51 protein-coding genes (2 of these 51 cut by a window edge) are annotated in these 57,671 nt (G+C 63.0%); 13 read left to right on the forward strand and 38 right to left on the reverse strand.

Annotated elements, in window-relative coordinates; translation table 11 throughout:
• Positions 1–32, forward strand: the 3' end of a protein-coding gene (locus tag CJEIK_RS05065) for an indolepyruvate ferredoxin oxidoreductase family protein (RefSeq protein WP_005294760.1). The gene continues 3,367 nt to the left of window position 1, outside the view; 32 of the gene's 3,399 nt are visible here — the last part of the coding sequence; its start codon lies beyond the left edge, outside the window; it ends in the stop codon at positions 30–32.
• Positions 33–66: 34 nt separating this feature from the next.
• A complete protein-coding gene (locus tag CJEIK_RS05070) occupies positions 67–810 on the forward strand; it encodes a glutamine amidotransferase (RefSeq protein WP_005294763.1) in 744 nt (247 codons plus the stop codon).
• A 16-nt stretch (positions 811–826) separates the two neighbouring features.
• Here CJEIK_RS05070 and CJEIK_RS05075 read toward each other — a convergent pair whose 3' ends face one another.
• On the reverse strand, positions 827–2,458 hold the full coding sequence (locus tag CJEIK_RS05075) for an ABC-F family ATP-binding cassette domain-containing protein (RefSeq protein ID WP_005294765.1): 1,632 nt from the start codon (positions 2,456–2,458) through the stop codon (positions 827–829).
• A 401-nt stretch (positions 2,459–2,859) separates the two neighbouring features.
• On the opposite strand from CJEIK_RS05075, the gene CJEIK_RS05080 reads away from it, so the two are divergent.
• Positions 2,860–3,942 carry a lycopene cyclase family protein gene (locus CJEIK_RS05080; RefSeq protein ID WP_005294766.1) on the forward strand — a complete coding sequence of 361 codons (1,083 nt, stop codon included), beginning with the start codon at positions 2,860–2,862 and terminating at the stop codon, positions 3,940–3,942.
• Here CJEIK_RS05080 and CJEIK_RS05085 read toward each other — a convergent pair.
• The 7 genes from CJEIK_RS05085 to CJEIK_RS05115 form a co-directional block, all read right to left on the reverse strand.
• A complete protein-coding gene (locus CJEIK_RS05085) occupies positions 3,939–4,346 on the reverse strand; it encodes a metal-sulfur cluster assembly factor (protein ID WP_005294769.1) in 408 nt (135 codons plus the stop codon). The two genes, CJEIK_RS05080 and CJEIK_RS05085, sit on opposite strands and share 4 nt — an antisense overlap.
• 10 nt (positions 4,347–4,356) lie before the next feature.
• Complete coding sequence (gene sufU, locus CJEIK_RS05090) at positions 4,357–4,818, reverse strand: Fe-S cluster assembly sulfur transfer protein SufU (protein ID WP_005294770.1); 462 nt, start codon at positions 4,816–4,818, stop codon at positions 4,357–4,359.
• 70 nt (positions 4,819–4,888) lie between these two features.
• Complete coding sequence (locus tag CJEIK_RS05095) at positions 4,889–6,142, reverse strand: cysteine desulfurase (RefSeq protein WP_034964927.1); 1,254 nt, start codon at positions 6,140–6,142, stop codon at positions 4,889–4,891.
• Positions 6,143–6,221: 79 nt separating this feature from the next.
• Positions 6,222–6,977: a Fe-S cluster assembly ATPase SufC gene (gene sufC / locus CJEIK_RS05100; RefSeq protein WP_005294774.1), complete on the reverse strand. Its 756-nt coding sequence runs from the start codon at positions 6,975–6,977 to the stop codon at positions 6,222–6,224.
• Between the two features lie 45 nt (positions 6,978–7,022).
• Positions 7,023–8,234, reverse strand: a complete 1,212-nt coding sequence (gene sufD, locus CJEIK_RS05105; protein ID WP_005294776.1) for a Fe-S cluster assembly protein SufD — start codon at positions 8,232–8,234, stop codon at positions 7,023–7,025.
• Between the two features lie 5 nt (positions 8,235–8,239).
• Positions 8,240–9,682, reverse strand: a complete 1,443-nt coding sequence (sufB, locus tag CJEIK_RS05110) for a Fe-S cluster assembly protein SufB (RefSeq protein ID WP_005294778.1) — start codon at positions 9,680–9,682, stop codon at positions 8,240–8,242.
• Between the two features lie 3 nt (positions 9,683–9,685).
• A complete protein-coding gene (locus tag CJEIK_RS05115) occupies positions 9,686–10,369 on the reverse strand; it encodes a helix-turn-helix transcriptional regulator (protein WP_005294779.1) in 684 nt (227 codons plus the stop codon).
• Between the two features lie 214 nt (positions 10,370–10,583).
• Between CJEIK_RS05115 and mptB the strand changes: the two genes are divergently transcribed.
• The 5 genes from mptB (at position 10,584) to CJEIK_RS05140 (ending at position 16,105) form a co-directional block, all read left to right on the forward strand.
• The gene (gene mptB, locus CJEIK_RS05120; protein ID WP_005294783.1) at positions 10,584–12,323 is read left to right on the forward strand and encodes a polyprenol phosphomannose-dependent alpha 1,6 mannosyltransferase MptB; all 1,740 of its coding nucleotides are present in this window, start codon (positions 10,584–10,586) and stop codon (positions 12,321–12,323) included.
• A 30-nt stretch (positions 12,324–12,353) separates the two neighbouring features.
• Positions 12,354–13,343 carry an ABC transporter ATP-binding protein gene (locus tag CJEIK_RS05125; protein WP_005294784.1) on the forward strand — a complete coding sequence of 330 codons (990 nt, stop codon included), beginning with the start codon at positions 12,354–12,356 and terminating at the stop codon, positions 13,341–13,343.
• A complete protein-coding gene (locus CJEIK_RS05130) occupies positions 13,340–14,131 on the forward strand; it encodes an ABC transporter permease (protein ID WP_005294787.1) in 792 nt (263 codons plus the stop codon). The genes CJEIK_RS05125 and CJEIK_RS05130 overlap by 4 nt, the downstream gene beginning before the upstream one ends.
• Before the next feature lie 56 nt (positions 14,132–14,187).
• The gene (locus CJEIK_RS05135) at positions 14,188–15,249 is read left to right on the forward strand and encodes a COX15/CtaA family protein (protein WP_005294790.1); all 1,062 of its coding nucleotides are present in this window, start codon (positions 14,188–14,190) and stop codon (positions 15,247–15,249) included.
• Between the two features lie 61 nt (positions 15,250–15,310).
• Positions 15,311–16,105, forward strand: a complete 795-nt coding sequence (locus CJEIK_RS05140; RefSeq protein WP_005294793.1) for a hypothetical protein — start codon at positions 15,311–15,313, stop codon at positions 16,103–16,105.
• A gap of 27 nt (positions 16,106–16,132) precedes the next feature.
• Here the strand turns inward: CJEIK_RS05140 and CJEIK_RS05145 are convergent, their stop codons facing one another.
• A complete protein-coding gene (locus CJEIK_RS05145) occupies positions 16,133–17,071 on the reverse strand; it encodes a heme o synthase (protein ID WP_034964928.1) in 939 nt (312 codons plus the stop codon).
• Positions 17,072–17,328: 257 nt separating this feature from the next.
• Between CJEIK_RS05145 and tkt the strand changes: the two genes are divergently transcribed.
• From tkt to pgl, 5 genes are read left to right on the forward strand one after another with little or no spacing between them, the layout of a single operon-like run.
• On the forward strand, positions 17,329–19,419 hold the full coding sequence (gene tkt / locus CJEIK_RS05150) for a transketolase (RefSeq protein WP_005294800.1): 2,091 nt from the start codon (positions 17,329–17,331) through the stop codon (positions 19,417–19,419).
• Positions 19,420–19,454: 35 nt separating this feature from the next.
• The gene (gene tal / locus CJEIK_RS05155) at positions 19,455–20,567 is read left to right on the forward strand and encodes a transaldolase (protein ID WP_005294803.1); all 1,113 of its coding nucleotides are present in this window, start codon (positions 19,455–19,457) and stop codon (positions 20,565–20,567) included.
• A 59-nt stretch (positions 20,568–20,626) separates the two neighbouring features.
• Positions 20,627–22,189, forward strand: coding sequence for a glucose-6-phosphate dehydrogenase (gene zwf / locus CJEIK_RS05160; protein WP_005294806.1), 1,563 nt, complete (start codon positions 20,627–20,629; stop codon positions 22,187–22,189).
• Between the two features lie 60 nt (positions 22,190–22,249).
• Positions 22,250–23,326 (forward strand): glucose-6-phosphate dehydrogenase assembly protein OpcA, encoded by a 1,077-nt coding sequence (locus CJEIK_RS05165; RefSeq protein ID WP_005294809.1) that lies wholly within the window; start codon positions 22,250–22,252, stop codon positions 23,324–23,326.
• Entirely contained in the window at positions 23,323–24,156 is an 834-nt protein-coding gene (pgl, locus tag CJEIK_RS05170) for a 6-phosphogluconolactonase (protein WP_005294811.1), read from the forward strand. The genes CJEIK_RS05165 and pgl overlap by 4 nt, the downstream gene beginning before the upstream one ends.
• A 25-nt stretch (positions 24,157–24,181) precedes the next feature.
• On the opposite strand, the gene secG is transcribed toward pgl, so the two are convergent.
• From secG to CJEIK_RS05315, 29 genes are all read right to left on the reverse strand, one after another.
• On the reverse strand, positions 24,182–24,421 hold the full coding sequence (gene secG / locus CJEIK_RS05175; RefSeq protein ID WP_005294813.1) for a preprotein translocase subunit SecG: 240 nt from the start codon (positions 24,419–24,421) through the stop codon (positions 24,182–24,184).
• 139 nt (positions 24,422–24,560) lie between these two features.
• Positions 24,561–27,407, reverse strand: a complete 2,847-nt coding sequence (ppc, locus tag CJEIK_RS05180; protein ID WP_077536119.1) for a phosphoenolpyruvate carboxylase — start codon at positions 27,405–27,407, stop codon at positions 24,561–24,563.
• A gap of 12 nt (positions 27,408–27,419) precedes the next feature.
• On the reverse strand, positions 27,420–28,205 hold the full coding sequence (tpiA, locus tag CJEIK_RS05185; protein ID WP_005294818.1) for a triose-phosphate isomerase: 786 nt from the start codon (positions 28,203–28,205) through the stop codon (positions 27,420–27,422).
• Positions 28,206–28,283: 78 nt separating this feature from the next.
• Positions 28,284–29,495 carry a phosphoglycerate kinase gene (locus CJEIK_RS05190; protein WP_005294821.1) on the reverse strand — a complete coding sequence of 404 codons (1,212 nt, stop codon included), beginning with the start codon at positions 29,493–29,495 and terminating at the stop codon, positions 28,284–28,286.
• A gap of 173 nt (positions 29,496–29,668) precedes the next feature.
• Complete coding sequence (gene gap / locus CJEIK_RS05195) at positions 29,669–30,676, reverse strand: type I glyceraldehyde-3-phosphate dehydrogenase (protein WP_005294824.1); 1,008 nt, start codon at positions 30,674–30,676, stop codon at positions 29,669–29,671.
• Positions 30,677–30,834: 158 nt separating this feature from the next.
• The gene (gene whiA, locus CJEIK_RS05200; protein ID WP_011273575.1) at positions 30,835–31,821 is read right to left on the reverse strand and encodes a DNA-binding protein WhiA; all 987 of its coding nucleotides are present in this window, start codon (positions 31,819–31,821) and stop codon (positions 30,835–30,837) included.
• Positions 31,822–31,892: 71 nt separating this feature from the next.
• Positions 31,893–32,900 carry a gluconeogenesis factor YvcK family protein gene (locus tag CJEIK_RS05205; RefSeq protein WP_005294829.1) on the reverse strand — a complete coding sequence of 336 codons (1,008 nt, stop codon included), beginning with the start codon at positions 32,898–32,900 and terminating at the stop codon, positions 31,893–31,895.
• Between the two features lie 22 nt (positions 32,901–32,922).
• Positions 32,923–33,798, reverse strand: coding sequence for an RNase adapter RapZ (rapZ, locus tag CJEIK_RS05210; protein ID WP_005294831.1), 876 nt, complete (start codon positions 33,796–33,798; stop codon positions 32,923–32,925).
• Positions 33,799–33,809: 11 nt separating this feature from the next.
• Positions 33,810–35,882 carry an excinuclease ABC subunit UvrC gene (uvrC, locus tag CJEIK_RS05215; RefSeq protein ID WP_005294832.1) on the reverse strand — a complete coding sequence of 691 codons (2,073 nt, stop codon included), beginning with the start codon at positions 35,880–35,882 and terminating at the stop codon, positions 33,810–33,812.
• On the reverse strand, positions 35,875–36,330 hold the full coding sequence (locus tag CJEIK_RS05220; RefSeq protein ID WP_005294835.1) for a PH domain-containing protein: 456 nt from the start codon (positions 36,328–36,330) through the stop codon (positions 35,875–35,877). Before CJEIK_RS05220 ends, uvrC begins: the two co-directional genes overlap by 8 nt.
• A 35-nt stretch (positions 36,331–36,365) precedes the next feature.
• A complete protein-coding gene (gene ribH, locus CJEIK_RS05225) occupies positions 36,366–36,794 on the reverse strand; it encodes a 6,7-dimethyl-8-ribityllumazine synthase (protein ID WP_005294838.1) in 429 nt (142 codons plus the stop codon).
• Positions 36,795–36,883: 89 nt separating this feature from the next.
• Complete coding sequence (locus CJEIK_RS05230) at positions 36,884–38,155, reverse strand: bifunctional 3,4-dihydroxy-2-butanone-4-phosphate synthase/GTP cyclohydrolase II (protein ID WP_005294840.1); 1,272 nt, start codon at positions 38,153–38,155, stop codon at positions 36,884–36,886.
• Between the two features lie 18 nt (positions 38,156–38,173).
• Entirely contained in the window at positions 38,174–38,806 is a 633-nt protein-coding gene (locus CJEIK_RS05235; protein WP_005294843.1) for a riboflavin synthase, read from the reverse strand.
• A 66-nt stretch (positions 38,807–38,872) separates the two neighbouring features.
• Positions 38,873–39,937 (reverse strand): bifunctional diaminohydroxyphosphoribosylaminopyrimidine deaminase/5-amino-6-(5-phosphoribosylamino)uracil reductase RibD, encoded by a 1,065-nt coding sequence (ribD, locus tag CJEIK_RS05240; RefSeq protein ID WP_005294845.1) that lies wholly within the window; start codon positions 39,935–39,937, stop codon positions 38,873–38,875.
• A gap of 4 nt (positions 39,938–39,941) precedes the next feature.
• The gene (gene rpe / locus CJEIK_RS05245; RefSeq protein ID WP_005294848.1) at positions 39,942–40,610 is read right to left on the reverse strand and encodes a ribulose-phosphate 3-epimerase; all 669 of its coding nucleotides are present in this window, start codon (positions 40,608–40,610) and stop codon (positions 39,942–39,944) included.
• A gap of 13 nt (positions 40,611–40,623) precedes the next feature.
• The gene (locus tag CJEIK_RS05250; protein WP_005294850.1) at positions 40,624–42,165 is read right to left on the reverse strand and encodes an RsmB/NOP family class I SAM-dependent RNA methyltransferase; all 1,542 of its coding nucleotides are present in this window, start codon (positions 42,163–42,165) and stop codon (positions 40,624–40,626) included.
• Between the two features lie 3 nt (positions 42,166–42,168).
• On the reverse strand, positions 42,169–43,152 hold the full coding sequence (fmt, locus tag CJEIK_RS05255; RefSeq protein ID WP_005294852.1) for a methionyl-tRNA formyltransferase: 984 nt from the start codon (positions 43,150–43,152) through the stop codon (positions 42,169–42,171).
• Entirely contained in the window at positions 43,149–43,655 is a 507-nt protein-coding gene (gene def, locus CJEIK_RS05260) for a peptide deformylase (protein WP_005294855.1), read from the reverse strand. The genes fmt and def overlap by 4 nt, the downstream gene beginning before the upstream one ends.
• A gap of 11 nt (positions 43,656–43,666) precedes the next feature.
• Positions 43,667–45,730 carry a primosomal protein N' gene (locus CJEIK_RS05265; protein ID WP_034964933.1) on the reverse strand — a complete coding sequence of 688 codons (2,064 nt, stop codon included), beginning with the start codon at positions 45,728–45,730 and terminating at the stop codon, positions 43,667–43,669.
• Between the two features lie 12 nt (positions 45,731–45,742).
• A complete protein-coding gene (gene metK / locus CJEIK_RS05270; RefSeq protein WP_011273588.1) occupies positions 45,743–46,978 on the reverse strand; it encodes a methionine adenosyltransferase in 1,236 nt (411 codons plus the stop codon).
• Positions 46,979–47,071: 93 nt separating this feature from the next.
• On the reverse strand, positions 47,072–48,328 hold the full coding sequence (gene coaBC, locus CJEIK_RS05275; RefSeq protein WP_011273589.1) for a bifunctional phosphopantothenoylcysteine decarboxylase/phosphopantothenate--cysteine ligase CoaBC: 1,257 nt from the start codon (positions 48,326–48,328) through the stop codon (positions 47,072–47,074).
• 20 nt (positions 48,329–48,348) lie between these two features.
• Positions 48,349–48,630: a DNA-directed RNA polymerase subunit omega gene (gene rpoZ / locus CJEIK_RS05280; protein WP_011273590.1), complete on the reverse strand. Its 282-nt coding sequence runs from the start codon at positions 48,628–48,630 to the stop codon at positions 48,349–48,351.
• A gap of 120 nt (positions 48,631–48,750) precedes the next feature.
• The gene (gene gmk / locus CJEIK_RS05285; RefSeq protein WP_005294868.1) at positions 48,751–49,317 is read right to left on the reverse strand and encodes a guanylate kinase; all 567 of its coding nucleotides are present in this window, start codon (positions 49,315–49,317) and stop codon (positions 48,751–48,753) included.
• 2 nt (positions 49,318–49,319) lie between these two features.
• On the reverse strand, positions 49,320–49,640 hold the full coding sequence (gene mihF, locus CJEIK_RS05290) for an integration host factor, actinobacterial type (RefSeq protein ID WP_005294871.1): 321 nt from the start codon (positions 49,638–49,640) through the stop codon (positions 49,320–49,322).
• A 353-nt stretch (positions 49,641–49,993) separates the two neighbouring features.
• Positions 49,994–50,842 carry an orotidine-5'-phosphate decarboxylase gene (pyrF, locus tag CJEIK_RS05295; RefSeq protein WP_005294874.1) on the reverse strand — a complete coding sequence of 283 codons (849 nt, stop codon included), beginning with the start codon at positions 50,840–50,842 and terminating at the stop codon, positions 49,994–49,996.
• Entirely contained in the window at positions 50,839–54,204 is a 3,366-nt protein-coding gene (gene carB, locus CJEIK_RS05300) for a carbamoyl-phosphate synthase large subunit (RefSeq protein ID WP_005294876.1), read from the reverse strand. The genes pyrF and carB overlap by 4 nt, the downstream gene beginning before the upstream one ends.
• 78 nt (positions 54,205–54,282) lie before the next feature.
• Complete coding sequence (gene carA, locus CJEIK_RS05305) at positions 54,283–55,419, reverse strand: glutamine-hydrolyzing carbamoyl-phosphate synthase small subunit (RefSeq protein WP_005294879.1); 1,137 nt, start codon at positions 55,417–55,419, stop codon at positions 54,283–54,285.
• A 68-nt stretch (positions 55,420–55,487) separates the two neighbouring features.
• Positions 55,488–56,843: a dihydroorotase gene (locus tag CJEIK_RS05310; RefSeq protein ID WP_034964936.1), complete on the reverse strand. Its 1,356-nt coding sequence runs from the start codon at positions 56,841–56,843 to the stop codon at positions 55,488–55,490.
• Positions 56,844–56,906: 63 nt separating this feature from the next.
• Positions 56,907–57,671 carry the 3' portion of an aspartate carbamoyltransferase catalytic subunit gene (locus tag CJEIK_RS05315; protein ID WP_005294884.1) on the reverse strand. Its footprint extends 171 nt past the window's final position, so 765 of the gene's 936 nt are visible here — the last part of the coding sequence; the start codon falls outside the window, past its right edge; the stop codon is at positions 56,907–56,909.

The following is a 57,671-nucleotide window of genomic DNA, read 5'->3' on the forward strand; positions in this document are numbered from 1 at the left end:
AAAAGTTGGGGCGCGCGGGCGTCAAAAAATAGCAAATAGACCAAGCGGTCTGTTATAGTAACGAATGTGACTTTCGTACTGCTATGCCCCCGCAGCGGCGCCGAGGTGCTCGCTGCGGAATACGCCGACTTCCTCAGCTACAGTGGCCTTACCCCCGCCGAGCTTGAGCAGCGACCGTTGGATAACCCAGGCGCGGACTTGGGAAGCTTCGACGGCGTGGAGGGCGTGTTCATTGGCGGCTCGCCGTTTACGATCACTCGCCCGGTAGATGTGGAGTGGCAGGAAGCGATCTCGCAAAAGCTGGTGGACTTCATTCAGGTCGAATCCGAACGGCAGCGCTTCGGCATTTTCTCCACCTGCTACGGCACCTCCATGCTGGCGCACTACCTGGACGGCGAGGTTAATAGCCAGTACTCGGAATCGGCCGGCACTAGCGAGGTTTCTCTTACTGACGCCGGGCGCGTCGACCCCATCACGGCTGCGCTCCCCGACCGCTTCACCGCGCTGACGGGACACAAGGATTCGGTGGTGCGCGTGCCGGAGGAAGCCACGCTACTGGCCACCGGCGAAACCTGCCCGGTGCAGATTTACCGCTACCGCGAAAACGTCTGGACCAGCCAATTCCACCCGGAGATGGATGCCGCGGGCATTACCCGGCGCCTCAGCTTCTATGAAGACGAGGGATACTGCGACCCAGCGGAGATCGCGGAGACCTACGCCCGTTTTGAGGGGCAGGATACGGCGGCGGCGAACTCGCTGCTGCGGCGGTTTGTGGAGTACTCCCGCAGTGCGCTGGGGATGGTGGGCTAGGTCAGGCTAGGTCAGGCTAGGCTAGCTCGACGATCTCCATGTATTCGTCGTTCCACAGGTCCTCTACCCCGTCGGGCAGCACGATCACGCGTTCGGGTTCCAGGGCCTTCACTGCGCCTGGGTCGTGGGTAACCAGCACAACTGCGCCAGTGTAGGTGCGTAGAGCGTCGAGCACCTGCTCGCGCGACTGCGGATCCAGGTTGTTGGTTGGCTCGTCCAGGAGCAACACGTTCGCCCGGGAGCTGACGAGGGTGGCCAGGGCCAGGCGAGTCTTCTCGCCGCCGGATAGAGTGCCGGCGGGCTGCTCCAGCTGCTCGCCGGAGAACATGAACGCGCCCAGTAGACCGCGGAGGTCCTGCTCGCCGGCATCGGGGCAGGCCTCGATGGCGTTGTCCCAGACCGACTTGTCCGGGTCGATCGTGTCGTGCTCCTGTGCAAAGTAGCCGACCTTCAGGCCATGGCCTGTGACGATGCCGCCCTCGCCGTCGGTGCGTTCCACTCCGGCTAGCAGCTTCAGCAGGGTGGTCTTTCCCGCGCCGTTGAAGCCGAGCACCACCACGCGGGATCCCTTATCGATGGCTAGATCCACCCCGGCGAAGACTTCCAGGGAGCCGTACATCTTGGTCAGCCCCTTGGCATTCATGGGAGTTTTGCCGCACGGTGCTGGCTCCGGGAAGCTGATGTTGGCCACGCGGTCCTCGACGCGAATCTCGTCCAGATTGCCCAGCATCTTTTCCGCGCGGGCGGCCATCTGCTTAGCGGCCTTCGCCTTGGTGGCCTTCGCTCCCAGCTTCTCGGCCTGTTGCTTCAGCGCGCTGGCCTTCTTCTCTGCGTTGGCTTTCTCGCGGCGACGGCGTGCCTCGTCGGTCGCGCGGGCGTCCTTGTATTTGGTCCAGCCCATGTTGTAGACGTCTGCTTCTCCGCGGACCGCGTCGAGGAACCAGATTTTGTTGCAGACGTCATCCAGCAGTTCTACGTCGTGGCTGATCATGATGAGCCCACCCTCGTGCTTTGCCAAAAAACCGCGCAGCCAGGTGATGGAATCCGCGTCCAGGTGGTTGGTCGGCTCGTCCAAAAGGAGGGTGGTCTGCGAACGACCGGAGCCTGCGGTGGCCGCAAAGAGGATCTGCGCCAGCTCCACACGGCGGCGCTGACCACCGGAGAGAGTTTTCAGCGGTTGGTCTAGCACCCTCTCGGGTAGTCCCAGCGAGTCGCAGATCTGCGCGGCTTCGCTGTCGGCCTCGTAGCCTCCGAGGGCGTGGTATTTTTCTTCCAGGCGGCTGTATTTGAGGATCGCTGCATCGCGCTGGCTAGTGGATTCGCTCGTCTCCATGATCTCCTGCTGGCGTTCCATGGAGTGCCGGATGCGGTCTAGTCCACGCGCGGAAAGCACTCGGTCGCGCGCGCTCTGCTCGATGTCTCCCTCTTTGGAGTCCTGTGGCAGATAGCCCATTTCGCCACTGCGCGTGACGGTGCCCCCATAGGGTTCGCCCTCGCCCGCCAGGATGCGCATGGTGGTGGTTTTGCCCGCACCGTTGCGGCCGACCAGGCCGATGCGATCGCCGGGCTGCACACGTAGATGCTGCCCAGGGGCGTTCAGCAGGGTTCGAGCCCCCACTCGAACCTCGAGGTCATTAGTAACAATCACAAGGAAGAAGCCTATCAGCCATCCCCGTCGGCGACCCTTCCCACCCCATGAACGCCGGAGTCGCGCTGCCCGGGTCCCCCATACTCCCGAGTCGCAGCCGGCGTGTGCCACCGACGGGGTTGTCTTCTTCTCGTGCCCCACCTTTCGGTATGTTCGTACCGAGTAGGACAACGTTTATGTTAGAAACTGCTTTTGATGCCCGCAGGTCAAGCGTTACACCTGATCTGTGGCCTGTCCCCCAAACCCTAAACTGAAACCTGAACTTGCGGCACTTCTCATTCTATTAGAGTCTTCTTATATCTTTAGTTGATGCAACTAGACCAACGAGATTACTGAAGAAGTGATAAGAAAAACACGGCTATGTAAGTTCGGGGGTAGGGATCTCGAATCGGAGGTTATAAGTGACCCAGCAGCTCGTGCTTAAAGGCCTCGGGCCGGCTGGCGCACTCCTGGCCATTAGAGCTGCACAGCGCGGCTTTCACGTCACCGCGTATGATCCGGCCTTCGACGTCCACAGTTCAAACCCGTTTCCCGGTACCTATGGGGTGTTTTCCACGCAGATTCCCGCTTGGGCTGACCATCTTTTCGCGGCCCCGGAGCCCCTGCAGGTCGTCGCGGGTACTCCCCTCACCCGCCGCTCGCTCGGGTTTAGCTATCGAATGCTGGACCAGCGGGCTGTAGCCGAGGCGCTGCGCTGCTCGAATCTGCGCATCGAAGCCAGTCCACTGCCCGAAGGTGAAAATGCCGTCGACTGCACCGGCGCCCCACGGACGGACACCGCTCTGTGGCAACTGGCGGTCGGATGGTTCTTGCCTCTTACTGACGCCCCTTCAGAATCCACTCCTACCTTCATGGATTGGACTGGGACGGTTACTCAGGCTGGGGATTGCCTGCCCAGCTTCTGCTACGTTCAGCGTACGGATGAAGGCTGGCTGTATGAGGAAACGATCCTGGCCGCGCACTGTAGCGCTGACGCAGTGAAACAGGAGGAAGTGTTCGAGGTTCTGCGGGTGCGCCTGGCAGACCGCATAGGGCGCTTAGGTGCTGAGAATGTGTTGCGCGAAGAACTGGTCGCGATTCCGATGGGGACCAGGCGGCGTCATAAAGAAAGTAAGTTCGGCGCCGCAGCAGGTTTCATCAATCCCGCGACGGGCTACTCGCTGGGGCATGCCCTGGAGAGTGCCGATGACTTCCTAGATGGACAACGCACCGGCGGGTGGCTGGCGTATCTGTTGCGGCAGGTTGGCGGGGAGCTTATCGCCCGGGCCGATGGCGCCGTACTGCAGGACTTCTTCGGACACTTCTTTGACCTGGATACACAGGCGCAATTGGCGTACTTGAGCGGGCGCGACGGGCTGGCAGTGGCGCGCACAATGTGGGTGCTGAGAAAGGGAACCGGGCTGCGCCATGAATTCCTCCGCCCGTTATTTCGCCAGCCGTGGTCGGTGGGCCGGGCGGTGTGGCGGAGGTTGTACTCGGCTTAGACCGTGAAGCCGAGGAAACGCAGCTGCTCGCGACCTTCCTCGTTGATCATGTGCGGGCCCCAGGCCGGGCTCCACACCCAGTTGATCTTTAGATCCGAAACCTCGTCAACGTTGTTGATCACCGCATCGCGCGCCTGATCCTCCAACACATCCTGCAGCGGGCAGGCCGGGGAGGTCAGGGTCATGTTCAGTACGGCGGTCTTGTCCTCAATCCAGATGTCGTAGACCAGGCCCAGGTCGATGACATTGATACCGAGTTCCGGGTCGATAACGTCCAGTAGGTGTTCCTCGACCTTGCCCGCTAGAGCCATGGCTTCCGGGCTGCGTTCCGACGGGCCTTCTGGGGCCTTGTCCAGTGGCGAGGGATCCATCTCCGGGGCGGTGGGTTCTGCGTTCTCAGTCATGGTGGGTTCCTTACTCTTTGTTTGTGTTAGCGCTAACGCCGGCCTCGGCGGCAGCGGCTTCGAAGGCCTTCCAGCCGAGCAGGGCGCACTTCACGCGGGCAGGGTACTTGGAGACTCCGGCGAAGGCAATGCCGTCGCCGATGATTTCGTCGTCGCCTTCGATCTTGCCGCGGGAGGTGACCATGCGCTCGAACTCAGCTAGCTTGGCAAAGGCTTCCGCGACGGGGCGGCCGACTAGCTCCTCGGCCATTACGGAGGTGGATGCCTGGCTAATCGAGCATCCGACAGCGTCGTAGGAGATATCTTCGACAGTCTGGTTGTCCTCGCTGAGGTGCAGGCGGAGCGTGAGCTCATCGCCACACGAGGTGTTGACGTGGTGCACCTCAGCCTCGAAAGGCTCGCGCAAGCCCGCGTGCTGTGGGTGCTTGTAGTGGTCCAGGATCACTTCCTGGTACATCTGCTCAAGTTTCATAGGGGCCTAGAATCCTTTTTTGCTGTGCTTAAACGCCGATTTCACCGCTGTGCTTTCTCCGCTGTTCCTTCTATGCTGTGCCGAAAAACTCCTGAGCCTTGCGGATGGCAGCGACCAGTGCGTCGACTTCCGACAGGTCATTGTAGATGTAGAAGCTGGCGCGGGCGGTAGCCTGCACATCCATGCACGTGTGCACCGGCCATGCGCAGTGATGGCCCACGCGGATGCACACACCCTGATCGTCGACGACCTGGCCTAGATCATGCGGGTGAATCCCCTCAACGACGAAGCTTAGGGCGCTACCGCGATCATTCGACTCGGTGGGACCAATGATCCGCAGGCCTTCGATAGTCTGCAGCTGCTCCAGGGCGTAGGCCGTCAGCTCCGCCTCATGCGCAGCAACGTTGTCCATCCCCAGCTCGTCCAGGTACCTCACGGCGGCGCCCAGGCCGACGACTTGGGAAGTCATCTGTGTACCCGCTTCGAAACGCTGGGGAGCCTCAGTGAAGGTCGTGCGCTCCATCGTGACCTTCTCCACCATCGATCCGCCGGTCAGGAAGGGCGGAAGTTGATCGAGGTGCTGTGCCTTGCCGTAAAGCACGCCGACGCCGTTAGGCCCCAGCATCTTGTGGCCGGAGAAGGCTGCGAAATCCACGTCCAGATCGTGGAAGTTTACGGGCATGTGAGGCACTGATTGGCAGGCGTCCAGGACAAAGATCGCCCCAACCTCGCGGGCGCGGCGTACGGCCTCCTTGACGTCCAGCACGGCACCGGTGACGTTCGATTGGTGCGTCAGCGCAACTACCTTTGTGCGTTCACTGAGTTCCAGGCTCTCCAGGTCTATGCGGCCATCTGGAGTGGCGGAATACCACTTCAGCGTCGCACCGGTACGCTGGGCGAGCTCCTGCCATGGCACCAGGTTGGCGTGGTGTTCTAGCTCAGAAACGACGATCTCGTCGCCTTCGGTGACCTGCAACTCCCCCGCCCGGTGGTCGCCCAGGATGTAGGCGACTTCGTTGAGAGCCTCAGTGGCGTTCTTAGCGAACGCGATCTCCCGATCCTCGGCGCCGACGAAGGTCGCAATAGCCTCGCGAGCCGACTCGTAGGACTCCGTGGCTTCCTCTGCTATCTCGTAGGCACCGCGGTGCACCGGGGCATTATGGGTAGTCAAAAACTCCCGCTCTGCATCCAACACCTGTACCGGCCGTTGGGCGGTAGCCCCGGAATCCAGATACACCAGCTTCTTCCCGTCGCGCACGGTGCGCGAAAGAATTGGGAAGTCGCTGCGGATCTTCGCGATGTCCAAGGAACTGTTTGAACTCACAAGTTCACACTTTCTGCCCAGTTCAGGCTGGGCCGAGCAGGGTTGGATTTAAACGGATTGAAGGAGTTAAAGAGCGGACCTAGATGAACTTGTCGTAGCCCTCGGCCTCGAGCTGCTCAGCCAGCTCCGGTCCACCGGATTCCACGATGCGGCCGCCGGCGAAGACGTGCACGTGGTCGGGCTTCACGTAGTTCAGGATGCGCTGGTAGTGCGTGATCATTACCACGCCGCCGTTCTCACGCTCCTGGTAGCGGTTGATGCCCTCAGAGACGACACGCAGCGCATCGACGTCGAGACCAGAGTCGGTCTCGTCCAGGATTGCGAACTTCGGCTTCAGCAGACCCAGCTGCAGGATCTCATGGCGCTTCTTCTCGCCACCGGAGAAGCCCTCGTTGATGGAGCGTTCGGAGAAGGACGGGTCGATCGCCAGCTCCTCCATCGCACCGCGGGCTTCCTTAACCCACTCGCGGATCTTCGGTGCCTCGCCGCGCACGGCGGTAGCGGAAGAACGCAGGAAGTTTGCCATGGAGACGCCCGGCACCTCGGTCGGGTACTGCATAGCGAGGAACAGGCCCGCGCGAGCGCGTTCATCGACTTCCAGATCCAGCAGGTTTTCGCCGTCCAGCAGTACCTCGCCCTCAGTGATCTCGTAGCGCGGGTGGCCAGCGATGGCGTACGACAGGGTTGACTTGCCGGAGCCGTTGGGGCCCATGATGGCGTGGGTCTCACCGGAGTTGATGGTCAGGTTCACGCCGTGCAGGATCGGCTTCGGATCCTCGTTCTCGTCGGCGGGGACGACCTGCGCGTGCAGGTTCTTGATTTCCAGAGTGCTCATGGTGTGTAAAAAGCTTTCTTTGGGTGTTTGACAGGGGGAATGAAATTAGAGAACCGTGTGCTGCAGCTCGGCCTCGACCTTGTCTTCCAGCAGCTCGCGGATGGACTCCTCCGGGATGCGCTTGATGACGTCGGTGAAGAAACCGCGGACGATCAGCATTTTCGCGCTGGCCGGGTCGATGCCACGGGACTGTAGGTAGAACATGTGCTCGTCGTCGAAGCGGCCGACGGTTGCGGCGTGACCCGCGCCGACGATCTCGCCGGTCTGAATCTCCAGGTTTGGCACTGCATCTGCCCGTGCGCCGGAGGTCAGCAGCAGGTTGTTGTTCTTCTCATAAGTGTCGGTGCCCGTGGCATCTGGGCGGATCAGCACATCGCCGATCCATGCCGTGCGTGCCTCACGGGCATCCTTGCCCTTCTCAGGCTCGCCCTGCAGCGCACCCTTGTACAGCACGTTGGAGCGGCAGTTACGGATCGAGTGGTCCACCAGCAGGCGCTGCTCGAAGTACTGGCCTGCATCCGCAAAGTACAGACCCAGCAGCTCAGCATCGCCGCCGGTATCCGTGTAGCGTACGTGCGGAACGGAGCGCACCACGTGGCCGCCGAAGGCCGCGTAGTAATGGCGCACGGTTGCATCGCGGCCAACCTGGATGTGCGAGTTTGACAGGTGTACCGCGTCGTCGTTCCAGTCCTCGAATACAACGGTGGTCAGCTTTGCACCGTTGCCGACGACGAACTCGACGTTGTCAGAATGAGCGCCGGAGCCCTCGTAGCGGACAAACACCACGGCCTCAGCGTGGGGCTCGAGCTCCACAACCAGGGTGCCGTAGGAGACCTCGTCCTCCCCCGGGCCGTCGATGGTGACGGTCACCGGAGCCTTCAGCGCCGTGTTCTTGGAGATACGTACGTAGTCAGCCGACTCAGTGTTCTCCCACGCCTGGGCTGCGGCACGGTCTACAGGAGCACCCGCGCGGCCAAGACGCTCATCGCCCGTCTGTAGCTGCTCGACGCTGACGCTCGGGGCGTCATCATCAGAAACACCGACAGCAACCGCAGCGCGCTTGCCAGCTACGGCCGAGCCATCGTGCAGGCCACGCAGCTCGCGCAGCGGGGTGAAGCGCCAATCCTCATCCTTACCGCGCGGCACGGCAAAGTCCGCGGCCGAGAACGAGGTGAAACGGTCACCCTTGGTCTGGTGATCCGTACCAGCCTGAACCGGTGTGATAGTCGCTTCGGTTTCGTTGAGTGGGGTGGTCATTTGGTTTAACCCACCGATCCTTCCATCTGCAGTTCGATTAGACGGTTGAGCTCCAGGGCGTACTCCATGGGCAGCTCCTTAGCGATTGGCTCCACGAAGCCGCGGACGATCATCGCCATTGCCTCTTCTTCCTCGATGCCGCGTGACATCAGGTAGAACAGCTGATCCTCGGAGACCTGCGAGACGGTGGCCTCGTGGCCCAGCGTCACGTGATCGTTACGGATGTCGTTGTATGGGTATGTGTCCGATCGGGAGATGGAGTCGACCAGCAGCGCGTCACACTCGACGTTCGAGGCGGAGTGGTGTGCATCCTTGTTGACCTGCACCAGGCCGCGGTAGGCAGCGCGGCCACCGGCGCGGGCGACGGACTTGGAGACGATATTTGAGCTCGTGTACGGAGCCATGTGCACCATCTTCGCGCCCGTGTCCTGGAACTGACCCTCGCCGGCGAAAGCCACGGAGAGCACCTCGCCCTTAGCGTGCGGGCCGGTCATCCAGACGGCCGGGTACTTCATGGTCACCTTGGAGCCGATGTTGCCGTCGACCCACTCCATCGTGCCGCCCTCTTCGCACTTCGTGCGCTTGGTGACGAGATTGTAGACGTTGTTCGACCAGTTCTGGATCGTGGTGTAGCGGCAGCGCCCGCCCTTCTTCACGATGATCTCGACCACTGCGGAGTGCAGGGAGTCGGTCTTGTAAATCGGCGCGGTGCAACCCTCGACGTAGTGGACGTACGCGTCCTCGTCGACGATGATCAGCGTGCGCTCGAACTGCCCCATGTTCTCGGTGTTAATGCGGAAGTAAGCCTGCAGTGGGATATCCACGTGCACGCCCTTCGGTACGTAAATGAAGGAACCACCGGACCAGACTGCCGTGTTCAGTGCAGAGAACTTGTTGTCGCCAGCCGGGATAACGGTGCCGAAGTACTCCTCGAACAGCTCGGGGTACTCGCGCAGACCCGTATCGGTATCGACGAAGATTACGCCCTGCTTTTCTAGGTCCTCGCGGATCTGGTGGTAAACCACCTCGGACTCGTACTGGGCGGCCACGCCAGCAACCAGACGCTGCTTTTCGGCCTCTGGGATGCCCAGCTTGTCGTAGGTGTTCTTAATGTCCTCCGGCAGATCCTCCCAGGTCTGAGCCTGCTTCTCGGTGGAGCGAACGAAGTACTTAATGTTGTCGAAGTCGATATCGCTGAGGTCTGCGCCCCACGTTGGTAGCGGCTTCTTGTCGAAGATATCCAGAGCCTTAAGACGGCGCTTTAGCATCCACTCCGGCTCATTCTTCTTTGCAGAGATGTCGCGGACGACGTCCTCGTTAAGGCCACGGCGGGCCGAGGCACCGGCGGCATCGGAATCGTGCCAGCCATAGCCGTACGCGCCGATGGAATCGATGATCTCTTCGTCGGTCTGCGGCTTAGTTTCAGGTGTTTGTGCAGCTTGAGTCATGGTTTAACTTTCCTTCTTGGGGGAAGGGTCAATGGTTTTAAGCGGAATATAGGTGGTGCAGACACCGTTACCGTCGGCGATTGTTGCCAAAGGTTGAGTGTGCTGTCCCAGCAGCTCTGCGACCACCCGGTGCTCCGCCGCGCACAGTTCTGGGAACTCGTGAGCGACATCTTGAATCGGGCAGTGATGACGGCAAATCTGTACGCCACCGCCTGCGTGACCGACAGTGGCTGCGTAGCCCTTCTCGGTTAATGCGTCGGCAATGGCCTGGGCCTTGGCGGCAACGTCCGCGTCGCAGTCGGATACGTCCTGAAGCAGATCGTTGATGCGCTGAGCGGCGAAGTCCTCCACCGCCTCCTCTCCGCCTGCAGAGCGAAGAGCGCGCAGCGCCAGCAAGGCTAGCGTGTCGTAATCATGTCCAAACTCCGCCCGGCCGTCGTCGGTCAGCCTAAAGAGTTTGGCGGGCCGTCCACGTTGCCCGGAGCGAGGTGCCTCGACAACCTCGGCGAGGCCGTCGGAGACAATATTGTCTAAGTGACGCCGAACGCCGGCGGCGCTTAGCCCAAAAGCCTCGCTAATGTCCGATGCGCTCACCGGACCGTGACGCAGCACGTGCAGAAGAATGCGGTGCCGCGTGTCGTGCTCTGCGGCGGGCTGGGTTGCCCGCTCCTCAGATGTCCGTGCCACGCTAGTACCTCCTTATCGCTTCCGTTCGAGTGCGCCTGTGCAACTAAAAGTTGTGCCTACATGATTAGACAACAAAAGTGTGTCGTAAATATTCCCGCTTGTCTACTAAGGTAACCCTGCCTAACTCGTCGTAGATCTTTGAGTCCTCTTTGTGGCGCTGGTCACGGCCATGGCTAAAGAAGATCCAGTGCGACATTCGGTAGTATCTGCACCTATGACTACCCCCACCTCAGCCACCCCGCGCTCGTCTCGGGGGTCGCGTCTCCTGGCGCCCTGGCGGAGGTTCCAGGAGCAGTTGCCACAACTAGGCATTGCGGGGTCGCGGTCGGCGCAACTGCACTCCGACTCGGATGGCGACAATGTGCCGGAAAGCTCCATGTGGCTGGAACCGCTGAACCGCGCGCTATCTATGCGACTCTACGCTGCGGTTTTCCTCGGCGCACTTGGCACCATGCTCATCACGGTCGGTGGACTGGGAGCCGGCGCCTTCCCCGTGATTCACAACCCCTATTGGGACTTCCCCGGCGTGAACACGCTGGCACGGATGCTGCACTCCACCACCGTTTTGGTCTTCGTGGGAATCGGCTTCTTGGTCTACGGCTGGCTGCTCCTGTTTAGCTTTGCTGTCTCAGCCCCCGGCAGACCCAACCATCCAATCCCAGTGCGAACCTATTGGCGCACTTTCTTTGTATGGGTTACCCCACTCATGGTTACCCCGCCGCTATTTACCCAGGACATTTACTCCTACTTGGCGCAGGGGGCGATCGCGGCGAAGGGCTGGGATCCCTACAGTGCCGGGCCGGTAGATCTGTTGGGCATTGACGATCCACTAGCCCGTTCCGTACCGTTGATGTGGGCACACTCGCCAGCCCCCTATGGGCCTGTAGCGCTGGGCTACGGCGAGGGTATTTCCTTGCTCACCGGCAATTCCATCATCCTGGGCATAGTGCTACACCGGTTGGTGGCCATCCTGGGGTTGGCTCTTAGTGGCTGGGCGCTCGTCCGCCTAGCACGGCGCTGTGGCGTGTCGAGTGGAGCTGCATTGTGGTTGGGAGTGTTGAATCCGCTGGCGATTCTGCACCTGGTCGGCGGCATTCACAACGAAGCCGCTCTGATTGGACTTCTGCTCGCAGGCCTGGAGCTTGTGCTGCGCGGCGTGGACAACGAGAAGCGCCCCCTCACCAGCCGCTGGATTTTGATTATCGGCGGATTCGGATTGATCACAATGGCCGGTTTGGTCAAAGTCACAGCCTTAATTGGCTTGGGGTTTGCCGGTGCTGCACTCGCTCGCTGGTTCGGCGGCCGCCTGGTGGATCTCATCACCGCTGCAGCCGTTGCCGTCGTGGTTGCAGTTGTAACCTCCGTGGCGTTTTCCATTATCACCGGCGTAGGCTTCGGCTGGATCACGTCCCAGGGAGGCGCTGCAGAGATCATCTCTTGGATGTCCATCAGTACCTCTCTAGGGTTGGCCTCCGGAGCTCTCGGCACTGTCCTGGGACTTGGCGACCACACGGATTCGGCATTGATAGTCTTCCGCGCACTTGGGCTGCTTGTTGGTGCATTCTGGGTAGTTCGCATGCTGTGGGCCTCCTTCCAGGGCCGGATCCACCCGGTGGGTGGGCTGGGCGTGGCCACGCTCATCCTGGTGTTCTTCTTCCCGGTGGTACATCCTTGGTATCTGCTGTGGGCGATCCTCCCCCTTGCAGCCTGGGCGAATAGACGAGCGTTCCACCTCACCGCTGTGATCTATTCGGTGGTGTTTAGCTTCTTCATCCTCCCCCGAGGGTTGTCGCTGCCGACCTCTACCGTTATCTACATTTATGCAATGAGCCTTGTATTTTTCCTGGTAGCGCTAGTTGTTCTGCGAGCTCTTGCCGCCCGCAACGCAGATCTGGCAGAGGCTCTGTCGTTTCGTTCCAGTACGCTTCGGCGAACGGTAGCTGCTACTACGTAAAACACTGCTAGGGGGCTAGACTTTCACATCATGACAACAAGACCTGAAACCCAGGCAACGCAGGCACGTGCCAGCGCACCCGTACTCGAGCTCCGTGACGTGGTCAAGACCTACGGCGAGCGTCGCGCTGTCGATGGGCTGAGCTTGGACTTGTCCGCCGGACAGGTGCTCGCGCTCCTAGGCCCGAATGGCGCCGGCAAGACCACGACCGTCGAGATGTGCGAGGGCTTCATCCGTCCCACCGAGGGCACCATTCGCGTATTCGGTAAGGATCCGGCCGTCGAATCGGACGAGGTTCGCAGTCGCATTGGGGTAATGCTGCAAGGTGGCGGCGCGTACCCCGGAATCCGCGTCGGCGAGATGTTGCGCCTGGTGGCGTCATACTCCAAGAACCCCTTGGACCCCGACTGGCTGCTAGAAACTGTTGGATTGACCGGCCACAAAAAGACTCCCTACCGGCGCCTATCGGGAGGCCAACAACAACGTCTGAGCTTGGCCTGTGCACTTGTGGGGCGTCCGGAGCTGGTGTTCCTAGATGAACCGACCGCCGGCCTGGATGCGCAGTCCCGACTGGCAGTGTGGGATCTGGTGGCCTCGCTGAAGCGCGATGGTGTGGCGGTGGTTTTGACCACCCACTTGATGGACGAGGCGGAAGCGCTGGCCGACCAGGTAGTCATCATCGATTCCGGTCGGGTGGTGGCGTCCGGTACACCGGAGCAGATGATGTCGCACCGCGATCCGAACTCCGCCGACGCGTGGCTTGCGGTGCAGGTTGATTGCGACGCCGCACTCCCCGCTGTCTCCGCAGCCATTGCCAAGCGCGCGGAGGTGCCGGTGGCGGTGGACGAGCTGCGCCCCCGCCACTACAGAATCGAGGCCGAGGAGTTGAGTCCACAGCTGGTCGCAGCGGTGGCCGAGGCTTTCGCCGATGAATCCATGATGATTAGCCAACTCGAAGTCAACAGGCAGTCGCTGGAGGACGTATTCCTCTCTCTCACCGGAAAGGACATCCGCTCATGAGTACTACTAGCCGCTTCGAGCCAGGATTCTTTGCCCCCGCCCCCCAGCAAGCGAATTCCGCAGACATCGTTAAAGCCCAGGCCAAAATCGAGTCGCTATTGTTCTTGCGCCACGGCGAACAGCAGTTGCTCTCTATGGTCATTCCGCTGGGGCTGCTAATTGGTCTGACGCTGTTTCCCGGCGAAGAAGCATCTCACGCAGTGAGCCGTATTTTTCCCATGGCTTTGGCGATTGCGCTGATGGGCGCAGGCTTTACAGGTCAGGCCATCGCGGTGGCCTTCGACCGGCGCTATGGGGCGTTGAAGCGCATCGGCGCGGCGGGTGTACCCACCTGGGCTCTGATTGCAGGCAAAGTCGTCGCGGTGTGCATCGTTGTGCTGCTGCAAGTTCTGGTGCTATCCATCGCCTCGTTTGCACTGGGGTGGCGCCCGGATATCGTCGGGCTTCCTGCTGCACTGGTGACGGCTGTGGTAGGTGTGGCGGCGTTCACCAGCCTGGGTCTGCTGCTGGGCGGGACCCTGAGTTCGGAGTTGGTACTGGCGCTTGGCAACACAATCTGGTTCGTACTGCTGGGAGCTGCGGTTTATGCCACCATGACCACCCCGTCCGGTGAGAGCGTCAACACCTTCCTGATGGCCGTTCCCTCGGTCGCGTTGACGGAAGGATTCCACACCGCCGTGGTCGCGGGAGGTTTCAACTGGGTGGCACTGTTGAGCCTGGCTGTGTGGGCCGTGATCGGCGCGACCCTCGCCCTGAAGCTGTTCCGTTTCACCATGGAGAGCGACTAGCAGCAATTAGCCCCGCCACGTGGGCTTCCGATAGTCTTAAATACGTGCTTGAGACTATGAAAGAACGCGCCGCGGAGGAGAGCAATCCCTTCGTCAGAGCGCTGCTGAAGCTGTACGCCTTTGCACATGCAGCCGACCGCAGGTTTGGCTTCCCTCGGCCCGTTACTGCGCCGACGATCCGGCGCCAGCGGCTCTTCGCCATCATCCTGTTGGCCTGCCAGACTGGCATCACCTTCACCGGCTCGCTGGTACGCGTTACGGGCTCCGGTTTGGGCTGCGACACGTGGCCACAATGCCACCCAGGCTCTCTGTTTCCTGTTGCTGGCTCCGCGCCGTGGATTCACCAATTGATTGAGTTCGGCAACCGCACCCTAACTTTTGTGCTGATCGTGGCCGCCCTGGTGTGCTTCATCGCCGTGGTACGCGCAGCGCGCCGCTCCGCAATCCTGCACCTGGCCTTTATCCAGGGGATTGGCATTATTGTGCAGGCCGTGCTGGGTGGCATCACTGTTCACATGGATCTAATGTGGTGGACGGTCGCCCTGCATTTCCTACCCAGTATGTTGCTGGTCTTCCTGGCCGCGAAGCTGGTCGTGCGCATCGGTGAGCCCGACGACGGTGAGATGCAGCCTCTGATGCCCCGCCCCCTGCGCATCCTCACCGACGGCTCCGCGCTGAGCCTGGCTGTCGTTCTGATTACCGGCACCATGGTGACCGGTGCCGGTCCGCACGCGGGCGATGAGGCTATTCTTCCGGAGCACCGCCTGCAGGTGCCTCTAATCGATATGGCTCACGTCCACGCCGGTTTCATGTACCTCTACCTGGGCCTGACCGTTGGCCTGCTGGCTGGCGTGTTCGCGCTGAACCTGGAACACCGCATCAAGACGGCCTCCTACTGGGTGATCGCCGCGATCATTCTGCAGGCCATCGTTGGCATCATGCAGTACTGGCTGGGTGTTCCCCGCTGGTCGGTGCCGATCCACGTTATTGGCTCGGGGCTTACCACCGCGGCCACCGGATTCCTCTGGGCCTTGAAGTTCCGCTACAGCGGTGGCAACGCCAGCCTGACGGGCACGACGGCCGGTGACTGCCAGCGTCAGGAGACCGTCGACGCCTAAGGCGGCTAAGATTCGGAGCCAAAGACTATCGTCTAGTTGCCCGCGACGAAGGGGCCGAATCATGACTCAGCCGACGCGCATGCCGCGCACCACCCTGAAATTCAACTCGGGGGTGGACACTCCATTGGTGCCCAGTCGGGGCGAACACTACTACTCCACTCCTAACCCGATGCGGGATAACAGTGGGGCCTTTGAAGCAATAAAGGCAGCGGGTCCGCGGCCTTACGCTCGGGATATGCCGGGTAGCCTGATTATCTTCCTGGTCGTTGGGCTCTTCGGTGCCGTCTTCGCTGCTATTGGCCTCATGCTGATTCTCAGCAAACTTCGCCGTGGGGATGCAACGGCCGACAGTCTCCGTCTCACGGATACGGTCTTTTTCATCGTTGGAATGGTCTTCGTCGTTGTCGCGGTCTACTCGATCTCCAGCGCCTTAGCACGACGCAGGCGAATCGTTACCGCCTGGAAGAATGGCTGGATCGACTACTACCCGGCACTGGTCGGGCAGGTTTATCATTGCCGCACCGCAAGGCGAGAAAGCGAATCTGCAGGCTCAACGTTTTATTACTACTATCGGGCGCCTCTCCACGTGCTTTACCCTGATGGCTCGTTCCGGCAGATGCACTCCTTTGAGTTTGAGATGAAGCGCAAGCCCGACTGGTATCGCACCCGTTTTAATATGGCCTCATCGGCGGAAACTGCTGTCGCGGATGGTCTGAACAATAACGGCTGGGCGATCGTCGGCATCAGTCGTCGACCCGGGCAAACCCACGCGGAGCTCGATTCCGGGCTCACGAAGAAACAGTGCGAAGCCGTATTCAACCTCGCCGAGCGCAATTGGCTCAGGACGGCTTGGTGATCTTAGTCGTGATGCTAGGTCGCTATGCTAGCCGAGCACAGCCTCGGCGAGAGTCTGCCAGCCCAGCACGGCATCAACAGAGAGAGCCACGAACAGTAGCGACAGGTAGTTGTTCGACAGGAAGAACAGCTGCATCGGCTTGACCGGGGTGCCGTTTTTCACGCCACGGTGCAGCAGATGCGCCTTGATAATGAACCAGGCGCCGGACAGCACAGCCGCTGCCAGGTAGATCCAGCTAGCGGCTGGAACCAGCAGCAGCGAAGTGACCACGGTTGCCCAGGTGTAGGCCAGGATCTGGCGCGTGACCTGCAGTGGGGGCTTGACCACAGGCATCATGGGCACGCCCGCGGCCTCATAGTCCTCGCGGTAACGCATTCCCAGAGCCCAGGTATGCGGCGGCGTCCAAAAGAAAATAACCATGAACAGTATCAGCGCCTGAGCCCACGAAGACCACCCCGCGCCAAAGGCACCGCCGTTGTTATCCGTGATGACGGCCCAGCCGACGACCACCGGCATGCAGCCGGCAGCGCCACCCCAAATGACGTTCTGCCAGGTACGGCGCTTCAGCCACTTCGTGTACACGTACACGTAGAACCAGTTCGTCAGAACGATAAACCCAGCGGCCAGCCACGAGTGGCACAAAAAGCCCAGCCACAGCACCGAGGCGATCAGCAGTACCCAGGCGAAGACGCGGGCCTCGTTGACCGACACGGTCTGGCGAGCGGTCGGACGGCGGCGAGTACGGCGCATCAGCTGGTCGATGTCGTGATCGACCACGTTGTTGAACGTGTTAGCCGCACCGGCGCCCATCCAACCGCCGATGAGTGTGAGAAGGATCAGGCCGAAGTTCACTTCGCCGCGCGCTGCCTGCAACATCGCAGGGATCGTGGCCACCAGCAACAACTCAATGACCCTGGGTTTGGTCAGTGCTAGATACGCCTTGGCCGTCTCAGCGAATGTCTTCACCGGCTGCCTCGCCTCCACCTTCTCGAATATTTTCCGAATCGCGTCTAACGCTACCCGAGCACACTGCGCAGGCCGAAACAGAGCCCGCGCGTGCCCATCTATATATGGTCGTAACCAAAGCTGAAAAAGTTCCCACGGCGTGTAGAAAAGTTTCGCGCTAGAAATCCGGGCGGCAATGGCGCCCACTAGCCACAGCAACGGGATACGACCATTAGTATGTATGGGGTATTCGGCTTGATGAAGAAAGGCAACTGACAGTGACTCTCTCCCCAGAACAGCAGGCACTCACGGTGCGCAACTACCCGGCGGACTGGACGGAGACCGACACGCGCGCGGTCGACCTTGCCCGCGTACTGGCCGCAGACGCCGTGGAGAACTGCGGCTCGGGCCACCCCGGCACGGCAATGAGCCTGGCGCCGCTGGCATACACCCTGTACCAGCGCGTGCTGCGCCACGACCCGCAGGACGTGCACTGGGTAGGCAGGGATCGCTTCGTCCTCTCGGCTGGCCACTCCTCCCTGACCCAATACATCCAGCTGTACCTGGGCGGCTTCGGCCTGGAACTGGAGGACCTGCAGGCGCTGCGCACCTGGGACTCCAAGACACCGGGCCACCCGGAGGTGCACCACACCGACGGCGTGGAGATCACCACCGGCCCGCTGGGCCAGGGCCTGGCGTCCGCGGTGGGTATGGCGATGGCTTCCCGCCGCGAGCGCGCCCTGTTCGACCCGCAGGCTCCGGCCGGCGAGTCCCCCTTCGACCACTTCATCTACGTCATCGCTTCTGACGGCGACGTGCAGGAGGGCGTGACTTCCGAGGCGTCCTCCCTGGCAGGCACCCAGCAGCTGGGCAACCTCATCGTCTTCTGGGACGATAACGGCATCTCCATCGAGGACCAGACCGAGATTGCCTTTAACGAGGACGTATCTGCTCGCTACGCCGCCTATGGCTGGCAGACCCTGGAGGTCACCGGCGAGGATGTCGAGGGAATCCTGGACGCGGTCGAGCGCGCCAAGGCAGAGACCTCCCGCCCCACCTTCATCCGCCTCCGCAGCGTCATTGCCTACCCAGCCCCGACGAAGATGGATACCGGTGCCTCCCACGGTGCAGCCCTCGGCGCGGAGGAGATCACCGGTATCAAGCAGGCCCTGGACTTCCCGGACGAGCCGTTCCCGGTGGAGGACAACGTAATCGCCCACACCCGTGGTCTGATCGATCGTGCAGCGGAGGCGCACAAGCAGTGGCAGGTTCTTTTTGACGCCTGGGCGGAGAACAACCCGGAGAACAAGGTTCTGTTCGACCGTCTGTACTCCCGCGAACTTCCGGAGGGCTTCGACGCCGAGGTTCCCAGCTGGGAGGCCGGCGAGTCCCTGGCTACCCGCAAGGCTTCGGAGGCTACCCTGCAGGCTCTGGGGAAGACTTTGCCAGAGCTGTGGGGTGGTTCCGCTGACTTGGCTGGCTCCACCAACACCATCATCAAGGGCTCCCCGAGCTTCGGCCCGGAGGCCATCAGCACCCGCAATTTCACTGCGGAGCCGGGTGGCCGCAACCTGCACTTCGGTATCCGCGAGCACGGCATGGTCGCCATCCTGAACGGCATCGCCCTGCACGGCCCGACTCGCCCTTACGGTGCGACGTTCCTGCAGTTCTCCGACTACGCACGCGGCGCGGTGCGCCTGGGCGCCCTGATGAAGTCGGATGCTTACCACGTGTGGACGCACGACTCCATTGGCCTGGGCGAGGACGGCCCCACCCACCAGCCAGTCGAGCACCTGGCATCCCTGCGTGCCATCCCCCACTTGGCGGTTATTCGCCCGGCGGACGCCAACGAGACCGCTGCTGGCTGGGTGGCTGCCCTGCAGGCTGAGGAGTCTCCGAAGGCTCTGGTGCTGACCCGTCAGAACGTCCCCGTGCTGGAGGGAACTCAACAGAAGGCTGCAGAGGGCGTGGCCCGCGGCGCGTACGTGTTGGTCGAGGAATCGACGGACACTCCGGAGGTCATTCTGATGGCCACCGGCTCCGAGGTGCAGCTGGCCGTGGAGGCCGCCAAGGAGCTGGAAAGCCAGGGCGTGGGCACCCGCGTGGTCTCCATGCCGGTCATGGAGTGGTTCCTCGAGCAGGATGCCGAGTACCAAGAGCAGGTTCTGCCGAGCGACGTGACGGCTCGCGTGTCCGTGGAGGCCGGTATCTCCATGCCGTGGCACCGCTTCGTCGGACTGAACGGCCGCACGGTCTCCCTGGAGCACTACGGTGCTTCGGCTGACTATCAGACGCTCTACCGCGAGTTCGGCATTACTTCCGAGGCTGTCGTCGCCGCCGCGCACGACTCCATCGCGGCGAACAAGTAAACCCCACAACCCCACCCCAAGGACTGATTCCTTCTATGAGCACTCCCGCGAACATTAACGCACTCGCCAATGCCGGCACTTCCGTATGGCTGGACGACCTGTCCCGCGACCGCCTGCGTTCCGGCAACCTCGCCGAGGTCATCGAGAACAAGGGCGTGGTCGGCGTGACCACCAACCCTGCCATCTTTGCCAGCGCGATGTCCCAAGGCACGGCCTACGACGAGCAGCTCCGCGAGCTCGCTGCCGCTGGCACCCCGGCCGAAAGTGCGGTGTTCGAAATGGCGGCAGATGACGTGGCGGACGCCTGTGACGTGTTCCTGCCCATCTACGAAAAGACCGGAGGAGTGGACGGCCGGGTTTCCCTCGAAGTGGACCCGCGCTTGGCAAACGAGCGTGATGCCACCGTCACCCAGGCTAAGGAGCTGGCCGCCAAGGTGGGGCGCGAAAACTTGATGATCAAGATCCCCGCGACCCAGGAATGCCTTCCCGCCATCACCGACGTACTGGCTGAGGGCATCAGCGTGAACGTGACCCTCATCTTCTCCGTCAGCCGCTACATCCAGGTCATGGAAGCCTTCGTCGCTGGTATTACCCGCGCTGCTGAGGCCGGTAAAGACCTCACCAAGATCCATTCCGTAGCCAGCTTCTTCGTCTCGCGCGTGGACACCGAGATCGACAAGCGTCTGGATGGCATCGGCACGGACGAGGCCAAGCAGCTCAAGGGCAAGGCGGGCGTGGCCAACGCGCAGCTAGCTTACGCCGCCTTTGAGGAGCACCTGCTGAACAACCCCGACTGGACCGCGCTAGCCGAAAAGGGGGCGCCTGTACAGCGCCCACTGTGGGCGTCCACCTCAGTAAAGAACCCCGAGTACCCCGACACGCTGTACGTGACCGAGCTGGCCGGACCTCGCACCGTGAACACGATGCCGGAGAACACCCTGGACGCGACTATCGACCACGGCGAGGTTCGCGGCGATTCCCTCTCCGGCACCGCGGAGGATGCACGCGCGGTATTTGCTCGCCTGGACGCCGTGGGCGTGAACCTGGCTGAGGTGTGGACCGTGCTGGAGGACGAGGGCGTGGAGAAGTTCGTGGCCTCCTGGAACGAGCTGCTGGGTACCCTGTCTGCGCAGCTAGAAGCCAAATAGATCAAGCAGCTAGAACGGCACCCACACCCACCGACTAAAGAAAATAGGACTTTAGACAAGTGCAACTTCCCTTTTCCGCTGAGGAATGGCGCAACCCGTTGCGTGACGAATTGGATAAGCGTTTGCCGCGCATCGCTGGGCCCTGTGGCCTCGTGATCTTCGGTGTAACCGGCGACCTGGCGCGCAAGAAGCTGTTGCCCGCCGTTTACGACCTGGCAAACCGCGGTCTGCTGCCACCCGGCTTTAGCCTGATCGGCTACGGCCGCCGCGACTGGTCGAAGGAGCAGTTCGAGGCGCAGGTCTTGGAGTGCGTCAAAGAACGCGCGCGCACGCCATGGCGCCAGAACGTGTGGGATCGCCTCGCCGAGGGCATCTTCTTCGTCACCGGTGACTTCACCACCGATTCTGCTTTTGACGCCCTCGCGGAGAAGACTCGGGAGATCGACAACGCCCGCGGTACCGCCGGCAACTGGGCCTATTACCTTTCCGTCCCGCCGGACCACTTCCCCAGCGTGTGCCACCAACTCGAGCGCAGTGGGCTTGCGAAGGCGAATCCGGAGCTGGGAGAGATGCACAACGGCTGGCGCCGAGTGGTCATCGAGAAACCATTCGGCCACGACGAACAGTCGGCCCACGAACTCAATGAGATCGTAAACAGCGTGTTCCCGGAATCCAGCGTGTTCCGCATCGACCACTACCTGGGCAAGGAGACAGTGCAGAACATCCTGGCGCTGCGCTTCGCCAATCAGCTGTTCGACCCAATGTTCAACGCTCACTACGTGGATCACGTGCAGATCACCATGGCCGAGGACATTGGCCTCGGCGGACGCGCGGGTTACTACGATGGCATCGGGGCGGCCCGCGACGTAATTCAGAACCACCTGCTGCAATTGCTGGCGCTGATCGCCATGGAGGAGCCGGTGACGTTCAACCCGGAGGAGCTGCAGGCGGAAAAGGTGAAGGTACTACGCGCGACCACTCCGGTTGGTCCGTTCGCGCAGACAACGGCGCGCGGGCAGTATACCTCCGGATGGCAGGGTTCAATCCCGGTGAAGGGGTTGCGCCAGGAAGACGGGTTCGATCCAGAGTCCACCACGGAGACCTATGCTGCCGCTACCTTCGAAATCTCCTCCCGCCGCTGGGCTGGGGTGCCGTTCTACCTGCGTACCGGCAAGCGCCTGGGGCGCCGAGTGACGGAGATCGCCATCGTGTTTAAGGAGGCCCCGCACCTGCCGTTCGGCCCCGGACAGACTACTGCCCAGGGCAACAACATGCTGGTTATCCGCGTGCAGCCCGATGAGGGCGTGCTGGTGCGTTTTGGCTCCAAGGTGCCGGGCTCCGGTATGGAGGTCCGCGACGTGAACATGGACTTCAACTACTCTGAGTCCTTCACCGAGGAATCCCCCGAGGCTTACGAGCGCCTGATCCTGGATGCCCTCCTGGACGAGGCGAGCCTGTTCCCGACTAATGAGGAAGTGGAGCTGTCCTGGAAGATCCTGGATCCGATTCTGGAGCATTGGGCTCTCCACGGACGCCCGGAGGATTACCCCGCGGGCACGTGGGGACCGAAGGGTGCCGAAGAGATTCTGTCCCGGTCGGGGCGGCAGTGGCGTCGCCCCTAAAGCTTCCTTACGTTGCCCACTTATCCCTCCGACCGCGCGAGGAGCGCTCACTAAACGCCCATGATCATCGACCTTCCAAACACCAAGACCAAAGACATCGAGCGCCGCATCCGCACGCTGCGTGAGGAACGCGGCGACGTCACGAGCGGCCGCGTGCTCACCCTCATTGTCGTCACCAGCGAGGACGATGACCTCGACCGCATCATCAGCTCCACCCACGACGCTTCCCGCGAGCACCCCGCCCGCGTGATCGTGCTGGTAACGCACCGGAGCGAAGAGTCTTCGTTGGACGCGCAGCTGCGCATTGGCGGCGACGCAGGCGCTTCCGAGATTATTATCATGCACCTGCACGGCGAGCTGTCGGCCAACCGTGCCTCCGTAGTGACTCCCCTACTGCTGCCCGATACCCCTATCGTGGCCTGGTGGCCAGGAACCGGTCCGCGTAACCCGGCCGCCGACCCAATCGGCGCGCTGGCAACTCGCCGCATCACCGACTCGCTGACGGACGAGGATGAGGATGCCCTCTACCGCCGCCGCATGACGTATACCCGCGGGGATTCGGACATGGTGTGGAGCCGTATCACCCTGTGGCGTGGGCTCCTCGCCTCGGCGCTGGACCAGCCGCCGCACCACCCGATTGTGTCTGCAGAGGTGTGGGGGCCGAAGCATGACCCGTCCGTCGACATTGCTGCCGGTTGGCTTGCGGAGCGCTTGGATGTGCCGTTGACCAGGCATGTTACGGTCGATGGCCGCCATGCTGAAGACTCTGAAGGCAATCGCATGATCTCCATCGAAAAGGCGGTGCTGCACCGCCAGGTGGGGGCCATTGAGGTCGAGGTTATTGACGCCAACACAGTATCGCTGACCGTCGGAGACCAGAAGTCAATGGTCACCCTCGGTAGGCGTGCACTGGCTGATTGCCTTGCCGAGGAGTTGCGTCACCTGGACCCTGACTACGCTTTCGGGCATGCCCTTCGAGGCCTGGTGCGCGTAAACCGTCCGGATCGCGGTCCCCGCACTTCCCAGTACCGTGGCGTGCAAACCCCCGGGGTGCAGGAGGACAAGTTGGATCGCTGGACCTCCCGCGATGCCCGCGAAACCTATAGCACTTTCGATGGTCAGGAGTCTCTACGATGAAGCCCACACAAAACAACCGCCGCTCCTCAGTTGTCAGTGACAAGACGGGGGTGGAACTGCGGCCACGCGACAGCAAACAAGATCTGGCGACGGCCGCGGCACGCGAATTCATCAACACTGTTGCGGAGCTGCAGCGCACCGGGGACACCGTCACGGGCGACGGAATCGTCCGCGTTGTGCTGACCGGCGGCGGGGCAGGCATTGCTACCCTAGCGGAGATCGCCGCCCTGGATCATGCGGCGCAGCAGACTGCGGAGGATTTCCCCGTCACAGCGATCGACTGGTCTCAGGTGTATGTATTCTTTGGCGACGAGCGTTTCTTGGCCGCCGGCGACCCGGAGCGCAACGACAAGCAGGCCTTTGATGCCCTGCTTCGCCACGTGACTATCCCCTCTCTGAACGTCTTCCGCGTTCCCGCCCTGGCAGCCGGCGAGTCAGCCGACGGCCCGGCGCTGGATGCAGCCGCGGCGTTCTACGGCAAGACGGTGGATCAGGTTGCTCCCGAAGGCTTCGACATCCACCTGCTGGGAATGGGGCCGGAGGGGCACATTAACTCGTTGTTCCCACACACCGATGCACTATTGCACGCCGAGGGTTCGGTGGTTGCCGTGCGCGAATGCCCGAAGCCCCCGGCGGAGCGCATCAGCTTGACCATGCAGGCGGTCAACCGCTCCCGGCAGGTGTGGCTGCTAGTCAGCGGTGAGGAAAAGAAAGAAGCTGCGGGCCAGGTGTTTAACGGCGGCAATGGCGCCGAATGGCCCGCAGCTTTGGCCTCCGGTACGAAGGCGACGCTGCTGTGGGTTGACGAGGCCGCCAACCCACTGCTTTAAGTTGTTTAAACGGTCGTCTGGCCTTCTAGGCCAGGCCGTAGTGCAGAACCAGGTTCAGGCCGACTAGGGCCAGCAGCCAGATCACTGCGGTGCCCACGGTCAGGCGATCCAGGTTCTTCTCCGCCACGGTGGAACCGGACAGGTTGGACTGCATGCCGCCACCGAATAGGCTGGACAGGCCGCCGCCCTTACCCTTGTGCAGCAACACGGAAAGGCCCATCAGCAAGCTGGTAATAACCAGGATGATCTGCAGCGTTAGGATCAATGCCCTACCCTCAACTCTTCTTTTGAAATCGACTTACTAAAACGTTCAATTAACACCACGAATTTACCCGCTATACGCCCCGCGTGACAACCTGCCACGCGGGATGCGGCGTTCTAGTCCCCTTGCCAGCTCGAGTTATCTAACCCGAGTTGCGCAGCGCGGTGGCCAAACCGTTCATCGTCAGCTGGATGCCCGAACGCACGCTATCGGAATCGTCGCCGGCGCGGAAGCGGCGCAGCAGCTCCACCTGCAGCAGGTTCAGCGGCACCAGGTACGGGAAGCGGTTACGCACGGAGCTGACCAGCTCCGGGTTGTCCGCCAGCAGGGTTTCCCGCTCGGTGATCTGCAGGAACATCTCCACGGTCAGCTTGTATTCCTCGACGATCACGTCGAAGATGCGCTCCGCCGCCTCCCTATCGCCCACCAGCTCGGAGTACAGCTGCGCGATGGAAAGGTCCGCCTTAGACATCACCTGGGCCATATTAGAAAGCACCGAGTCGAAGAAAGGCCAGCGCCTGTGGAGCTCCCGCAGGTAGTTGAGGCGCGAGGTGGCGTCACCAGATACAGAAGAACCATCTTCGATCCACCGCTTCAGGGCGCTGCCCACTCCGAACCAACCGGGCAGCATCACGCGCGACTGCGACCAGCTGAGCACCCACGGGATGGCGCGCAGATCCGAGACCGCGGTGGTTTGCTTGCGCGAGGAGGGGCGGGAGCCGATGTTCAGGCTGCCGATCTCCGCCAGCGGCGTGGAGGTGGTGAAGTACTCGATGAAGCCCGGGTCCTCGTGCATCAGCGCAGAGTAAGCCTTCCTAGACTCCTCCGCGATCTGCCGCATGGTCTCGAAGGCCACGTCGGGGTCGTCGAGGTCGTCGACGGGCAGCAGGCTGGCCTCCAAGGTCGCGGCAACGAGAGCCTCCAGGTTGCGGGAGGCGTTGGCGGGGTCGCCGTACTTGGCGGAGATGATCTCGCCCTGCTCGGTGATGCGCACCGCACCCTGCACCGCGCCCTTCGGCTGCGCCAGGATTGCATCGTAGGATGGACCGCCGCCGCGGCCGACGGTGCCGCCACGCCCGTGGAACAGGCGCAGGAACAGCCCGGCCTCGCGGGAGGCTTCGACCAGCGCCAACTCCGCGTCGTAGAGCGCCCAGTTGGCGGCGAAGTAGCCCCCGTCCTTGTTGGAATCGGAGTAGCCCAGCATGATCTCCTGGATATCTCCGCGCCCGGCTACGTAGTTGCGGTACAGCGGCAACTGCCAGAGCTGGCGCATGATGTCCGCACCACCGGCAAGGTCGTCGATGGTCTCGAACAGCGGAATGATGTCCACGGATCCCTGCGGGTGCTCGCCGTTCGCCTGGATAAGCCCGACTTCCTTGAGCAGGATCATCGGCTCGATCACGTCGGAGACGGACGAGGCCATAGAGATGATGCAGTGCGGCACCACCTCCGCGCCGAACTTCTTGGCAGCCTTCGCGGCGGCGCGGAAGATGCCGAGCTCGCGGGCGGTCTCCTCCGACCATTCGGCCTCCGGGTCGGCAAGGGGGCGCGGGCTGGCCAGCTCTGTCAGCAGCAGCTCCACCTTCGCGTCCTCGTCCAACTCGGCATAGTTCTCCGCCACTCCCGCGCGGGCGAAGACTTCCGTCAGCACGTTCTCGAAGCTCTCGGAGTTCTGGCGCAGATCCAGCGAGTACAGGTTGAAGCCGAAGGTCTCTACGGCCTCCCGCAGGTCCGCCAGGGTGTGGTCGGCCAGCAGGTCGTCCATGGAGTGACGCAGAGCCTCGTCGACCGTGTCGATGTCCGCCAACAACTCCGCCGGATTGGCATAGGGCTCGTGGCCCTTGTGGATGCCTCCGGAGACCACCGGCTCTCCCAGGGTGTGCTTGGCCGTGGCAGCCACGCGCCCACGCATACCGTGGAGGGCGCGGCGGAAGGGCTCGTCTACGCGGGAAGGCACGTCGTTGCGCCCACGGTCGGCCAGTTGCTCCAGCGCTTCGGTCGTGTCGATGAACTTGGAGGACAAGCTGAGCTCGTGCTCCAGCGCGTAGATAGTCTTCTGGTAGTGGTCGAAGATAGTGCGCGCGGCGAAGGTCGTGGCTATGCCCACCGTTTCCGCCGTCACGTACGGGTTGCCGTCGTGGTCACCGCCGATCCACGAGCCGGGGCGCACTACCGCGGTGCGGGGCACCACGTCTCCGTACTGCTCCTTCATGTGCTCGTTCACGCGGCGGTTGATGGCCGGAATCTCGCTGAGCAGGCTGATGCCGTAGTAGCGCAGCCCCACCTTGATCTCGTCCTCGATGCGCGGACGCACGCTGCGGATCAGGGACGTCTGCCACAGCAGCGTCATCCGGCGGCGGATCACCAACTCGATCTCGGCCAGCTGACGGGCCGAACGCACCGAATCGGGGTTAAGCTTCAGCTCCTTGAGCACACGTGCGCGGCGGCGCATCATCTTCATGATGTCGGTCTGCACGTCGAACACGGTCCGCCGGCGAGTTTCCGTCGGGTGCGCCGTCAAAACGGGTGCTACCAGAGCGTTCGCCATGGTCTCGGCGACCTTCTCCCCCGGCACCTCACGGTTGTGCAGCTCCTGCCAGGTGTAGGCCAGTGTGGAGCGAGGCGCGGTGTTGCCGCGATCCTCCTCGAGGTCACGCACCCGCTCGACGTACAGGTCTTCCGCCAGGTTCGCCATCAACGCGAAGTGGGAGAACGCGCGGATGACCGGCAGTGCCTTTTCAGTCGGCAGCTTGTTGAACTGCTCGGCGAGCTCCTCGATAGGCATTTCGCCGTAACGCAGGTCGAAAGCCGCGCTGCGGGTGTTTTCGATCAGGTTGAAGGTGTAGTCACCCTCCTGCTCGCGGATCACCTCGCCCAAGATGCGCCCCAGGTAGCGGGTATCGTCCCGCACCGTCGGGCTGATCTCAGGGTGGGCGATCTCTTCGGGAGCGACGGGAATTGCGGTGCCGCGGATCGTGTCTTTGCTCATCTCTATCGCTTCTTAGGCGGTTGCCTTAGCTGCTGCGGCAGCCAGGCGGGCGAAGTCTTCGCCGTCTAGTGACGCCCCGCCGACCAGACCACCGTCGACGTCCGGCTGGCTGACCAGCTCTCCGACGGAATCGGTCTTCACGGAACCGCCATAGAGGATGCGGATTCCACCTGCAACCTCCTCGCCCGCCAGCTCTGCGACGAGCTCGCGAATGGCGTGGCAGACCTCCTGCGCGTCCTCGGCGGAGGCAACCTTGCCGGTGCCGATGGCCCAGACAGGCTCGTAGGCGATGACCGTCTTAGCCAGGTCCTCAGCGGATAGGCCGGCCAGGGAGGCCTTGGTCTGCTCCTTGACGAAATCTACGTGCTCGCCCTTTTCGCGGACGTCCAGCTGCTCGCCGACGCACACGATGGGCTGCAGCTCGTTGTCTAGCGCGGCGCGTGCCTTGGCGGCCACTACCTCGTCGGTCTCTCCGTGGTACTGGCGGCGCTCCGAGTGGCCGACGATGGCCCAGGTGCAGCCAAGCTTCTGCAGCATCGCGCCGGAGACCTCACCGGTGTAGGCGCCGGAGGCGTGCTGGGAAACATCCTGGCCGCCGTAGGTGATGGCCAGCTTGTCTCCGTCGACCAGGGTCTGCACGGAGCGGATGTCGGTAAACGGCGGGATGAAGGCCACGTCAACGGACTCGTAGTATTCCTTCGGCAGTGCGAAGACGAACTTCTGGACGACCTGCATGGCCTCCAGGTGGTTCAGGTTCATCTTCCAGTTGCCGGCGATAAGGGGCTTGCGTGCGGTCATGAAAGTCTATGCCTCTCTAGTTCTTTCTAGATGGTTGCTGCGCGAGCAGCTGGTTCGTTTTGCAAACGTGGGGGGTGCTTAGCTCTCCAGGACGGAAACGCCGGGCAGCTCCTTGCCCTCCAGGAACTCCAGGGAGGCGCCGCCGCCGGTGGAGATGTGGGAGAAGCCCTCTTCGTTCAGCCCCAGGGTGCGCACAGCTGCGGCCGAGTCGCCGCCGCCGACGACCGAGAATGCACCGGCAGCGGTGGCGTCAATAATTGCCTGAGCAACACCGCGCGTACCTTCAGCGAACGCAGGGAACTCGAATACGCCCATCGGGCCGTTCCAGAAGACGGTCTTGGACTTGGAGAGAACCTCGGCGAAAGCCTTGACGGACTCCGGGCCGATGTCCAGGCCCATCCAGCCCTCGGGGATGGAGTTCAGGTCGACGGTGCGGTGGTCAGCATCCTTGTCGAAGCGTTCTGCGACCACAACGTCGGTGGGCAGCGCGATGACGTCGCCGAAACGCTCCAGCAGGTCCTTGCAGGTATCGATCATGTCTTCCTGCAGCAGGGAGCCGCCGACCTCGTAGCCCTTGGCTGCGAGGAAAGTGAAGCACATGCCGCCGCCGATGATGAGGTTGTCCACGCGCGGAGCAAGTGCCTCGATGACGCCCAGCTTGTCGGAGACCTTGGAGCCACCCAGCACGACGGCGTAGGGCTTCTCCGGAGCTTCCGATACCTTGCGCAGCACGTTGAGCTCGGCCTCCACCAGGCCACCAGCGTAGTGCGGGAGCTTCTTGGCCACGTCGTAGACAGAAGCCTGCTTGCGGTGAACCACGCCGAAGCCGTCGGAGACAAAGGCGCCGTTGTCACCGGTCAGTGCAGCCAGCTCGGCGGCGAACTCGGTGCGCTCGGTTTCGTCTTTGGAGGTCTCGCGGGCGTCGAAGCGGACGTTTTCCAGCAGCAGAATGTCACCGTCGTCCAGGCCATTGGCGCGCTCGTGGGCATCCTCGCCCGTGACGTCGGTGGCCAGCGGTACCCACTGATCCAGGCGCTCGGCCAGAGCCTCGGCGACAGGAGCCAGGGAGAACTCCTCCTTGAACTCGCCCTTCGGGCGGCCCAGGTGTGCGGAGACGACTACGCGGGCGCCGGCTTCCAGCAAAGCCTTCAGCGTCGGGACGGAGGCATCGATGCGACCCGGGTCGGTGATGTTGCCGTCGGACAGCGGGACGTTCAGGTCAGCACGGACCAGGACGTGGCGCCCCTGTACACCCTCGTTGATCAGATCTTGAACGGTCTTGATGGCCATGGGAAGCTCCTTAAATTTTCTGCTGGGGTTAAATCTTTTGGGTTAAAGCGGGTTTGTATGAATAAGAGAAAACGGGTCGACTCGATCGGCGCGACGCGCTAACGTGCGGCGATCGGAGCCGAACCCGTCATTGTCCTAAATCGTCCTAAACGGACTTTCGGCCGGTAAGCGACTTAGAGGCGCTCGCCGACGTAGGTGGCCAGGTCGACCAGGCGGCAGGAGTAGCCCCACTCGTTGTCGTACCAGGAGACAACCTTGACCTGGTTGTCGATGACCTTGGTCAGGCCGGAGTCGAAGACGGAGGAGTGCGGGTCGCCGACGATGTCGGTGGAGACCAGCGGAGCGTCGTCGGAGTACTTAGCGATGCCCTTCAGCTCGTTCTCGGCAGCCTTCTTCAGCGCAGCGTTAACGGCCTCGACGGTGACCGGCTTCTCAGCCTCGAAGGTCAGGTCGGTCAGGGAGCCGGTGATAACCGGAACGCGGACTGCGTAGCCGTCCAGCTTGCCCTTCAGCTGCGGCAGAACCAGGGAAACGGCCTTAGCTGCACCGGTGGAGGTCGGAACCAGGTTCACGGCTGCGGCGCGGGCGCGGCGCAGATCCTTGTGCGGAGCGTCGTGCAGGCGCTGGTCGCCGGTGTAAGCGTGGACGGTGGTCATCAGGCCCTTGACGATGCCGAACTCCTCGTCCAGAGTCTTGGCCAGCGGAGCCAGGCAGTTGGTGGTGCAGGATGCGTTGGAGATGATGTGGTGGTTCTCCGGGTCGTAATCAGTGTGGTTAACACCGACGACGAAGGTTGCGTCCTCGTTCTTCGCCGGAGCGGAGATGATGACCTTCTTGGCACCGGCTTCGATGTGAGCCTTGGCAGCCTCAGCGTCGGTGAAGAAGCCGGTGGACTCGATAACGATGTCCGCGCCCAGCTCGCCCCACTTCAGGTTCTTCGGCTCGCGCTCAGCAGATACGGCGATGCGCTTGCCGTCAACGGTGATGGACTCGTCGTCGTACTCGACCTCTGCGTCCAGGCGACCCATCACGGAGTCGTTCTTCAGCAGCACGGACAGGGTCTTGTTGTCGGTCAGGTCGTTAATGCCGACAACCTCGATGTCAGCGCCCTGGGAACGGATAGCGCGGAAGAAGTTACGGCCGATGCGGCCGAAGCCGTTGATGCCAACACGGATAGTCATAAGTTGATCTCCTAAACAGAGCGTCTACATTTACCTCGATCTAGACGCCAAGGCCCACGGCTCAAAACCAAGCCCTCGACCCTCACGCCGACACTTCCGAGAGTACCTGCGGCCCATCAGCTTCGCAGGGATTCCTAACCCCCTTTAGGACGGGGGTACTAGTCGACATCATTAAACAGCTCCGAGGTCACCGCGGAGTGCGTATCCGGCAGCCCCAGCTCCTCGGCGCGTTTGTCTGCCATAGACAGTAGACGACGAATACGCCCTGCCACCGCGTCCTTCGTCATCGGAGGCTCCGCTAGGCGGCCGAGCTCCTCCAAGGAGGCCTCCTTGTGCTCAACACGCAGTTGGCCGGCATGGGCCAGGTGCTGAGGAACGTCGTTATCCAGGATCTCCAGGGCGCGCTCCACGCGGGCTGCAGCGGCGACGGCGGCACGCGCGCTGCGGCGCAGGTTAGCATCGTCGAAATTGGCCAACCGGTTGGCCTTGGCTCGGTTCTCCCGGGTGCGGCGCTGCTTCTCCCACACCTCACGGGTGTCCTGGGCGCCCATCAGCATTAGCAACCGCCCGATAGAATCGCCGTCGCGAATCACCACGCGGTTGACTCCCCGGGCCTCCTTAGTCTTGGCTGTCACGTCGATGCGGCGGGCAGCGCCCACCAGAGCCAAGGCAGCCTCGTTGGAGGGAGTCTGCACTTCCAACGCAGAGGATCGACCCGGGTCCGTGATGTAGCCGTGAGCTAGGAAGGCGCCGCGCCAGGCCGCCACGCATTGGTCCTTGGTACCGCCGATGATGAACCGCGGCAGGCCGCGAACGGGCCGCCCCACGCGGTCAATCAGTTCGGTACGGCGGGCCAGCTCCATGCCGCCTTCAGTCCAGCGCAACACGTGACGTGGGCGGCGGCGCAGGTTGCCGGCGCCGATGATCTGGTGCTCCGGCTCGATCTTGTACAGCTGCTCAACCATGTCGGTCAACCGCCGGGCGGTCTCCGCCGAGTCGACCTCGGACTCCACCACGATCTTCTTGCCCACCAGGTGCAGGGCGGCCGTGTAGCGCAGCAGGCTGGCGACTTCAGCGGTCATCACGTCGTGGCGGGTCACCAGAACTCGGTTCAGCTCTGCCTTCACATCAGCCGAAAGTGCCACGGGCTTCCCTTCTTTAGTCTCGGTGGTCGTATGCAATCAGTGCTCAAAGCATCTGATTATAGCCGGGAAAACTATTCCCGCTCGGGCAGGTCCTTCACGCCCCCGGATACCTCCTGCAGCACGGCGGCGAGCTTCGCCGGGTTGTGTCGGTCCGTCCAGCGCCCCCGGTTGTCGTCCTCCCGCACGTCGCGGTAGATGACCTTGGCGCCTAATGCTGCTGCGGCTCTATCGATATGACGCCGAGTGCTGGCCACTGGCATCGTTGACAGATCGACGATGACAACGTCAATCTGCAGGCTCGGGCAGTGCTGACGCACCATATGGATGTGATGTTCGAGGGACATGCCCGCGGTCTCCCCCGGTTCCGGAACTAGGTTCAGTACCAGGGCCTTGACGGCTTTTGTCTGATTCAGGGCGTCCACGATCTCCGGCACCAGCAGGTGTGGGATGACACTCGAGAACCAGGAGCCCGGCCCCATGGATACCAGGTCGGCATTGCGGATCGCCTCCACGGCTTCCTTCGATGCCGGCGGGTTCTCTGGGTACAGTTTTACGCGGCGCACTTCGCCGAGGGTGGAGGCAACCGCCACCTGGCCGCGGACGGCCACGACCTCGCGGGGGTCCTCTTCCAGCCCCAACACCTCGGCCTCGAGGTCCAGCGGCTCGTTGCTCATGGGGATCACGCGCCCCTCGATGCCTAGCAGGCGGCCGATCTCGTCGAGGGCTTCCATCTCGCTGCCCATCACCTGGGCCAGGCCGGTGATGAGGAAGTTGCCGAGCGCGTGGCCCTTCAGCGCCCCGGAGCCTCCGAAGCGATGCTGAAGGACTTCCTCCCACATGCGCCCACGCTCATTGTCACGGGTCAATGCCGCCAGAGCCATACGCAGGTCTCCCGGCGGAAGCGATCCCAACTCGCGGCGGATCCGGCCGGACGAGCCGCCGTCGTCGGCAACCGTCACGATGGCGGAAACGTAGTCGGCAATGGTGCGCGCCGAACGCAGCGTGTTGAACAGCCCGTGCCCGCCGCCGAGGCAGGCGATGTTCGCAATGGGCTTGCCGGGCTTCTCGGAAGTACTCATGGTTAGTCTCCGATCCCCTTCCCTAACGTTCCAGATCCCGGTGGGACAGGTTTACCAGCACCCCGTCGTCGGCCAGGCGGCGGGTTAGTTCCTCGACGATTGCCACGCTGCGGTGGTGCCCACCCGTGCAGCCGATGGCCACGGAGACGAAGAATTTACCCTCCTTGCGATAGCCCGGCAGCACCGAATGGATGAGCCCGACGATGTGGTCGAGGAACGCTTGCGCGCCTGGCTGCGACAGCACGAAGTCAGAGACGGGGGCGTCAATACCTTTAAAGGGCCGCAGCTCCGGATCCCAGTAAGGGTTCGGCAAAAAGCGAGCATCCAGCAACATGTCGATGTCCTTCGGCGGACCGTGCTTGAAGCCGAAGCTCTGCACGTTGATGCGGACGCTCGAGTGGTCGGCTGCGGCGAAGAACTTCTCCAGCTCCCGGCGCAGGTCGTGGATGCTGCGATTGGTGGTATCTAGCACAATGTCGGCGCGCTCACGGATGCTGGTCAGCATCTCGCGCTCTCGGTCGATGCCGTCCTGCAACGTGCCCTTCTGCTGCAGCGGGTGGGTGCGGCGAACCGCGTCGAAACGAGCGATCAGCGCCTCGTCGGTGGCATCCAGGTACAGCACCGTCGGGCGCCGGCCCCCGGTGTGCAGGTCGTGCAGCACGCTGGTGAGGTTGCCGGCGAAGTCGCGGGAGCGCACGTCGGTGACGATCGCCAGCTTCTCGATCGGCGAATCATCAGAGAAACTGAGCTCGACCATACGCACAATGAGCTCGGGCGGGAGGTTGTCGGCGACGTACCACCCGAGCTCCTCCAGGGCTGCGGCGGTGGCACGGCGCCCCGCCCCAGACATGCCCGTAATCAAGATCAAAGTGGGCTCTTGCTGCGTTGATGCGCTCATGTCTTCCGATCCTACCCAGCATTGAGCGCGTCGTGAATGAGTTGCGCCAACTTGGGGCCAAAGCCCGGCAACGCGGCGATGTCCTCTACGCTGGCCTGCTTGACCCTCATTACGGATCCAAACTCCTTGACCAGCTGCTTGCGGCGCTTCGGCCCCAGTCCCGGAATGTCGTCCAGCTTGCTGCGACGCATGCGGGCACTGCGCTGCTGGCGGTGGAAAGTGATGGCAAAGCGGTGTGCCTCATCGCGAAGATTCTGCACTAGATAAAGCGCTGGCGAGTTGCGCGGCACGATGATCGGGTACTCCTCCCCCGGCACCCAGATCTCCTCCAGACGCTTGGCGATGCCCACCAGGGTGACGTCGTTGATGCCCAATTCGTCGAGCACCTCCTGAGCGGCATTTACCTGCGGCAAGCCACCGTCGACAATGAAGAGTTGTGGAGGGTAGGCGAACTTGCGCTTCTCGGAAGCAGGGTCCGTGCCCTCTGCGGCACTGTCTTCCAGCTCCGTCTCGCCCTCCAGCAGATCGCCGGCATCGTCACCCGCAGGCACCGCGGACTTGTCCTGCTGATAGCGCTTGAAGCGGCGACGCACCACCTCCGCGATGCTCGCAACGTCGTCGGAGTGCCCATCGCCCGCCGCGTCGCGGATTTTGTACCGGCGATAGTCGGCTTTCTTCGGCAGGCCGTCTTCAAAGACCACCAGGCTGGCCACCACGTCGGTGCCCTGAATGTGCGAAATGTCGGTGCACTCGATGCGTAGCGGAGATTCGTCCATCCACAGCGCCTCCTGCAGCTCCTTGAGTGCCGCCGAGCGTGCAGTGATGTCGCCTGCCCGCTTCAACTTGTGCTGCGCCAGGGCCTGCGTTGCATTGGTCTCGGCTGTGGTCATCAGCGTCTTCTTGTCACCGCGTTGAGGCACTCGGATCTCCACCCTGGAGCCGCGCAGGCTCGTCAGCCACGCCGCTAGGTCTTCGGCTTCCTCAGGCATTGCGTGGACCAAGATCTCGCGAGGTACAGGCGTTACCTGCACGTCGCCCACCAGGTCGCCCAGATCCTGTGCCGCAGCGGGGTTGATGGCGCGCGCCAGGTCTCGGTCAACCTCCGGGCCGGAGGCGCCTCCCACCTGGGTCTCCGTCGCTTTCGCCAGCTCCGCGGTCTCGCCGTAGAATTGAGTGATGAAGTCCGCGACGAGCTTTTCCTCGCTCAAGTCCTCTCGCTCGACCACCCAACCACGCTGGCCGTGGATGCGTCCGCCACGAACGTGGAAGATCTGCACTGCGGCCTCCAGCTCGTCGGCGACGAAGGCGATCAGGTCGGCATCCGTATTGTCGGAGAACACTACCGCCTGTCGCTCCATGGACTTCTGCATGGCCTGCAGCTGGTCGCGCAAGGACGCGGCGCGTTCAAAGTCCAAGTTCTCGCTAGCTTGTTCCATCTCCTTGCGCACCCGACGCAGCACAGGATCTGTGTTGCCCGCCAGGAAGCTGGAGAACTGATCCACCAGCGCGCGGTGGTCTTCCGGGGTGATTTTGTCCACGCACGGAGCACTGCAGCGATCTATGTAGCCGAGGAGGCAGGGTCTTCCCAATGCTTCGTGACGCCTATACACCCCAGCCGAGCACGTTCTGATCGGAAATACGCGGGTCAGCGACTCGAGGGTTTCCCGAATCGCCCACGCCTTGGGATACGGGCCAAAGTAACGCACGCCCTTGCGCCGGGGTCCGCGGTACATGAATGCGCGCGGGATCTGCTCCTTCACGCTGATCGCCAGCATGGGATAGGTCTTGTCATCCCGGTACATCACGTTAAACCGGGGATTGAAGCGCTTGATCCAGGTGTACTCCAGGTTCAGAGCCTCTAGCTCGCTGGAAACAACCGTCCACTGCACGTGGTTAGCGGACTGCACCATCGCACGGGTGCGCGGGTGCAGCTGGGAGAGGTCCTGGAAATAGTTAGACAGCCGGGCGCGTAGGTTCTTGGCTTTGCCGACGTAAATGACGCGCTCGTGGGCGTCACGAAAGGTATAGACCCCCGGGTCGGTGGGGATACTGCCGGGCTCGGGGCGGTAGGAAACGCTAGTCATCGAAAGGCATGTAGCGGTCCTCCAACTGGCGGAAGTCCTCTACACGCTGGGCGATCAGCTGCTTGTCGTAGATGTTCAGAGCCATCATCGGGACGAACTCGAAGTCGGGCAATTCCAGGCGCGCCCACTTGGCCTCCTGTGGGAAGGACAGCCCGTGGATGATCTCCCACGGGTAGAACTGCCCATTTACGATGTTTCGTACTTCCACACCCTCGCTGTTCACCTTGACGTGCGGGCGCAGCAGCGATAGCGCTACGAAGGAGAAGACCAGGCCGATGCCGATGAATCCCCATTGGTCAGCCGCGGATACCGTCACGCCGGTATCGCCCACGGCCACAACGATGGCCATGAATACGTGCACTGCCATGATCAGCACGACCAGGATCCACGCCACCTTCTTCAAGAAGGGCGAGGATACTTCCAGCTCCCAATTCTCCTTATCGCTCACGGCAATCCACCCTACTCTGTTCGGGTTGGTAGCCCCTAAACGCCACGCTCGATCTGGCGTAGCACCAGCGCAGTGTGGATAGCGGCGACCGCTGCGTCGCGCCCCTTGTCCTCTTTCGCATCAATGCCCCCTGCACGGTCCACCGCCTGCTCGTGAGTGTCGACGGTCAGTACACCGTTGCCAACGGGCGTGCCCGAGTCCATGCCAGCGCGTGTCAGGCCGTAGGTGACCGCATCGCAGACCACGCGGAAGTGCTCAGTTTCCCCCTGGATTACGCAGCCATTCGCCACTACGGCGTCAAAACGCTTACACGCTGCGGCGACGGCAACCGGCAGCTCCAGTGCCCCGGCGACCCGCCACTCCGAGACCTGCGCCCCGGCCTCCTTGGCAGCAGCGATCGAGTGCTCATGGAGCTGGTCAGTGATATCGGCGTTCCAGGATGCGCTGATGACGGCGACGGTCATGCCATATGCAGAACCGGCCTTGAGCTGGACGTCGGCGACTCCATTGTGTGCCACGGTTGCGGGACTCCTTCTTAGATCTAGCCTGTGTTCTAGTCCAGGGTATCGAGTTGGTGGCCCATGCGGTCGCGTTTCGTGCGCAGGTACACCACATTGTCCTCGTTGGCGTTGAGCTCGACCGGAATGCGGGTGGTCACGTCCACACCGTGGCTGGCCAGGTCGTGGATCTTATCCGGGTTGTTGGAGATCAACGCGACCGACTGAACTTGAAGATCCTTTAGGATCTGCGCGGCAGCGCTGTACTCGCGGGCATCCACTGGAAGTCCTTGTTCCAGGTTCGCATCGACGGTATCCAAGCCCTCGTCCTGCAGCACGTAGGCGCGCAGCTTCGGCAGCAGGCCGATGCCCCGGCCTTCGTGGCCACGCAGGTAGATGACCACTCCCCGGCCTTTGGCTTCGATATAGTCGAGCGCGGCGGAAAGCTGGTCGCCGCAGTCGCAGCGGCGGGAACCGAAAACGTCTCCAGTCAGGCACTCAGAGTGAACGCGCACCGGAACTGGCTCCTCGCTGTCAGCGCTTGTGGCGCCCGCGGCACTCACATCGCCCTTGACCAACGCCACGTGTTCTGTGCCGTCGATGATGTTTACGTAGCCAATGGCGCGGAAGTTGCCGTGGACGGTCGGCAGCCGGGTTTCCACCGCGCGCTCAAGGGTCTGGGTGTGGTGGCGGCGCCAATCCTGGAGTTGCTCGATGCTAATGAGAGCTAGGTCGTGTTCGTCGGCGAAGCGCCGCAGCTCCGGCAGGCGAGCCATGGTCGTGGGATCTTCCTCAGAGACGATTTCGCACAGCACGCCGGCGGGCGCGAGGTTCGCCGCGCGTGCCAAGTCCACCGCGGCTTCCGTGTGGCCTTGGCGGACGAGTACTCCCCCGCGCTTGGCACGCAGAGGGACTACGTGTCCAGGTCGGTTAAAGGCGGTGGCGGTGGACGTAGGGTCTGCCAGCAAGCGCACGGTGTGGGCACGGTCGGTGGCGCTGATGCCGGTATCCACGCCCTCGGCGGCGTCCACCGTGACGGTGTACGCAGTGCCGCGGACGTCCTCGTTGCGGGCCACCATTGGTGGCAGTCCCAGACGGTCGCAGTCGGCGCTATCCATGCCTACGCAGACATATCCAGAGCTGTGCCGCACCATGAAGGCCATCAGCTCCGGGGTGGCCAGTTCGGCAGCGAAGATGAGGTCGCCCTCGTTCTCCCGGTCCTCGTCGTCGACGACAACAACGGCTTTGCCCGCCGCGATGTCGGCGATGGCGCGCTCTACGGAATCCAGTTTGATGTCTTGGGGTTCGCTAGTTTCGCTCGTGCTCATTGGTGCCCTTTATGCCTTTTACTGATTATCCTGCGCGCCGTGCTGTGCCAGCCGCTCGACGTACTTTGCCAGCACGTCGCATTCCACATTCACCGTATCGCCCGGGTGCAGATCCCCCAGCATCGTGTCCGCCAGGGTGGTCGGGATCAGGGAGACTTCGAACCACGCCTCGGCCGAGCCAGTCCCGCCTGCTTCGGCCACTTCCGCTACCGTCAGCGACGTACCGTTGAGCGCCACGGAACCCTTCTTGGCCACGTAGCGCGCCAGCTGGGGATCTTCCAGTCGGAACCGGAACACCTCCCAGTGCTCCGAGGGGCGGCGCTCCTGCAGCGTCGCGGTGCCGTCCACATGCCCTTGCACGATGTGCCCGCCGAAGCGCTGGCCGCTGGCCATGGCGCGTTCCACGTTCACCCGGTCGCCGACGGAAACGCCGCCCAGCGCGCTGTAGTCGAGTGTCACCTGCATTACGTCAGCAGTGAACTCTTCGGGAGCGAGCTCGGCGACGGTGAGGCACACGCCGTTGATGGCGATTGAATCGCCGCGCTTGGCGTCCACCAGCACACCCGGTGCTGTGAAGCGCATCCTTAAAGAATCCCCGGCTTCTTCGATCGCGGCTACCCGCCCGACCTCCTCGATGATTCCGGTGAACATACGCGCTCCTTAGATCTTATGTATGTGATTACATACACATTATCCCACTGTGGGTATTTCCCAGTATCAGGGGGTGCATCCGGGCGCGGTCATGGTCCAGCGCAGGTCGTTGCCGAAAACCTGCAGCTCACGCGGGATGAAGCGCCGAATGTCCCCGATCGTTTGGCCGAGGATGTTCTCGCTATCGCTTAGTGACGCCACCCCCGCCCCCAATACCGCCGGGGCCGCGTAGAACTGAACCTCGTCCACCACGTCGGCTTCCATAAAGGCTGCGGCTATCTGAGCGCCTCCTTCCACCAACAGAGTGCGCACGTCGCGCTTCCAGAGCTCCGCCAAAACCTCGTTGACGTCACGGGTTGGCAGGTGCAGGGCGTGCCCGGGTGCGGCGAATACCGCCGCGTCCACCGGGATGTCGCTAGTGCCCATGATGACCCGCAGTGGCTGTAGTTCCTCGGCAAACGGCTGCCCTTCGGCATCACGGGCTGTCAGCCGCGGGTTATCCGCCGCAATGGTTCCGGTGCCCACCAGGATTGCGTCGCGCCGAGTTCTATCCTCGTGCACCGCCACGCGCGCTGGCTCGCCGGTGATCCACTGGCTTGTGCCATCCACTGCGGCCACCCGGCCATCCAGCGTGGAGGCCATTTTCAGGCACACGTGCGGGCGCTGCCGAGCCATGGAAATCAGCCAGGGCTCCACGCTGTACATCTTCGACCACGCGGGCAGCTTTGCTTCGTCGCCGGCCGTGGGAAGCGGCAGGTAGGGTCCGTGAACTTCCACGCCGGCTGCGCGCAGCGTGGCGGCGCCGCCCTCGGCAGCGGGGTTTAGGTCGGCGAAGAGGAAATCCACCCGCCGAATACCGGCGCGAATGAGAGCCTCAGCGCACGGGCCGGTGCGCCCGGTGTGGTTGCAGGGCTCCAGAGTGACGATCGCTCGGCCTCCGCGTGCTTGCTCACCGGCCTGCTGCAGAGCGACGACCTCCGCATGCGCCCCGCCGGGGGCCTGCGTGAATCCGCGGCCCACCACCTGCCCGGAAGAATCTTCGATCACCGCGCCGACCGGCGGATTCGGGCTGGCTAGCTGGGCCGCCCGCCAGCCGAGACTGTGGGCGTCAGCAAAAAGAGAAAGATCCATAGAACTACTTGGCGCTGGCGCGGATCTCATCGACCGCCGCGGCGGGGTCCTCCTTGCCAAAGACACTGGAACCCGCAACAAACACATCCACGCCCGCGGCGGCGGACTCGGCGGCGGTTTCAGAGCCAATGCCGCCGTCGATTTCAATGAGGGTATCCAGGCCGTCGGCATCGATCCGGCTGCGCAACTTGCGGACCTTATCCAGCACCTCGGGCATGAACTTCTGGCCGCCGAAGCCGGGCTCCACGCTCATGACGAGCACGAGATCGAAGCGATCCAGGTGGTCCAACAGGGGCTCCACCGGGGTGTTTGGCTTGATGGAAATGCCCGCCATCGTGCCGTGACCGCGCAGCTTATCGGCCAGTGCGATGGCGGTATCGACGTCCGCGACGGCTTCCAGGTGGAAGGTCACGGACTGGAAGTCGTCTGCGTAATCCTCCGCCCACTTCTCCGGGGTCTCGATCATAAGGTGAACGTCCAGGTGCTTATCCGTATGCGGCAGCAGAGACTTGGCCACAGGCAGGCCGAAGGAAAGATTAGGGACGAAGTGATTGTCCATCACGTCGATGTGCAGCCAGTCCGCATTCGGCACGCGGGCGACCTCCTGGGCCAGGTTGGCGAAGTCGGCGGCGAGGATGGACGGGGCGATCAGCGGGGTGCGGGAATCGGACATGGGTTGGTCTTCCTCACTCTTGGCTAGTGTTTGTGCTTGTGTTTGTGCCTGTGCTGTTGCTGGCCGGGCGCAACGCGGCGAAAGACATCGCGTCCGTGCCGTGGATGTGAGGCCAGAGCTGCACAAACGGCGAGGTCTGAGCGGTGTTCGTCTCGGCCAGCTCGGGTAGGAACTGGGTGACGTCCAGGATCTCCGCGCCCGTGCGGGCGGAAACGGACCGAACAACCTCTGAGGTTTCCTTGGGGTGCGGCGAGCAAGTGGAGTAGATCACTACGCCGCCGGGGGCGGTGGCTTCAAGACCACTGATCAGCAACTCGCGTTGCAGTGTGACCAGTGGAGCGACGTCTTGCGGATCCTTGGTCCAGCGAGCCTCCGGGCGCCGGCGCAGCGCCCCGAGGCCGGAACATGGCGCGTCGATGAGTACGCGCGCGAAGCCACCCTCCGGGGCCTCCAGGCTACCGATGGCCTCCAGGTTGCGTCCGTCGCCCACGTGCACCCGTACGGGTAGGTCGCGCGTCGTCTGCTCGATCAGCTTCGCGCGGTGCTCGGCGATCTCGATTGCGTCCACGCTAGCCTGCTCCGACATCGCCACGGAAGCGATGAAGGCGGTTTTACCACCAGGGCCCGCGCACAGATCCAGCCAACGGGCGGGCAGATCAGCGGCCACGGGAATACGAGTGGTGGCCAGACCAATGAGCTGCGATCCTTCGTCCTGCACACTGGCCATCCCTTCGCGCACAGGGGCGATCTCTCCGGGCGCGCCCTCATCCAGGTACACCGCATAGGGCGAGAACTTGCCTTCCGTACCGCCGGTGATCAGCGCCAACTCCTCACCGCTGATCTGCCCGGGTCGGGCGGCCAGGTGCACGATTGGACGTGCGTCGTCGGCGGCTAGGGCGCGCTCAAGCTCGGCGCGTCCGGCATCAGTGGCGGTGTCCACGCCAAGCGCTTCTGCGAAAACCTCGGCGATCCATTCGGGGTGTGCATTGCGCAACGCAAGGTCGGCCAGGCTGTCGCCGGGGGCCACGCGCTCAACCCATGTCTCCGGCTTCTTACGCGTCAGCGCCCGCAACACACCATTGACGAACCCGGAAGCCTGACCGGCTCCGAAGGCCTTCACCAACTCCACCGAGGTGTTAACGGCGGCGTGGTTCTCCACTCGCGTGCGCAGGATCTGGTAGGCGCCCAGTCTAAGGGCATCCAGGGCCACCGAGTCGATCCTTTCAATCTTGCGCCCGGCGGCGTCCTCAATAATCGCGTCCAGAAGGCCCCGTGCCCGCAGCGTTCCATAGGTCAGCTCGGTGGCGAATGCGGCGTCGCGGCCCTTGATGCCCGCTTCCCGCAACGCCTTGGGAAGCGCGAGATTGCCAAAGGCACCGTCAACCGTGACGTCACGCAACACGCCAAAAACAACGTCGCGGACCTTGTCGCCGGAGCCCCGCGACCGGCTCTTACGCTGCTTGTGTTCGGGGCGGCGTTGCTGGTAGCCCGTCGCCTTCTTCCGCTGTCCCTCGCCGCTGCGGGCGGATTCGGATCGAGACCTAAAGCCTCCCATGACCTACTCCCCCGTCTCCCGAGCGCTAAACGTCGGGCGGCCAGCCAGTGGCTCCTGCTGCCCGCGCGCCCACGCTGCGGCTTCCATCATCTTCTTGCCCGGCGGCTGGATGCGCGTGATCTCTAGCGGTTCGGTGCCGGTGCCGACGAAAACCTTTTTTGGTGACGCCACCACCTCGCCAGCACCAAGCTCGCCTACCTCCGCAGAATCACTTGGTAGCAGCATGCCGATCTTGTATCGCTGGCCGTCCAGCAGGGTCCACGCACCGGGTGCCGGAGTGTGGGCGCGGACTACCCGCTGAATCACCTCGGCTGGCTGCGACCAATCAATCTGCGCATCAGCAGAGTGAATCTTCGGCGCGTGGGTGGCCTGGGTGTCGTCCTGCGGAGATAGCACAGCATTTCCCTCGTCCATGTCGACAAGAGTATCGGCCAGTAATTCCCGGCCGGCGTAGGTCAGGCTGGCTAGCAGGTCGTCAGCTGTGTCCTCCACGCCGATTGGCTGGCTTAGCTGGGCGGCGACGGGGCCGGTGTCCAGGCCCTGCTCGATACGGAAGATAGAGGCGCCGGTGGCTTCGTCTCCCGCAGCTAGGGCGGCCTGCACGGGCGCGGCGCCACGCCAGCGAGGCAACAACGAGTAGTGCAGGTTTACCCAGCCGTGTTCGAAGACGTCGAGGATGTCGACGGGAATCAGGTTGCCGTAGGCTACGACCGCGGCTGCAGTGACCCCCTCTGCAGCGAGGTCGTTCAGTACGCCGCGGGCCTCGTCACCAGATTCAGAACCAGCCTTGAGGCTCGGCCATTTGTAGGTAGGGATGGCGGCTTCTTCAGCGACCTCCGCGACCTTCGACGGGTGGAGGTTACGACCGCGCCCTCTCTTGGCGTCCGGTTGGGTAATGACCGCAACGACCTCGAGACGTTCGTCAGCGATGAGGTGCTCGAGAGCCACGGCGGCCGGCTCCGGGGTTCCGGCAAAGACGATTTTCACTGTTTAAACCACTCCGATTCGCGGATCTGCTTCATTGCTTCGCGACGCTGTTCAGCTGAAAGGTGCTGGATAAACAATGTGCCGTCCAGGTGGTCGGTTTCGTGCTGCACACAGCGGGCCATAAGGTCCGTGACCTCGCGGTCAACTTGCTCACCGTCGACGGTCACCCCACGCAGGCGCACACGCTGGGCGCGGGTCACGTCTCCGTGGACGTCTGGGATCGAAAGGCACCCCTCGCCGCCGGTTTGGGTCTCATCGCCCACTGCCTCCCAGGTGGGGTTGATCACGTGGCCGCGGTCGCCGTCGCAGTCGAAAACAAAGATGCGACGGGTGATGCCGATCTGGTTGGCAGCCAAGCCCACTCCCCCGTAGTGATCCATGGTTTCTAGCATGTCCTCGACTAGTCGCCGAGTTGCAGCATCTTGAATCTGTTCTGGCTTGACGGGGTCCGCGACGGTTTTGAGCACCGGATCCCCGAAGTAGCGCATGTTAAGCACGGTCATGTTTATCCACCCTATCCGATGCGCACGGGATCCATGACAACCCGCAAGGCCTCCGGCTGGGCCGTGCGAGAGCCCCGGTGAATGGTTCGCACCGACTGGGCGCTGCGCAGCGCCTGGCCGAGGGCGATCCGTTGGTCGGCCGGTACGCGCACAAGCAGCCGCCGCGCGGACTGTCTGGCCTGCGGGTCGTGGGCGTCGATACCCGCAGGCAGGCGCACTCCGGGCGGTAGCTCCACCGGGCCCAGCGTCTCCGCCCCATCCGGCAAGTCCCACGCAGCCTCGAGTGCCTCAATAGCTGAGGTAGTGCCATCGATGGCCGCAACACTAAAGGCGGGTGGGAACGCAGCCTCGGCCCGATGTGCCAACTCCGCGCGCGCGGATCCCACTGGATCCCACCGGATCAGCTGTTGGGCCGTCGGCAGGTTCGCCGCTCCAGCAAATACCACCTTGCCTCCCCGGCTCCGCGGGGCTACAAGAGCGGCGGCCTCCATCCAGTGCCGCAGCGCCGTCTCTGCTGCACGAAGGTCCTGCCTGCCTAGTAGGATCCACGGGTCCACCAAGATTGCGGCACCGTACAAGCCGCCTTCCACGGCGGGTTCTGCACCGGGGGTCGCCACGACGATGCTCTTTCGTGGCCGTACGCTATCCACCACGTGCTTGCCGCCGCTGGCGATGATTGGTACCCCAGGGAACGCCCGTCCCAGTTCTTCCACCGTTCGGTCGTGGCCGATAACCGACAGGCGCACACTGTGGTTGCCGCAGGTTACACACGTGAATAGCCCTGCGGTTTGCCCGCACCACCGGCAGCGCGGTGGAGCCGCCTCGGCGCTCGTGGGCAACTCCAACGGACCATTGCAGTGCCTGCAGCGTGCGGGCGTGCGACATTTCGCACACGCCAGCGCGGGAGCATATCCCCGCCTCGGAACCTGTACTAGCGCTGGCACGTCCTTGTCCACACACTCGCGCAGAGCCTCGAAACCCATGGACGGAATACGCGCCCCGGGCGCATGCAGCTCCCGCTCCGTCGCACTATCGGTTTCCCCCAGACCCCGAATCCACGGCATCGCCTCGTGCGACGCCTCCCGCGTGGGCAGCAGCGGATACACCAGCTTGCTATCCACCCACTGCTGCACCTCGGCCGAGCGGTGCACTCCAGCGATCAAGAGCCCAGCCCCGGTGTGCTGAGCGTGCAGCGCCAGTGCCTCCCGCGCGTGGATGTACGGGGCGCGCGGATCCACCAGGTTGTCATCGGCCTCGCCCACCAGGACCATTAGGCGGGGCGAGACTACTGGCAAGAGCGCTGCAGAGCGAGTGCCCACCACCACGCGCGCCTGGCCCGCGAGTACCGAAAGGTAGCGGCGATAACGCGCATTAGGCCCCACCTGTGCGGTTAGCTCCATCACCTGTGCTGGGTTCATGTGCTGCTTCAACCCCGCCACCAGGCGATCCACAAGGCGTTGGTTAGGGGCCACCACCAACACACTGCCCTGCGTGTTCCAAGCCACGGCAGCGGTAATGGCCGCGATGAGGGTGGGGATGTCGCGGCCTGGGGGCGTCAACAAACAAGCCCGCGCGGCCTTGCCCTCGACGAGCGCCGACAAGTACGCCGCGCCATGAGTGTAGGGCGCCAGAGCCTCCTCGGCGGCGGCATAGGAATCGCTGGCCGCCTGTTCGACCGACTGCAGCTTGGCCCCGAGATCCTCCCACGCCGCTCCATCGGCGAACAACCCCGCGTTCTCCGCCGAGGCGTGGCGGGAGGGAACGACAGAGCGCAGAATGTCCGAACGCACGCCCGCGTAGCGCTCCGCCAGGGTGTTTACAAGATCCCACAAAGGCTTCGGCAGCACCTGGATGGGGCTTATCACGCGCTCCAGCTGCCGTAGCTCGCCGGGGTGGTCGCTTCGGCGGCGGCGCTCAATGACGAAAGCATCGACCAAACGTCCTGAAAAACGAACGCGGACGCGCACACCCGGCTGGGCATGCGCGTCCATGTCTGCGGGCACCGCGTAGTCGAAAAGCCGGTCCAGGTGCGGCACGCCGAGCATCGGCAGTACGCGGGCGACGGGCTGGTCCACGGTGCTTTAAACCTACTGGGACTGCTGGGCGGCGGCGACGGCCTTCTGTAGCGCTTCCACGCGGTCGGTGCGCTCCCACGGCAGGTCCAAGTCGGTGCGGCCGAAGTGGCCATAGGCGCTGGTCTGGGCGTAGATCGGGCGCTTTAGGTCCAGCTCCTGCAGGATCGCGGCAGGGCGCAGGTCGAACACCTGGCGAACGGCAGCCTGGATGGCCTCGACCGGTGCCTTCTCGGTGCCGAAGGTCTCCACGTACAGGCCCACCGGGGTCGCGCGGCCGATGGCGTAGGCCACCTGAACCTCGGCGCGGTCGGCCAGTCCGGCGGCGACGATGTTCTTGGCAACCCAGCGCATGGCGTAGGCGCCGGAGCGGTCCACCTTGCTCGGGTCCTTGCCGGAGAACGCGCCGCCACCGTGGCGAGCCATACCGCCATAGGTGTCGACGATGATCTTGCGGCCGGTCAGGCCGGCATCGCCCATCGGGCCGCCCAGCACGAAAGAGCCGGAGGGGTTCACCAGCAGCGTGTAGTCAGTGTCCGCCAGGTTGCCGCTGAGACCCGCCTCGTCCAGCACGTGCTGGACAACGTGGGTGCGGATCTGCTCGTGCAACCACTCCTGCTCGATGCCTGCGTCGTGCTGCGTGGAGACCACGACGGTATCCAGACGCACCGGGGCGCCTTCCGCGTCGTAGGCGAAGGTCACCTGGGTCTTGCCGTCGGGGCGCAGGTGCGGGACGATGCCCTTCTTGCGCACCTCCGTCAGGCGGCGGGACAGGCGGTGCGCCAGCGCGATGGGCAGCGGCATGTACTCCGGGGTTTCGTTGGTGGCGTAGCCGAACATCAGGCCCTGGTCGCCGGCGCCGAGACGGTCAATCTCGTCCAGCTCCGCGCCACCTTCTGCATCGTGTGAACGGTGCTCAAGAGCGGTATCGACACCCTGGGCGATCTCCTGGGACTGTTCACCGATGGCCACGCTGACACCACAGGTGGAGCCATCGAAGCCCATGTCGGAGCTGTTGAAGCCAATCTCCAGCAAAGTCTTACGCACCAGCGCGGGGATCTCTACGTAAGTAGTGGTGCGGATCTCGCCGACGACGTGCACCAGGCCGGTGGTCACGACGGTCTCAACGGCCACGCGCGCCTCGGGGTCTTTGGCAATTAGTGCGTCGAGGATCTTATCGGAGATCGCGTCGCAGATCTTGTCGGGGTGCCCTTCGGTGACGGACTCGCTGCTAAACAGGCGCAAAGACACGTGGTTGTTCCTTTTTTAGGTTCGAATTGCTGGGGAATGTTGAGTCAATAGACAGATACTAGACCAAGCTGTCTGTATTTGTCACGTAGTTGCCTAGTGAGTTTCGCACACTGCTCTCCAAATGGCTGCAGCGACCCCGGTCTTCGGACCTTCTGGCACCTCGGTGACATCGCCGTTAGGTCGCAGAATCCACCCCGAGCTATCCGGCTGCCCAAAGACTTTGCCCTCGCCCACGGCGTTGCACATCAGCAGGTCGCAGCCCTTCTTCTTAAGCTTTTTACGAGCAAGGTCGAGTGGAGAGTTGTTTTCGTCACCGGTCTCTGCCGCAAAGCCCACGATCTTTGTTGTGGACGCCACGTCTCCCTGCCTCCGCGCCTCAACCACACCCGCGAGGATGTCCGGGTTCTCGGTCAGCTTAATCGTAGACAGGTCGGCCTCCGAGTCCTTCTTCATCTTGGACTCAGCCACTTCTGCCGGCCGGTAATCGGCCACCGCCGCAGCCATGACCACAACGTCGGCAGAAGGGGCGTGTTCCATTACTGCCTGCTGCATTTCGCGGGCAGTCTTCACACGCACCAATTCAGCGCCGATGGGAGTGGGCAGGTTCTCGGTGACACCAGCGACGAGCGTGACTTCAGCGCCCCGCTGGGCGGCAACCTCGGCCAGCGCATAGCCCTGGCGGCCGGAAGATGCGTTGCCGAGATAGCGCACAGGATCCAGCGGCTCGTGCGTGCCGCCGGCGCTAATAACGACTTTCTTGCCCTCTAAGTCACGGGTGAAGGCCTCGCGATCTGCTAGGACGGTAAGTGCCAGTTCGCCGATCTGCTCCGGCTCCGGCAGCCGCCCAGCACCTGTATCCTTGCCGGTCAGTCGCCCGTGGGCGGGGTCTAGCACCGTTAGGCCGTGGCTGCGCAGCGTAGCAACGTTGTCAACGGTCGCCGGGTTCAGCCACATCTCGGTGTGCATCGCTGGAGCGAGCACTACGGGGCACGTGGCAACCAGGCAACTAGCGGTAAGAAGATCATCCGCGCGCCCGTGGGCGATCCGGGCCATCAGGTCCGCAGTGGCTGGGGCAACGACGATCAGGTCGGCCTCCTGCCCCAAACGGACGTGCTGCACCTCGTCCACAGCATCGAACACATCGGTGGCTACCGGCTGCCCCGAGAGCGCCTCAAAGGTCGCGGCACCTACGAAGTTCAGTGCCGAGCGGGTGGGAATCACCCTCACCTGGTGGCCGCGCTCCGTGAAGTAGCGAACCAGGTGGGCGGCCTTATACGCAGCAATGCCGCCCCCTACGCCAATGACGACGCGGAGCGGCTTGGTGTTCAATTCAGCTGATGCAACGTTCACAACGAATCAGCCTAGCTGGTTTAACCCTCGGTGTGTTCCAACAGATCCCGGTTAATCTCGCGCAGAGCGATGGACAGCGGCTTCTCGTGAACGTCCGGAGTCACCAGAGGCCCGACAAACTCGAAAACGCCCTCGTCGACCGTCTGGAAGTAATCGTTGATCTGACGTGCGCGCTTAGCAGCGAAGATAACCAAGGCGTACTTGGAGGAGACCTTCGTCAGCAGCTCATCGATCGGTGGATTGGTGATGCCTACAGGAGGATCGAACACGCTCTCGTTCGCATTCACGTCCTGGTTTTCCACGGTATTCACCTTTTCTTTGGTGGGTTGTTTGATTATTTATTTAGTTCTTTAAAGCGCGGGACTGAAGTGTGCCGCTGAAGCCTTCAGGCAGCATGCGCCTTCTGAGTCTTCTATGACCACTCAGCGAAGAATCTCACTGATTGCTGCCACGGCCTTATCCACGTCGTCGTTCACGACCACGTGGTCGAACTCGGACTGCGAGGCCATCTCAACCTTAGCGGTCTGCAAACGGCGCTCGATGACGTCCTGAGTCTCGGTTCCGCGGCCCGTCAGGCGGTCAACAAGCTCCTCCCACGATGGCGGAGCCAGGAAGACTGTCTGCACCTGAGGCAGCATCTTCTTGACGTTGCGTGCCCCCTCGAGGTCGACCTCGACGAGTACCGGGCGGGAGTCGGCAAGAGCCTTTTCGATAGGTTCGCGCGGTGTGCCGGAAAGCTGTAGCCCTCCGTGGATCTCCGCCCACTCGAGCATCTTGTCAGCTGCGATGTTCTGTTCAAACTGTTCGCGGGTGACGTAAATGTAGTCCTCGCCATCAACCTCGCCAGGTCGCGGGTCGCGGGTGGTCATGGACACACTGAAAAACAGGTCCGGAACATCGGTGCGCAGACGCCGCACGACGGTGGACTTCCCTACCGCCGATGGGCCCGCAAGAACGACGATCCGTCCGCTATTCAGGTCCTGGCTCAAGACTATTCCTCGAAACCGAAGTGCTCCAGCAGGGCGCGGCGCTGGCGGTCACCCAGGCCACGGATGCGGCGGGTCTCGGCGATCTCCAGCTGCTCCATGATCTCCTTGGCCTTTACCTTGCCGACCTTCGGCAGGGAAACCAGCAGGGCGGAGACCTTCATCTTGCCCAGGGTCTCGTCAGTCTCGGCGTCCTTCAGGACCTGCTTCAGGTCGGTGCCGCCACGCTTCAGCTTCTCGCGCAGCTCTGCGCGTGCCTTGCGTGCCTCTGCCGCCTTCTTCAGCGCTGCTGCGCGCTGCTCATCGGTCAACTGGGGAAGTGCCACGGGTGCCTCCGTTAATTTTTCTCTCGTCTTAAAGGATGGAAAGTTTTCTGGTCTATAACCAGCATGCTGTAGAGACCAAACGGTATTCCAAGCAACGCTGGATATTAAATCGTCTCGGATAAAAATGCCAAGCTGACACACCGAGATTCATCTATTCAGACCCATGTTTTCGTCTACTGTACACGCTGCACCTTAACTGCCATATGTGCAGGCGGGGCGCTACGCGAGCAGGTTTCAAACAATGAGTATCAGTGTAACACCTGAATCCATGAAGAACAGCAAAAGCCCCTGCTGATGGCCGGTTGTGGTCATCAATACAGGGGACTCGGAGCCGTACCTTCGAAGCGGTACCGCTAAAGCCGCAGAGTTGCAGCCTGCTCGGCCACGGCGTTTCGCAGGTCTGCGGGGTTAGGCCCTGCGCGCAAAACTCCGCGAGACACGTTGGGCGAGACTAATGACGCCGTCTGGTCTCCCCCGGCGATACGTAGAACATCGTCCATGGTGCCTCCCTGCGCGCCGACCCCCGGCATCAGAACCATACCGCCCACCTGGTCCAGGCGCGGAGGCTCGGCCAGCGTGGCGCCGACCACGACCCCGAGGTTTCCAGCGCCGGAATGCTGAGCGTTTTCTGCCGCCACGCGGTCCACGATGTATTGGGCTAGGTTCGTGTCGGTGTCGTCGAAGAAGGAGCGTTGGAGGCTCCGCGCCTCTGGATTAGAGGTAGCAGCCAGCACGATCACTCCCCTGCCGTACCGTTCTCCTAGGTCGATGACGGGGCGCAAAGAGTCGAAGCCCAACCACGGGGATACGGTCACTGCATCGCTGCACAGTGGAGATTCCGGATCCAACCACGCCCGCGCGTATCCGGCCATGGTCGAGCCGATGTCGCCCCGTTTGGCGTCGGCGATAACCAACACCCCAGCCTTCCGCAGCTCCGAAATCGATCGCTCCAGCACGGCCAAGCCGGCTGAGCCGAACTGCTCGTAGAAGGCCACCTGGGGCTTGACCACGCAGGCGACGTCCGCGAAAGCCTCCACACAGGTCTTGCTGAATTCCTCCAGCCCGGCGACATCGGCCTTCAGCCCCCAGGCCTCCAGGATGCCCACGTGCGGGTCCATACCTACGCAGAGCTGCCCGAACTCCTCGGAACGCTCCAAAAAGCGTTGCCCGAAGGTTGGGAGGCCCGTCGGACGAGCGGTCACGAGTGGTCGACCTCCTGGATAGCGCGAACGGTCGGCTCGGCACCCTGCAGGGCCTCGATGCCCTGCACGGCTGCCACGGCTCCCTGGACGGTAGTCACGCACGGAACACCCATGTTCACCGCAGCGGAGCGGATGTCGTAACCATCGTGACGCGCTCCGGCGGAGCCAGCCGGCGTGTTCAGGATCAGGTCGACGTCGCCGTCCTTGATCCAGTCGCCCACGGTGCGCAGTGGCTCGCCGTTGGTATCAACCAGCGGGGTGTTCTCCGCGGCGGCGCGGCGCTCGTCGGAAATCTTTGCCACAACCTCGCACTCCACGCCGTTGCGGCGCAGCATGGCGGCGGTGCCCTGGGTGGCCAGGATCTTAAAGCCCAGCGAGTACAGGCGCTGGATAGGCAGGATCAAAGTGCGCTTATCGCGGTTGGCTACTGAGACGAAGACGGTGCCCTCGGTCGGCAGGTCGCCGGTGGCTTCCTGGGACTTTGCGAAGGCGGTGCCGAAGTCGTCGTCCAGGCCCATGACCTCACCGGTGGACTTCATCTCCGGGCTCAGCAGGGAGTCCAGCACGTGGCCCTCCGGGCTGCGGAAGCGGTTGAAGGGCATAACGGCCTCCTTCACAGCGATCGGGTGGCCCTGCGGCAGGGAGCCGCCGTCGCGGTCGTGCGGCAGGATGCCCTCCTCGATCAAGTCCGGGATGCTGGTGCCCAGCATGATGCGTGCGGCGGCCTTGGATAGCTGCACGCCCGTGGCCTTAGAGACGAAGGGCACGGTGCGGGAGGCGCGCGGGTTGGCCTCGATGACGTAGAGGATGTCGTCCTTCAGTGCGAACTGAACATTCATCAGACCCTTCACGCCGATGCCGTGAGCCAGCTTGGCGGTGGCCTTGCGCACCTTGTCGATGTCCTCCGCGCCCAGGGTCATCGGCGGGATCGCACAGGCGGAGTCGCCGGAGTGGATGCCGGCCTCCTCGATGTGCTCCATCACGCCGGCCAGGTACACGTGCTCGCCGTCGCACAGTGCATCCACGTCGATCTCGATTGCGGAGTCCAGGAAGCGGTCCACCAGAACCGGGTGGTCGTTGGTGATCTCAGTGGCGCGCTGGATGTAGTTGGACAGGCTCTCGTCGTCGTAGACGATCTCCATGCCACGTCCGCCCAGCACGTAGGACGGGCGAACCAGCACCGGGAAGCCGATGCGGGCGGCCACGTCGTGTGCCTCCTCGACGCTGGTGGCGGTGCCGAACTCCGGCGCCGGCAGGGCGGCCTGCTCCAGCACCTTGCCGAACTCGCCACGATCCTCGGCCAGGTTGATGGCCTCCGGGGAGGTGCCAACGACCGGTACACCAGCATTCGCCAGGCGCTGCGCCAGGCCCAGCGGGGTCTGGCCGCCCAGTTGCACGATCACGCCTGCGATCTCGCCGGACTCCGCCTCCGCGTGGTAGACCTCCATGACGTCTTCGAAGGTCAGCGGCTCGAAGTACAGGCGGTCGGCGGTGTCGTAGTCAGTGGAGACGGTCTCCGGGTTGCAGTTCACCATGACGGTCTCGTAGCCCACGCGGGACAGCTCCAGGGCTGCGTGCACGCACGAGTAATCAAACTCGATGCCCTGGCCAATGCGGTTCGGGCCGGAGCCCAGAATCAGCACCTTCTTCTTGTCGGGCTGCGGGGCAACCTCGGACTCGGCAGCCGGGTCCAGCTCATAGGAGCTGTAGTGGTACGGGGTCTTAGCTTCGAACTCGGCGGCGCAAGTGTCCACGGTCTTGAATACAGGGCGGATGCCTTGTGCCCAGCGCAGGGCGCGCACGCCGTCCTCACCTGCAAGCTCCGGGCGCAGCGCTGCAATCTGCTTATCCGACAGACCCATGTACTTTGCTTCGCGGAGAAGGTCGACGTCCAAGACTGGGGCGTCAATAAGCCGGCTACGGAACTCCACCAGACCGGCGAGCTCGTGCAGGAACCAGGGGTCAATGCCGGAGGCCGCGTAGACCTCCTCGACGGTGGCACCGAGGCGCAGAGCCAGCTCCACGTCGTACATGCGGCCCTCGGTCGGGCGCTTCAGATCCTCCAACACAGCCTGCTTGTCGGTGGCGCGCTCGCCTGCGAAATCCTCGTCCGGAAGCGTCCAGAAGCCGGCCTGCTTGGTCTCCAAGGAACGCATGACCTTGTTCAGACCCGTGATGTAGTTGCGGCCGACCGCCATGGCTTCACCGACGGACTTCATAGTGGTGGTGAGCGTGTCATCGGCGCCGGGAAACTTCTCGAAGGCAAAGCGCGGAGCCTTGACGATCACGTAGTCAAGAGTCGGCTCGAAAGCGGCCGGGGTGACCTCGGTGATGTCGTTGCGGACCTCGTCCAGGGTGTAGCCGATGGCCAGCTTGGCGGCCAGCTTCGCGATTGGGAAGCCAGTGGCCTTGGAAGCCAGGGCGGAGGAACGGGACACGCGTGGGTTCATCTCGATGGTGATGATGCGTCCGTCCTTCGGGTTGACGGCGAACTGGATGTTGCAACCGCCGGTATCCACGCCGACCTCGCGCAGGATGGCGATGCCCTGGTCTCGCATCACCTGGTACTCGCGGTCGGTTAGGGTCATGCTCGGGGCGACCGTCATGGAGTCGCCGGTGTGCACGCCCAGCGCGTCGACGTTCTCGATGGAACAGACAACCACGACGTTATCCTTGCCGTCGCGCATCAACTCCAGTTCGAACTCCTTCCAGCCGAGGATGGACTCCTCGATCAGAACGTTGGCTTCCGGCGAGGCAGCCAGGCCACCGCCGGCGATGCGCTCCAGATCCTTCTCGTTGAAGGCCAGGCCGGAGCCCAGTCCACCCATGGTGAACGACGGGCGCACAACGACTGGCAGCCCCAGCTCGGCGACAGTCTCATGCACTTCCTCCATGTTGTGGCACACGCGGGAGCGGGCGGAATCGCCACCGATCCTCGCCACAATGTCCTTGAACTTCTGGCGATCCTCACCGCGCTCGATGGCGTCGATGTCCGCACCAATCAGCTCCACCCCGTACTTTTCGAGGATGCCCAGGCGGTCCAGCTGGATCGCAGCGTTCAGAGCGGTCTGGCCACCAAGAGTTGCTAGGACCGCGTCCACCTTGTGGCCGGCTTCCTGCTGCTCCTGGAAGATCTTCTCGATGTACTTCGGCGAGATCGGCTCGATGTAGGTGTTGTCGGCGAACTCCGGGTCGGTCATGATTGTCGCCGGGTTGGAGTTGATCAGCGTAACGCGCAGGCCCTCTTCCTTCAGGACTCGGCAGGCCTGAGTACCAGAGTAGTCGAACTCGCAGGCCTGGCCGATGACGATCGGGCCGGAGCCGATGACGAGTACGTGGTTGATGTCTTCGCGACGTGGCATTGGTTTTCCCTTTAATCCGATATTGCTGGCTGTTGCTTAACTTGGCTCTGTTGCTGTGCGTTGCTTTGCTCTGCTGCGTTAGCTGTTCTTCTCGAGGTTCGCGAAAAACTTATCGAACAGCGGGTTTGCGTCGTGCGGGCCGGCTGCCGATTCCGGGTGGTATTGGACGGAGAATGCGCTGCCGTCCAGCAGTGCCACGCCCTCGACAACATCGTCGTTCAGGCAGGTGTGCGTCACCTGCGCTTCGCCGAACGGGGTGTCGAACTTTTCCAGCGCCTTACCCTTCAGGGCGAAGCCGTGGTTCTGCGCGGTGATGTCGATCCGGCCGGTCTGGTGATCCAGGACCGGCACATTGGTGCCACGGTGGCCGAACTTCAGCTTGTAGGTCTCCATGCCCAACGCGCGGCCTAGCAGCTGGTTGCCGAAGCAGATGCCGAAGAATGGAATCTTGGCTTCCAGGATCTTCTTCAGTTCTTCCACCGTCGCGTCGGCCGTCGCCGGGTCGCCCGGACCGTTGGAGATGAATACGCCGGTGGCGTTGTACTCGTCCATCAGCTTCTGCACTTCTTCGAAAGTGGTGTTGGAGGGCACGACCACGGTGCGCACGCCGCGCTTAGAGAATTCGCGCGGGGTATTCGTCTTGATACCCATGTCATAGGCGATGACGGTGTACCTGGTTTCCCCTTCCGCTTCCACCACGTACAGTTCGTCGGTGCTGACGTCGGCGGATAGATCCGCACCTGCCATGGACGGCTGGGCTTTAACCTGGCTGATCATGTCCTCGTCGGAGCTGAGGGCGTCACCACTAAAGATGCCTGCGGCGACGGAGCCCTTGTCACGCAGGTGACGCACGATGGCGCGGGTGTCGACGCTCTGGATGCCGATGATGCCCTGGGCTTCCATCTCATCCGGCAGGCTGCGGTTGGCCCGCCAGTTGCTCACGGAGCGGGACAGGTCGCGGATAACCAGGCCGGCGACCCAGATCTTGTCGCCGCGGGACTCAGAATCCTCGTCGTTCCAGCCTGTGTTGCCGATCTGCGGGGCGGTCGCCACCACGATCTGGCGGTGGTAAGAGGGGTCCGTCATGGTCTCCTGGTAGCCGGTCATGGCCGTGGTGAACACCGCCTCGCCCAGGGTGCGACCCGTCGCGCCGAATGCGCGGCCGCGGAAGATCTTTCCGTCGGCGAGAACCAGTGCTGCTGGCGTGTAGCTCATTGTGCTTGTTTCCTTAACTCTTCGCTGTTGTGTTTGGTTCTTTTTTAGTGACGCCCACTCGTGGGTGCTTAGTTCACCGCTGAGCCGTTCTTACAGGTCACCTTGCCTCGCAACAGTGTGGTGGTCACCTTGACCGGCATCTCCATACCCTCGTACGGGGTGTTATTGGCCTTGGAGGCCATGTCATGGCCGTGCGCCGTCCACCTTTGGTTCACGTCCACCGCGCACAGGTTCGCCGGCTCCCCTACCGCGATCGGGCGACCGTGGCCGGGCAACTTGGTGATCTCCGCCGGGCGCTCGGACATCACCTTGGCAACGAAGCGCCAGTCCTCGTCGCCGTCGAGGACGAAGATCTTGGCGATCAGCGCCAGCGAGGTCTCAATTCCCAGCATGCCGGGGCGGGCCTGGTCGAACTCGCAGCACTTGTCTTCGGAACCGTGCGGGGCGTGGTCGGTGGCTACACAATCGACGGTGCCCTCTTTAAGGGCAGCGCGCAGGGCCTCCACGTCGCGCTGTTCGCGCAGCGGCGGGTTCACGCGGTTCACACCGTCGTAGGTTTCCAGACGCGCGTCGGTGAGCAACAAGTGGTGCGGGGTGACTTCCGCGGAAATCGGAATGTCCTGAGACTTCGCCCAGCGCAGAAGCTCCACTGTGCCTTCAGTGGAGGCGTGGCAGATGTGCAGGCGGCCACCGTAGTCGCGGGCCATGATGGCATCCCGGGCGACGATGGACTCCTCGGCCACACGCGGCCAGCCGCCCAGGCCCAGGCGGGCGGCGGTCTCACCCTCGTGAGCCACAGCGCCCTCCGTCAGGCGTGGCTCTTCGCAGTGCTGAGCCAGCAGCACGTCCATGCCCTTGGAGTATTCGATGGCGCGACGCATTAGGCGGGGGTCGTCTACGCACTTGCCGTCGTCGGAGAACATGCGCACCTTTGCGTCAGAATCCGCCATCATGCCGAACTCCGTGAGCTCCTTGCCCTCCAGCCCCTTGGAGATCGAGCCGACTGGGTGCACGTCACACAGATTCGTGTTCTGGCCCTTGTACCACACCATTTCCGCGATGGCGGGGTTGTCGGTGACGGGTGCAGTGTTCGCCATAGTGAACACTGCCGTGAAGCCGCCCTGGGCGGCAGCCGCGGAGCCGGTGGCAATAGTCTCGGTATCCTCGCGGCCCGGCTCGCGCAGGTGAACGTGCATGTCCACCAGGCCCGGCAGTAGCACCTGGCCGTCCAGGTCCAGCACCTGCGCGCCCTGAGGAGCGGAGCTGACCAGATCCGTGCCGATCTCAGCGATCACACCGTCCTGGATCAGCATGTCCTGCTTCTCTCCCTCGCCGTAGAGCAGCACGCCGCGCAGCAGCACTGCGTTCTCCTCGCCAGTGGGGTGGCCTGCAAGCTCGCCGGTAGCCGGATACTCGGAGGTCATCGTCAAAGCTCCTTTTTCGAAAGTCTTTTTGTCTGTCTGTGCCGGTGTCTGTGCCATGTGTGCCTAGCCCTCTTCCCCAACCAGCAGGGTGAACAACACTGCCATGCGCACGTGCACACCCGCGGTGACCTGGTTCAGCACCACGGTCTGCGGGGCGTCCGCAACGTCGTAGTTGATCTCCATGCCGCGCAGCATCGGGCCCGGGTGCATGATGATCGCGTCGTCCTTCATACGCTCCGCGCGTGCCTGAGAAAGGCCGTAGCGGGTGGCGTACTCGCGGTGCGAAGGAAAGAATCCACCGTGCATGCGTTCGGCCTGCACACGCAACATCATCACGACATCCGCGTCGGCGATCTCGCTGTCGAAGTCGTAGCTGACGCGCACGCTATCCGGCTCAGCGCCCCAGTGCTCGATACCCAGCGGCACCAGCGTAGGGGGCGCCACGAAGACCACTTCCGCGCCGAGGGAGGTGAGCAGCTGCGCATTCGAGCGGGCCACGCGGGAGTGCAGGATATCCCCGACGATCACTACCTTCTTGCCGCTAATCTCCCCGATGCGGTTGCGCATCGTGGTGGCGTCCAAAAGAGCCTGGGTGGGGTGCTGGTTGGAACCGTCACCTGCGTTGATGATGGCCGTGTCCTCCAACCAACCGGCCACCTGCCGGGCCGCGCCGGAAGACGGATGGCGCATGATAATCGCGTCTGCACCCACCGCCTTCAGGGTCAGCGCAGTATCTCGCAGGGACTCGCCCTTCTTCACCGAAGAACTGGAAGCGGAGATGTTAATGACGTCCGCGCTCATCCACTTGCCCGCGGTCTCGAAGGAAGA

It is taken from the genome of Corynebacterium jeikeium, from assembly GCF_028609885.1.
GTDB classification, from domain to species: Bacteria; Actinomycetota; Actinomycetes; order Mycobacteriales; family Mycobacteriaceae; genus Corynebacterium; species Corynebacterium jeikeium.

Excerpts from the sequence above, each read along its gene's own strand:
- CJEIK_RS05085 (WP_005294769.1), bottom strand. The coding sequence starts at position 4,346 with ATGACTGAGAACGCAGAACCCACCGCCCCGGAGATGGATCCCTCGCCA.
- sufU (WP_005294770.1), bottom strand. The coding sequence starts at position 4,818 with ATGAAACTTGAGCAGATGTACCAGGAAGTGATCCTGGACCACTACAAG.
- sufC (WP_005294774.1), bottom strand. The coding sequence starts at position 6,977 with ATGAGCACTCTGGAAATCAAGAACCTGCACGCGCAGGTCGTCCCCGCC.
- sufD (WP_005294776.1), bottom strand. The coding sequence starts at position 8,234 with ATGACCACCCCACTCAACGAAACCGAAGCGACTATCACACCGGTTCAG.
- sufB (WP_005294778.1), bottom strand. The coding sequence starts at position 9,682 with ATGACTCAAGCTGCACAAACACCTGAAACTAAGCCGCAGACCGACGAA.
- mptB (WP_005294783.1), top strand. The coding sequence starts at position 10,584 with ATGACTACCCCCACCTCAGCCACCCCGCGCTCGTCTCGGGGGTCGCGT.
- CJEIK_RS05125 (WP_005294784.1), top strand. The coding sequence starts at position 12,354 with ATGACAACAAGACCTGAAACCCAGGCAACGCAGGCACGTGCCAGCGCA.
- CJEIK_RS05130 (WP_005294787.1), top strand. The coding sequence starts at position 13,340 with ATGAGTACTACTAGCCGCTTCGAGCCAGGATTCTTTGCCCCCGCCCCC.
- CJEIK_RS05135 (WP_005294790.1), top strand. The coding sequence starts at position 14,188 with ATGAAAGAACGCGCCGCGGAGGAGAGCAATCCCTTCGTCAGAGCGCTG.
- CJEIK_RS05140 (WP_005294793.1), top strand. The coding sequence starts at position 15,311 with ATGACTCAGCCGACGCGCATGCCGCGCACCACCCTGAAATTCAACTCG.
- tal (WP_005294803.1), top strand. The coding sequence starts at position 19,455 with ATGAGCACTCCCGCGAACATTAACGCACTCGCCAATGCCGGCACTTCC.
- CJEIK_RS05165 (WP_005294809.1), top strand. The coding sequence starts at position 22,250 with ATGATCATCGACCTTCCAAACACCAAGACCAAAGACATCGAGCGCCGC.
- pgl (WP_005294811.1), top strand. The coding sequence starts at position 23,323 with ATGAAGCCCACACAAAACAACCGCCGCTCCTCAGTTGTCAGTGACAAG.
- ppc (WP_077536119.1), bottom strand. The coding sequence starts at position 27,407 with ATGAGCAAAGACACGATCCGCGGCACCGCAATTCCCGTCGCTCCCGAA.
- tpiA (WP_005294818.1), bottom strand. The coding sequence starts at position 28,205 with ATGACCGCACGCAAGCCCCTTATCGCCGGCAACTGGAAGATGAACCTG.
- CJEIK_RS05190 (WP_005294821.1), bottom strand. The coding sequence starts at position 29,495 with ATGGCCATCAAGACCGTTCAAGATCTGATCAACGAGGGTGTACAGGGG.
- gap (WP_005294824.1), bottom strand. The coding sequence starts at position 30,676 with ATGACTATCCGTGTTGGCATCAACGGCTTCGGCCGCATCGGCCGTAAC.
- CJEIK_RS05205 (WP_005294829.1), bottom strand. The coding sequence starts at position 32,900 with ATGAGTACTTCCGAGAAGCCCGGCAAGCCCATTGCGAACATCGCCTGC.
- rapZ (WP_005294831.1), bottom strand. The coding sequence starts at position 33,798 with ATGAGCGCATCAACGCAGCAAGAGCCCACTTTGATCTTGATTACGGGC.
- uvrC (WP_005294832.1), bottom strand. The coding sequence starts at position 35,882 with ATGACTAGCGTTTCCTACCGCCCCGAGCCCGGCAGTATCCCCACCGAC.
- ribH (WP_005294838.1), bottom strand. The coding sequence starts at position 36,794 with ATGACCGTCGCCGTCATCAGCGCATCCTGGAACGCCGATATCACTGAC.
- CJEIK_RS05230 (WP_005294840.1), bottom strand. The coding sequence starts at position 38,155 with ATGAGCACGAGCGAAACTAGCGAACCCCAAGACATCAAACTGGATTCC.
- CJEIK_RS05235 (WP_005294843.1), bottom strand. The coding sequence starts at position 38,806 with ATGTTCACCGGAATCATCGAGGAGGTCGGGCGGGTAGCCGCGATCGAA.
- ribD (WP_005294845.1), bottom strand. The coding sequence starts at position 39,937 with ATGGATCTTTCTCTTTTTGCTGACGCCCACAGTCTCGGCTGGCGGGCG.
- rpe (WP_005294848.1), bottom strand. The coding sequence starts at position 40,610 with ATGTCCGATTCCCGCACCCCGCTGATCGCCCCGTCCATCCTCGCCGCC.
- CJEIK_RS05250 (WP_005294850.1), bottom strand. The coding sequence starts at position 42,165 with ATGGGAGGCTTTAGGTCTCGATCCGAATCCGCCCGCAGCGGCGAGGGA.
- def (WP_005294855.1), bottom strand. The coding sequence starts at position 43,655 with ATGACCGTGCTTAACATGCGCTACTTCGGGGATCCGGTGCTCAAAACC.
- carB (WP_005294876.1), bottom strand. The coding sequence starts at position 54,204 with ATGCCACGTCGCGAAGACATCAACCACGTACTCGTCATCGGCTCCGGC.
- carA (WP_005294879.1), bottom strand. The coding sequence starts at position 55,419 with ATGAGCTACACGCCAGCAGCACTGGTTCTCGCCGACGGAAAGATCTTC.
- CJEIK_RS05310 (WP_034964936.1), bottom strand. The coding sequence starts at position 56,843 with ATGACCTCCGAGTATCCGGCTACCGGCGAGCTTGCAGGCCACCCCACT.